This window comes from Mycobacterium sp. MS1601, assembly GCF_001984215.1.
Classification (GTDB): Bacteria; Actinomycetota; Actinomycetes; order Mycobacteriales; family Mycobacteriaceae; genus Mycobacterium.
Map to the genome: position 1 here is coordinate 1,198,099 of NZ_CP019420.1, position 55,976 is coordinate 1,254,074.

58 protein-coding genes and 1 pseudogene (1 of these 59 running past the window's edge) are annotated in these 55,976 nt (G+C 67.0%); 29 read left to right on the forward strand and 30 right to left on the reverse strand.

Annotated features, from left to right (window positions below):
* Positions 1-268: 268 nt before the first annotated feature.
* Entirely contained in the window at positions 269-1,081 is an 813-nt protein-coding gene (locus BVC93_RS05790) for an acyl-[acyl-carrier-protein] thioesterase (protein WP_083736334.1), read from the reverse strand.
* 133 nt (positions 1,082-1,214) lie between these two features.
* Between BVC93_RS05790 and ramB the strand changes: the two genes are divergently transcribed.
* The 3 genes from ramB to BVC93_RS05805 all read left to right on the forward strand — a co-directional run bounded on the left by ramB (position 1,215) and on the right by BVC93_RS05805 (position 4,696).
* Entirely contained in the window at positions 1,215-2,630 is a 1,416-nt protein-coding gene (gene ramB / locus BVC93_RS05795; protein ID WP_083736335.1) for an acetate metabolism transcriptional regulator RamB, read from the forward strand.
* The gene (locus BVC93_RS05800) at positions 2,627-3,163 is read left to right on the forward strand and encodes a carboxymuconolactone decarboxylase family protein (RefSeq protein WP_083736336.1); all 537 of its coding nucleotides are present in this window, start codon (positions 2,627-2,629) and stop codon (positions 3,161-3,163) included. Before ramB ends, BVC93_RS05800 begins: the two co-directional genes overlap by 4 nt.
* Before the next feature lie 81 nt (positions 3,164-3,244).
* Positions 3,245-4,696 (forward strand): HNH endonuclease signature motif containing protein, encoded by a 1,452-nt coding sequence (locus tag BVC93_RS05805; protein ID WP_236950258.1) that lies wholly within the window; start codon positions 3,245-3,247, stop codon positions 4,694-4,696.
* 13 nt (positions 4,697-4,709) lie between these two features.
* Here BVC93_RS05805 and BVC93_RS05810 read toward each other — a convergent pair whose 3' ends face one another.
* From BVC93_RS05810 to BVC93_RS05830, 5 genes are all read right to left on the reverse strand, one after another.
* Positions 4,710-5,774, reverse strand: a complete 1,065-nt coding sequence (locus BVC93_RS05810) for a hypothetical protein (protein WP_192860209.1) — start codon at positions 5,772-5,774, stop codon at positions 4,710-4,712.
* Positions 5,775-5,776: 2 nt separating this feature from the next.
* Positions 5,777-7,171: a dihydrolipoyl dehydrogenase gene (lpdA, locus tag BVC93_RS05815; RefSeq protein WP_083736337.1), complete on the reverse strand. Its 1,395-nt coding sequence runs from the start codon at positions 7,169-7,171 to the stop codon at positions 5,777-5,779.
* Positions 7,172-7,297: 126 nt separating this feature from the next.
* Complete coding sequence (locus BVC93_RS05820; RefSeq protein ID WP_157516786.1) at positions 7,298-7,819, reverse strand: hypothetical protein; 522 nt, start codon at positions 7,817-7,819, stop codon at positions 7,298-7,300.
* 25 nt (positions 7,820-7,844) lie between these two features.
* Positions 7,845-8,123 (reverse strand): putative holin, encoded by a 279-nt coding sequence (locus BVC93_RS05825; protein WP_083736339.1) that lies wholly within the window; start codon positions 8,121-8,123, stop codon positions 7,845-7,847.
* A 26-nt stretch (positions 8,124-8,149) separates the two neighbouring features.
* Entirely contained in the window at positions 8,150-8,647 is a 498-nt protein-coding gene (locus BVC93_RS05830) for a DUF779 domain-containing protein (RefSeq protein ID WP_083740832.1), read from the reverse strand.
* A gap of 27 nt (positions 8,648-8,674) precedes the next feature.
* Here BVC93_RS05830 and BVC93_RS05835 point away from each other — a divergent pair, with 27 nt between their 5' ends.
* Entirely contained in the window at positions 8,675-10,681 is a 2,007-nt protein-coding gene (locus BVC93_RS05835; RefSeq protein WP_083736340.1) for a prolyl oligopeptidase family serine peptidase, read from the forward strand.
* Here the strand turns inward: BVC93_RS05835 and BVC93_RS05840 are convergent.
* From BVC93_RS05840 to BVC93_RS05860, 5 genes are all read right to left on the reverse strand, one after another.
* Positions 10,678-11,385, reverse strand: a complete 708-nt coding sequence (locus BVC93_RS05840) for a hypothetical protein (protein ID WP_157516787.1) — start codon at positions 11,383-11,385, stop codon at positions 10,678-10,680. The genes BVC93_RS05835 and BVC93_RS05840 overlap by 4 nt on opposite strands.
* Complete coding sequence (locus BVC93_RS05845; RefSeq protein WP_157516788.1) at positions 11,367-11,651, reverse strand: hypothetical protein; 285 nt, start codon at positions 11,649-11,651, stop codon at positions 11,367-11,369. The genes BVC93_RS05840 and BVC93_RS05845 overlap by 19 nt, the downstream gene beginning before the upstream one ends.
* A gap of 135 nt (positions 11,652-11,786) precedes the next feature.
* Positions 11,787-12,641, reverse strand: coding sequence for a hypothetical protein (locus tag BVC93_RS05850; RefSeq protein WP_083736343.1), 855 nt, complete (start codon positions 12,639-12,641; stop codon positions 11,787-11,789).
* A gap of 28 nt (positions 12,642-12,669) precedes the next feature.
* The gene (gene ppk2 / locus BVC93_RS05855) at positions 12,670-13,530 is read right to left on the reverse strand and encodes a polyphosphate kinase 2 (RefSeq protein ID WP_192860210.1); all 861 of its coding nucleotides are present in this window, start codon (positions 13,528-13,530) and stop codon (positions 12,670-12,672) included.
* 74 nt (positions 13,531-13,604) lie between these two features.
* Entirely contained in the window at positions 13,605-15,116 is a 1,512-nt protein-coding gene (locus tag BVC93_RS05860; protein WP_083736344.1) for an aldehyde dehydrogenase family protein, read from the reverse strand.
* An 89-nt stretch (positions 15,117-15,205) separates the two neighbouring features.
* Here BVC93_RS05860 and BVC93_RS05865 point away from each other — a divergent pair, with 89 nt between their 5' ends.
* A complete protein-coding gene (locus tag BVC93_RS05865; RefSeq protein WP_083736345.1) occupies positions 15,206-16,006 on the forward strand; it encodes an acyl-CoA thioesterase in 801 nt (266 codons plus the stop codon).
* Here the strand turns inward: BVC93_RS05865 and BVC93_RS05870 are convergent.
* Positions 15,996-16,511: a mycothiol transferase gene (locus BVC93_RS05870; RefSeq protein ID WP_083736346.1), complete on the reverse strand. Its 516-nt coding sequence runs from the start codon at positions 16,509-16,511 to the stop codon at positions 15,996-15,998. The two genes, BVC93_RS05865 and BVC93_RS05870, sit on opposite strands and share 11 nt — an antisense overlap.
* Positions 16,512-16,520: 9 nt before the next feature.
* Positions 16,521-16,904 (reverse strand): VOC family protein, encoded by a 384-nt coding sequence (locus BVC93_RS05875; RefSeq protein ID WP_083736347.1) that lies wholly within the window; start codon positions 16,902-16,904, stop codon positions 16,521-16,523.
* Positions 16,905-16,926: 22 nt separating this feature from the next.
* On the opposite strand from BVC93_RS05875, the gene BVC93_RS05880 reads away from it, so the two are divergent.
* Complete coding sequence (locus tag BVC93_RS05880) at positions 16,927-18,648, forward strand: N-acyl-D-amino-acid deacylase family protein (RefSeq protein ID WP_083736348.1); 1,722 nt, start codon at positions 16,927-16,929, stop codon at positions 18,646-18,648.
* On the opposite strand, the gene BVC93_RS05885 is transcribed toward BVC93_RS05880, so the two are convergent.
* Complete coding sequence (locus tag BVC93_RS05885; RefSeq protein ID WP_083736349.1) at positions 18,640-19,452, reverse strand: SDR family NAD(P)-dependent oxidoreductase; 813 nt, start codon at positions 19,450-19,452, stop codon at positions 18,640-18,642. The two genes, BVC93_RS05880 and BVC93_RS05885, sit on opposite strands and share 9 nt — an antisense overlap.
* Before the next feature lie 51 nt (positions 19,453-19,503).
* On the opposite strand from BVC93_RS05885, the gene BVC93_RS05890 reads away from it, so the two are divergent.
* Entirely contained in the window at positions 19,504-19,815 is a 312-nt protein-coding gene (locus BVC93_RS05890; protein ID WP_083736350.1) for a hypothetical protein, read from the forward strand.
* Between the two features lie 52 nt (positions 19,816-19,867).
* Complete coding sequence (locus tag BVC93_RS05895) at positions 19,868-20,677, forward strand: endonuclease domain-containing protein (RefSeq protein ID WP_083736351.1); 810 nt, start codon at positions 19,868-19,870, stop codon at positions 20,675-20,677.
* A gap of 120 nt (positions 20,678-20,797) precedes the next feature.
* On the opposite strand, the gene groL is transcribed toward BVC93_RS05895, so the two are convergent.
* Positions 20,798-22,423: a chaperonin GroEL gene (gene groL, locus BVC93_RS05900; protein WP_083736352.1), complete on the reverse strand. Its 1,626-nt coding sequence runs from the start codon at positions 22,421-22,423 to the stop codon at positions 20,798-20,800.
* Positions 22,424-22,651: 228 nt separating this feature from the next.
* Here groL and BVC93_RS05905 point away from each other — a divergent pair, with 228 nt between their 5' ends.
* Positions 22,652-23,695: a hypothetical protein gene (locus BVC93_RS05905; protein ID WP_083736353.1), complete on the forward strand. Its 1,044-nt coding sequence runs from the start codon at positions 22,652-22,654 to the stop codon at positions 23,693-23,695.
* Here the strand turns inward: BVC93_RS05905 and BVC93_RS05910 are convergent.
* Complete coding sequence (locus tag BVC93_RS05910) at positions 23,679-24,248, reverse strand: TetR/AcrR family transcriptional regulator (protein WP_083736354.1); 570 nt, start codon at positions 24,246-24,248, stop codon at positions 23,679-23,681. The genes BVC93_RS05905 and BVC93_RS05910 overlap by 17 nt on opposite strands.
* 93 nt (positions 24,249-24,341) lie before the next feature.
* On the opposite strand from BVC93_RS05910, the gene BVC93_RS05915 reads away from it, so the two are divergent.
* The 3 genes from BVC93_RS05915 to BVC93_RS05925 all read left to right on the forward strand — a co-directional run bounded on the left by BVC93_RS05915 (position 24,342) and on the right by BVC93_RS05925 (position 27,525).
* Entirely contained in the window at positions 24,342-25,238 is an 897-nt protein-coding gene (locus BVC93_RS05915) for an SDR family NAD(P)-dependent oxidoreductase (protein WP_083736355.1), read from the forward strand.
* 10 nt (positions 25,239-25,248) lie between these two features.
* Entirely contained in the window at positions 25,249-25,743 is a 495-nt protein-coding gene (locus tag BVC93_RS05920; protein ID WP_083736356.1) for a cupin domain-containing protein, read from the forward strand.
* A gap of 72 nt (positions 25,744-25,815) precedes the next feature.
* Positions 25,816-27,525 (forward strand): DEAD/DEAH box helicase, encoded by a 1,710-nt coding sequence (locus BVC93_RS05925; RefSeq protein WP_083736357.1) that lies wholly within the window; start codon positions 25,816-25,818, stop codon positions 27,523-27,525.
* A gap of 40 nt (positions 27,526-27,565) precedes the next feature.
* On the opposite strand, the gene BVC93_RS05930 is transcribed toward BVC93_RS05925, so the two are convergent.
* From BVC93_RS05930 to BVC93_RS05940, 3 genes are read right to left on the reverse strand one after another with little or no spacing between them, the layout of a single operon-like run.
* Entirely contained in the window at positions 27,566-28,381 is an 816-nt protein-coding gene (locus BVC93_RS05930; RefSeq protein ID WP_083736358.1) for an HAD-IIA family hydrolase, read from the reverse strand.
* Between the two features lie 43 nt (positions 28,382-28,424).
* Positions 28,425-29,852, reverse strand: a complete 1,428-nt coding sequence (locus BVC93_RS05935; protein WP_083736359.1) for a PH domain-containing protein — start codon at positions 29,850-29,852, stop codon at positions 28,425-28,427.
* On the reverse strand, positions 29,842-30,339 hold the full coding sequence (locus BVC93_RS05940; protein ID WP_236950260.1) for a PH domain-containing protein: 498 nt from the start codon (positions 30,337-30,339) through the stop codon (positions 29,842-29,844). Before BVC93_RS05940 ends, BVC93_RS05935 begins: the two co-directional genes overlap by 11 nt.
* 24 nt (positions 30,340-30,363) lie before the next feature.
* Between BVC93_RS05940 and BVC93_RS05945 the strand changes: the two genes are divergently transcribed.
* From BVC93_RS05945 to mnhG, 11 genes are all read left to right on the forward strand, one after another.
* Entirely contained in the window at positions 30,364-31,278 is a 915-nt protein-coding gene (locus BVC93_RS05945; RefSeq protein ID WP_083740835.1) for an SDR family NAD(P)-dependent oxidoreductase, read from the forward strand.
* On the forward strand, positions 31,278-32,474 hold the full coding sequence (gene moeA / locus BVC93_RS05950) for a molybdopterin molybdotransferase MoeA (protein WP_083736360.1): 1,197 nt from the start codon (positions 31,278-31,280) through the stop codon (positions 32,472-32,474). Before BVC93_RS05945 ends, moeA begins: the two co-directional genes overlap by 1 nt.
* Positions 32,475-32,497: 23 nt before the next feature.
* Positions 32,498-33,193 (forward strand): phosphatidylserine decarboxylase, encoded by a 696-nt coding sequence (locus BVC93_RS05955; protein ID WP_083736361.1) that lies wholly within the window; start codon positions 32,498-32,500, stop codon positions 33,191-33,193.
* Positions 33,190-34,044 (forward strand): CDP-alcohol phosphatidyltransferase family protein, encoded by an 855-nt coding sequence (locus BVC93_RS05960; protein WP_442929071.1) that lies wholly within the window; start codon positions 33,190-33,192, stop codon positions 34,042-34,044. The genes BVC93_RS05955 and BVC93_RS05960 overlap by 4 nt, the downstream gene beginning before the upstream one ends.
* A gap of 1 nt (position 34,045) precedes the next feature.
* Complete coding sequence (locus tag BVC93_RS05965) at positions 34,046-36,202, forward strand: AAA family ATPase (protein WP_083736363.1); 2,157 nt, start codon at positions 34,046-34,048, stop codon at positions 36,200-36,202.
* 299 nt (positions 36,203-36,501) lie between these two features.
* On the forward strand, positions 36,502-39,396 hold the full coding sequence (locus BVC93_RS05970; RefSeq protein WP_083736364.1) for a Na+/H+ antiporter subunit A: 2,895 nt from the start codon (positions 36,502-36,504) through the stop codon (positions 39,394-39,396).
* Positions 39,393-39,863 (forward strand): Na(+)/H(+) antiporter subunit C, encoded by a 471-nt coding sequence (locus BVC93_RS05975; RefSeq protein ID WP_083736365.1) that lies wholly within the window; start codon positions 39,393-39,395, stop codon positions 39,861-39,863. The genes BVC93_RS05970 and BVC93_RS05975 overlap by 4 nt, the downstream gene beginning before the upstream one ends.
* On the forward strand, positions 39,863-41,461 hold the full coding sequence (locus tag BVC93_RS05980) for a Na+/H+ antiporter subunit D (RefSeq protein ID WP_083736366.1): 1,599 nt from the start codon (positions 39,863-39,865) through the stop codon (positions 41,459-41,461). Before BVC93_RS05975 ends, BVC93_RS05980 begins: the two co-directional genes overlap by 1 nt.
* Positions 41,458-42,018, forward strand: a complete 561-nt coding sequence (locus BVC93_RS05985; protein WP_236950261.1) for a Na+/H+ antiporter subunit E — start codon at positions 41,458-41,460, stop codon at positions 42,016-42,018. Before BVC93_RS05980 ends, BVC93_RS05985 begins: the two co-directional genes overlap by 4 nt.
* A 52-nt stretch (positions 42,019-42,070) precedes the next feature.
* The gene (locus tag BVC93_RS05990) at positions 42,071-42,346 is read left to right on the forward strand and encodes a monovalent cation/H+ antiporter complex subunit F (protein WP_083736367.1); all 276 of its coding nucleotides are present in this window, start codon (positions 42,071-42,073) and stop codon (positions 42,344-42,346) included.
* The gene (mnhG, locus tag BVC93_RS05995) at positions 42,343-42,672 is read left to right on the forward strand and encodes a monovalent cation/H(+) antiporter subunit G (RefSeq protein ID WP_083736368.1); all 330 of its coding nucleotides are present in this window, start codon (positions 42,343-42,345) and stop codon (positions 42,670-42,672) included. Before BVC93_RS05990 ends, mnhG begins: the two co-directional genes overlap by 4 nt.
* Positions 42,673-42,675: 3 nt before the next feature.
* Here the strand turns inward: mnhG and BVC93_RS06000 are convergent, their stop codons facing one another.
* The 6 genes from BVC93_RS06000 to BVC93_RS06025 form a co-directional block, all read right to left on the reverse strand.
* Complete coding sequence (locus BVC93_RS06000) at positions 42,676-43,308, reverse strand: LON peptidase substrate-binding domain-containing protein (RefSeq protein ID WP_083736369.1); 633 nt, start codon at positions 43,306-43,308, stop codon at positions 42,676-42,678.
* On the reverse strand, positions 43,305-43,712 hold the full coding sequence (locus BVC93_RS06005) for a hypothetical protein (RefSeq protein WP_236950262.1): 408 nt from the start codon (positions 43,710-43,712) through the stop codon (positions 43,305-43,307). Before BVC93_RS06005 ends, BVC93_RS06000 begins: the two co-directional genes overlap by 4 nt.
* A 16-nt stretch (positions 43,713-43,728) precedes the next feature.
* Entirely contained in the window at positions 43,729-44,862 is a 1,134-nt protein-coding gene (locus BVC93_RS06010) for a glutamate--cysteine ligase (protein WP_236950408.1), read from the reverse strand.
* Positions 44,843-45,556: a superoxide dismutase[Cu-Zn] gene (sodC, locus tag BVC93_RS06015; RefSeq protein WP_083736371.1), complete on the reverse strand. Its 714-nt coding sequence runs from the start codon at positions 45,554-45,556 to the stop codon at positions 44,843-44,845. Before sodC ends, BVC93_RS06010 begins: the two co-directional genes overlap by 20 nt.
* A 96-nt stretch (positions 45,557-45,652) precedes the next feature.
* Entirely contained in the window at positions 45,653-46,117 is a 465-nt protein-coding gene (locus tag BVC93_RS06020) for a LytR C-terminal domain-containing protein (RefSeq protein WP_083736372.1), read from the reverse strand.
* Between the two features lie 15 nt (positions 46,118-46,132).
* The gene (locus BVC93_RS06025) at positions 46,133-46,441 is read right to left on the reverse strand and encodes a DUF3263 domain-containing protein (RefSeq protein WP_083736373.1); all 309 of its coding nucleotides are present in this window, start codon (positions 46,439-46,441) and stop codon (positions 46,133-46,135) included.
* Positions 46,442-46,568: 127 nt separating this feature from the next.
* Here BVC93_RS06025 and BVC93_RS06030 point away from each other — a divergent pair.
* Positions 46,569-47,161 (forward strand): annotated as a pseudogene (locus BVC93_RS06030) (peptide deformylase).
* The gene (locus BVC93_RS06035) at positions 47,158-48,039 is read left to right on the forward strand and encodes an N-acetylglutamate synthase, CG3035 family (protein WP_083736374.1); all 882 of its coding nucleotides are present in this window, start codon (positions 47,158-47,160) and stop codon (positions 48,037-48,039) included. Before BVC93_RS06030 ends, BVC93_RS06035 begins: the two are co-directional and overlap by 4 nt.
* On the opposite strand, the gene BVC93_RS06040 is transcribed toward BVC93_RS06035, so the two are convergent.
* A complete protein-coding gene (locus BVC93_RS06040) occupies positions 47,987-48,910 on the reverse strand; it encodes an SMP-30/gluconolactonase/LRE family protein (protein ID WP_236950263.1) in 924 nt (307 codons plus the stop codon). The genes BVC93_RS06035 and BVC93_RS06040 overlap by 53 nt on opposite strands.
* Positions 48,911-49,019: 109 nt before the next feature.
* Between BVC93_RS06040 and BVC93_RS06045 the strand changes: the two genes are divergently transcribed.
* Complete coding sequence (locus BVC93_RS06045; RefSeq protein WP_083740838.1) at positions 49,020-49,616, forward strand: TetR/AcrR family transcriptional regulator; 597 nt, start codon at positions 49,020-49,022, stop codon at positions 49,614-49,616.
* Positions 49,617-49,626: 10 nt separating this feature from the next.
* Positions 49,627-50,451, forward strand: a complete 825-nt coding sequence (locus tag BVC93_RS06050; protein WP_083740839.1) for an exodeoxyribonuclease III — start codon at positions 49,627-49,629, stop codon at positions 50,449-50,451.
* Here BVC93_RS06050 and BVC93_RS06055 read toward each other — a convergent pair.
* Positions 50,427-51,200, reverse strand: coding sequence for an LppU/SCO3897 family protein (locus BVC93_RS06055; RefSeq protein ID WP_157516789.1), 774 nt, complete (start codon positions 51,198-51,200; stop codon positions 50,427-50,429). The genes BVC93_RS06050 and BVC93_RS06055 overlap by 25 nt on opposite strands.
* A 108-nt stretch (positions 51,201-51,308) precedes the next feature.
* Between BVC93_RS06055 and BVC93_RS06060 the strand changes: the two genes are divergently transcribed.
* Entirely contained in the window at positions 51,309-52,664 is a 1,356-nt protein-coding gene (locus tag BVC93_RS06060; protein ID WP_157516790.1) for a sensor histidine kinase, read from the forward strand.
* Here BVC93_RS06060 and BVC93_RS06065 read toward each other — a convergent pair.
* A complete protein-coding gene (locus BVC93_RS06065; RefSeq protein WP_083736377.1) occupies positions 52,661-53,299 on the reverse strand; it encodes a class I SAM-dependent methyltransferase in 639 nt (212 codons plus the stop codon). The two genes, BVC93_RS06060 and BVC93_RS06065, sit on opposite strands and share 4 nt — an antisense overlap.
* A gap of 68 nt (positions 53,300-53,367) precedes the next feature.
* Between BVC93_RS06065 and BVC93_RS06070 the strand changes: the two genes are divergently transcribed.
* The gene (locus BVC93_RS06070; protein ID WP_083736378.1) at positions 53,368-53,679 is read left to right on the forward strand and encodes a hypothetical protein; all 312 of its coding nucleotides are present in this window, start codon (positions 53,368-53,370) and stop codon (positions 53,677-53,679) included.
* Positions 53,680-53,701: 22 nt separating this feature from the next.
* Here BVC93_RS06070 and BVC93_RS06075 read toward each other — a convergent pair whose 3' ends face one another.
* Together BVC93_RS06075 and BVC93_RS06080 are read right to left on the reverse strand one after the other, a co-directional pair.
* Positions 53,702-55,336, reverse strand: a complete 1,635-nt coding sequence (locus BVC93_RS06075) for a fatty acyl-AMP ligase (RefSeq protein WP_083736379.1) — start codon at positions 55,334-55,336, stop codon at positions 53,702-53,704.
* A gap of 264 nt (positions 55,337-55,600) precedes the next feature.
* Positions 55,601-55,976, reverse strand: the final stretch of a protein-coding gene (locus BVC93_RS06080; RefSeq protein ID WP_083736380.1) for a 4-(cytidine 5'-diphospho)-2-C-methyl-D-erythritol kinase. 581 nt of this gene lie beyond the right edge of the window; only the last 376 of its 957 coding nucleotides appear in the window; its start codon lies beyond the right edge, outside the window; the stop codon is at positions 55,601-55,603.

Below are 55,976 nucleotides of genomic sequence, written 5' to 3' on the forward strand. Positions count from 1 at the left end.
ACGCCGCGAGAGTGAACGGTCAAGCGCTCTGAACGTTGTCGGGATCGCCGACTTGTTAACGACTGAGCAGCTTCACTGGTGTGCTGTATCCCACGATGCCACTACTCATATGCGCAGGTCCAGCCAATTCGTTGCCAATTTTCGCCACGACCGGTCGGGACTTTGCTAATCCTGTTAAGAACCCTCGGAGCTGAACCGTTTCAGAGGTTACCGACCGGTAACCAGAATCGCGCAGGTCAGGCGGGTAAATAACAGGACAACGGTACTGTTAAACCGAGAACAGGGACGCAACCGCTTTGGTCTCCCCGGCGACCACATATGTGAGCGTCGTTACAGTGCGATCCACCAGATCGGCGCCGAACACCTCGGTGGAGCCGGCCGGATGGACGTGCGACAGGATCTCCAATTTGTCGCCGAGTGCGACCGGCAGATCATGTTCGATGGCCACCCGCAGCGGGCCTTCCAGCAGCTCGGGATGCGAGAACAGGTAGTCCTCGATGACGGTCCAGTAGACCGAGTTGTTCATGTGGTCGAACAGGTCGATGTCGGAGACCCGCACCGGATACTCGCGGATCTCGTCGGCGTCCTCACGCTTGCCGGCCTTGAGATAGGCCTTCCAGCGCAGCCGATCCACCGACGTGGTCTTCTGCAGACCGGCCAGGAAGTCGTCGGAGATGCGCGACGGGCCCTGGGTCTCGCGGTTGATGTTGATCCAGAACGCCTCGGACTCCATCAGCCCACCTTTGCGACCATCGATCCGCACCCGCATCTCACACCAGCGGTTGGAGGTTCCCGAGCACCAGCGCCGCATCCGCAGCATGTCGTTGAACTCGATGGGACGGATCAGATCCACCATGGTGCGGCGGACGATCCACAAGGGATGGGTCTCCTCGAAGCCCAGCTCACGCAGGTGGTCCTGGCCGATGTCCTGGATGTGCCTGCACGCGGCGTCGAACCGCAACCGGCCGGTCCGGTCGATGTCGCCCACCCGCAGCGGCCACTCCCGATCGAAGACGTCCGGATGGGGATCGGGCACCGGCATCATCGTCTTTGCCAGCCCCGAAGCCGCCTGTGTCGTCATCAACGCCCTCTTCGTCAGTTCTTTGGGAGCCCCCCGGCCAGCCTTGAGATTACCCAGGAGCTCGGCCAACACATCACGAAGTAGTTGCCAATCCTGCGAAGAGGACCATTAACAAGCGGGGTAAGCTGGGCGAATGGCCAAGACCTTCGTCGGTTCGCGGGTTCGGCAGCTGCGCACCGAACGCGGCTTCAGCCAAGCGGCGCTCGCCCAGATGTTGGAGATCTCGCCCAGCTACCTCAACCAGATCGAGCACGACGTCCGCCCGCTGACGGTGGCGGTTCTGTTGCGGATCACCGAAGTGTTCGGCGTCGACGCCACCTTCTTTGCCTCCCAGGACGACACCCGCCTGATCGCCGAGCTCCGGGAGGTCACCCTGGACCGGGATCTCGGCGTCGACGTGGACCAGTCCGAACTCGCCGACATCGTGAGTTCACACCCGGCCCTGGCCAAGGCCATGGTGAACCTGCACCAGCGTTACCGCCTGACCAACGCACGACTTGCGGCGGTCACCGAAGACCGCAACGCCGACGGCAGCGGAACCGGGTCGATCTCGATGCCGCACGAAGAGGTACGTGACTACTTCTATCAGCGGCAGAACTACCTGCACGAACTCGACACCGCCGCAGAGGATCTCACCGACCGCATGCGTATGCACCGCGGCGACCTGGCCCGCGACATCGCCCAGCGGCTCGCGCATGTACACGGAGTGCGCATCATCCGGCGCATCGATCTGGGCAACACCGTCCTGCACCGCTACGACCCGGAGACCAAGACCCTCGAGATGAGCGCCCATCTGTCCGGCGGACAACAGGTCTTCAAACTCGCCGTGGAGTTGGCGTATCTGGAGTTCGGTTCTCTCATCGACGATCTGGTGACCGAGGGCAACTTCACCAGCGACGAATCGCGCGTGCTGGCCCGGCTCGGGCTGGCCAACTACTTCGCCGCGGCCGCGGTGCTGCCGTACCGCCAGTTCCACGATGTCGCCGAAGGCTTCCGCTACGACATCGAGCGGTTGTCGGCGTTCTACTCGGTGAGCTACGAAACCATCGCCCATCGGCTGTCGACACTTCAGCGACCGTCGATGCGTGGGGTGCCCTTGTCGTTCGTCCGGGTGGACAGAGCAGGAAACATGTCAAAACGTCAGTCCGCCACAGGATTTCATTTCTCGTCCTCCGGAGGCACGTGTCCTCTGTGGAATGTGTACGAGACCTTCGCCAACCCGGGCAAGATCGGCGTCCAGATCGCCCAGATGCCCGACGGCCGTCACTACATGTGGGTGGCCCGCACCGTGGAGCGACGCGCGTCCCGGTACGGGCAGCCCGGGAAGACCTTCGCCATCGGCCTGGGATGCGAACTGCGCCATGCGAATCGGCTGGTCTACTCGGAGGGGCTCGATCTGTCCGGCAACAATGCCACCCCCATCGGCGCCGGTTGCCGGGTGTGCGAACGCGACAACTGCCCGCAGCGTGCTTTCCCGGCGTTGGGCCGCGCGCTCGACCTCGACGAGCACCGCAGTACCGTCTCCCCCTATTTGGTGAAGCAGTCATGAGCCGAGTCCCGGCCTCCAGCGGGTTCCGCGACGTCGGCCCCATCAACTGGGTGATCTGTCGGTTGGGAGCGCGTGGGATCCGCGCTCCCGAATTCCATCTGTTCAACGCATTCTCGAGGCATTCCACGCTGTTCTGGGCGTGGCTGCCGTTCTCCGGGGTATTGCTGTACTGGGGCCGCCTGTCACGCTTCGAGGCGGAGCTGGTCATCCTACGGGTGGGACATCTGCGCGAGTGTGAGTACGAATTGCAGCAGCACCGCCGGCTCGCCCGCTCCCGCGGTGTGGACGCGGCACTGCAGGCGAAGGTGTTCGAGGGCCCGGATGCCGCCGGCCTGTCTGATCGCCAGCGGGTGTTGTTGCGCGCCACCGACGAGTTCGTACTGTCCCGCCGCGTGACGGCCGAGACGTGGACTGCCCTGTCCGGCTACCTCAACCAGAAGCAGCTGATCGAATTCTGTCTGCTGGCAGGGCAATACGACACTCTGGCCGCGACGATGAACACCCTGCAGCTGCCGCTCGATTTTCCGGACTGAGGTTATCCACAGTTCGGTGTTGATCCACAGGCTGTCGCCGGGGATGTGCTGGATGTCGGTGGTGGAACGTAGATTTCGAACATGCATTCGGAATCGATGGCTTCAGGAGGCGACCCCACCGGGGCACTGTTCGATGCCATCGATGCAGCGCTCACCGAGTTGCTGGCCACGGATCCCCGGCAGAGATCGGTGGCCCAACAGAAAGCAGTACTGGCCCGAGCGCAGCGGGTGATCAATCGCCTTCCCGCTCTGCAGCATCGCGAGATCGTGGCGTTGAAGCAGCAGGCTTCCGCGGCAGAGTTGGGCGACACCCTCGGGCGGGCACTGGCTGATCTGCTGCGTATCACCCGTCGCGACGCCGCCACACTGGTCGACGACGCCGAACACCTCGGACCCCGCACCACGCTGACCGGAGATCCCTTGCAGCCCTGGCTGGCCACCACCGCTGCCGCGCAGGCCGGCGGGGCGATCGGCGCCGGACATGTCGCGGTGATCCGCGGGTTCATGGCCTCGCTGCCCGGACACGTCGGCGTCGCCGCCCGGGAGGAGGCGGAGCAGACGCTGGTCGACAAATCCCGTAGTAAGCGCCCCGATGAACTCAGGGCCACTGCCAACGACCTCTACCTCGAACTCGACCAGGACGGCACCCCACCAACGGAGCCCAAACCGCGGGCACCCAAAGGTGAGTTCCATGTCGGTAAGCAACAGTCTGACGGCCGATCCAAGTTCTGGGGTTACCTGACCCCCGAAAGCCGAGCCACCTGGGAAGCCGTCACCGCCAAATGGGCCTCCCCCGGCGCCTGCAACCCCTCAGATGAAACGCCCTGCATCGACGACGTCACCGCCCAAGCCGCTCAACGAGACGGGCGATCACAACCCCAACGCAATCACGACGCCTTCCTTGCCGTCGGGCGTGCCATGCTGGCCTCCGGCCAACTCGGCAAACACCACGGCCTGCCCGCGACCGTCATCGTCTCCACCACCCTGCGCGAGTTGGAAGCCTCTGTTGGGCTTGGTGTCACCGCGGGCGGTACCCGTCTGCCGGTCCGCGACGTTCTGCGGCTGGCCCGACATGCTCATCACTATTTGGTCATCTACGGCGACCACGGCGAAGTCCTGCATCTTGGGCGCACCAGGCGCATCGCCAGCCCGTCACAACAGATCGTGCTCTACGACCGTGACCGCGGCTGCACCCGACCCGGCTGCACCGTCCCCGGCTACGGCTGCCAAGCCCACCACGCGGTGTTGGACTGGGCCGCCGGCGGACTCACCAACGTCGATGACCTGGCTTTCGCCTGCCCCAGCGACAACAAACTCGTCACCGAAGGCGGGTGGACCACCCGCAAGAACCAACTCGGCGAAACCGAGTGGATACCACCGGCACACCTGGATCACGGCCAACCCCGCGTCAACGACATCCACCACCCCGAACGCCTACATCATCCCAGGACTGCGACACCACCCAGCAGAAGCGGACAACGTCCACCCGCCGAAAAGGACGGCAGCACAGACGAAGACGAAGAACCGAACTGATGCGTTCGCGGGCTCAGCCGACTGGCGGTACGGAACTCGCGGTCGGCCCTGACGTGGTGGGCACCGAAGTGGTGGATGGCGGCACCGTGCTCGGGGCCGTTGACTCACTAGCCGCGCCGTCGGGGTCAGCAGACGAAACCTCCTGCGGTGCACCGCCGAACGTCGTCACCCCCTCTGCTGACACCTCGAAGCCCTGGGTCTGCCCCGCGAGAGTGCCGTAGCAGGCCACGCCGCCCTCAATGGCCATGCACGTGGCGCCCATCTCGCTGACGCGGTAGCCCACCGGCAGCTGCCGAACGGTGCCGGGGTATGCCGGCTTGTCGAACTTGGGATCGTCGGTCTTGCGGATGCCGACGGGGCCAGGGAACTGCGCGAAGACCTCGTTCTCTGCACCACTGGCACCGGGGAGGTTGCCGTTGCAGCCCACCTCTCCGCCGCTGAACATGGCGATGGTGCACGTCAGCCCTGCATCGACGGTGAACACCGGGAAGATGTTCTTGGCGCCGGCACCCACGATGTAGTTGTCGTCACCCACCACGAAGTCGTTCGGGTCCGGGAACCCGTCGGGCAGGCCGGCCGTCGCGGGCCCCACACCGGTCCCGGTCGAAGAGATCTCCAGCCACTGCAACTGATCACCGGAAGACTTGGTACACAACGTCGTCGAACCCTCGCCCACCGCGCAGACGAAGTCCTGGTAGACGATCTTCGAGCCGACCGGCAGTACCCGTGCCGCGCTCCCGGACGGTTTGACGAACTGGGGATTGGCCGTCGCACGCAGGCCACGGTCTGCCACATCGGCGGCGAGCACGATCTCGTTGACCCCCGCGCGGGTGTTCGGCAGGCGCCCGTCGCACCCGGCCGCACCGTGCGCGGGGCGGATCGCGCACAACAGTCCGTCGGGCGTCTGGAAGTACACCTCACCCTGCGCGACGAGGCTGTCCACGAAGCCGTCGGCCGGCACCTCGCGGTATCCGCTCAGATCAGGGGCACCCGTCGTCACCGGTTCGGCCGCCGCAGGTGCGGCGACCAGACCGGCGGCGACGAAGAGGGCCGACGCTAGAAGAGAACCGAACCGCACAATCAGAAGTTGATCATGTGGCCGGTCAGCCCGTGGAAGCACTCTTGCAAGGCCTCCGACAGGGTCGGATGGGTGTGCACGTTGCGGGCCAGCTCGGTGGCGGTCAGATCCCACTTCTGAGCCAGCGTCAGCTCGGGCAGCAATTCGGCGACATCGGGCCCGATCAGGTGCCCGCCGAGCAGCTCGCCGTACTTCTTGTCGGCGATCAGCTTCACGAAACCGGTGGGGTCGGCCAGGCCGTGTGCCTTGCCATTGGCCGTGAACGGGAACTTCGCGACCACGACGTCGTAACCCTCGTCCTTGGCCTGCTGCTCGGTGAGCCCGAAGCTGGCGACCTGCGGCTGACAGAACGTGGCGCGCGGCATCATCCGGTAGTCGCCCAGCGCCAGGGTCTCGGCGCCGGCGATGGTCTCGGCGGCCACCACACCCATGGCCTCGGCGACATGCGCCAGCTGCAGCTTGCCGGTGACGTCGCCGATGGCGTAGATGTGCGGCACGTTGGTGCGCATGTAGTCATCGATGCCGATGGCCTTGCGGTCGGTCAGCGTGACCCCGGCCTTCTCCAGACCGAAGCCTTCGACGTTGGGGCCGAAGCCGATGGCCTGCAGCACCTTGTCGGCCTTGAGAGTGTCGGACTTGCCGTCCTTGCTGACCTCGACGGTGACCTGGCTGCCATCGTCCTTGATGGACTCGACCTTGGTGCCGGTGAGGATCTTCACACCGAGCTTCTTGTACTGCTTTTCGATCTCCTTGGAGACCTCGGCGTCCTCGTTGGGCAGCGCACGGGGCAGGAACTCGACGATGGTGACGTCGACGCCGTAGTTCTTCAGGACGTAGGCGAATTCCATGCCGATGGCGCCTGCGCCGGCGATGATGATCGACCCGGGCAGCTCGCGGCTGAGGATCTGCTTCTCATAGGTGACGACGTTCTCGCTCAGCGACGTGCCCGGCACCAGGCGGGTGCTCGAGCCGGTGGCGATGATGGCGTTGTCGAAGGTGACGTCCTCGGTGCCGCCCTCGTTGAGGTCGACGGTCATGGCATTGGCGCCGGTGAACTTGCCGTAGCCGTGGATCTCGGTGATCTTGTTCTTCTTCATCAGGAAGTGCACACCGGCGACACGACCGTCGGCGACCTTGCGGCTGCGGTCATAGGCGGCGCCGTAGTCGAAGGTGGCCTCACCGCTGATGCCGAAGGTCTTGGCTTCCTTGGTGAAGATGTGGGCGATCTCCGCATTGCGCAGCAACGCCTTGGACGGGATGCACCCGACGTTGAGGCAGACGCCGCCCCAGTACTTGGGTTCGACGATTGCGGTGTTCAACCCCAGCTGGGCAGCACGGATGGCCGCAACGTATCCACCAGGTCCGGCTCCGAGAACGACGACGTCATAGTGAGTCACGCTCACCAGCCTAGTGGGCAGGAATCGCCGGTGTGACCGAGGTACGTCGGCTCACAGCTGAAGTCCGAGGCTGCGAGGAACGAGCAGCTGAAGTCCGAGGCTGCGAGGAACGAGCAGCTGAAGGAGCTACAGGTGAACCCAGCCCATCACGAACGAACCGTAGAGCACCGCGGCCCCCACACCCGACGCAAAGGGGGCGGTCATCAGCGCAATCGACATCGCCGACAGCGTCGGACGCTGGTCTGGCAAGGACACCAGTAATGCGCCGACGACAGTGGCCAGCACGTACATCAGCACCGCTACCTCGACCCAGGTCTTGTCCGGGGCCTGGAACCACCAGTAATACAAACCCACGCCCGCGGCACCGGCGACCACCCATGTCGCGAACAACACCGTGATCAGTTTCCAGGCCTTGAGGAACTGGTACTGACCGGGCACTGCGACGGGCTGCACCGGCTGCGGCTTGGCGTCCGACTCCTCACGTTCGGCAAGGAGCACGTCGGTGGGGGCGAAGATGTCGTCCACCGGTTCGGCGTGCGCGGGCGCGAACCCGGGGTCGAACCACGGGTTGCGGTGCGTCTCGGTCTTGGGCATGGGGGTGGGGTGCGGCCCGGTGTCGAAGATGGGCGCTTCGTGCGGTTCAGTCATGGGCATCGAGCCGGTGTCGGCACGGTCAGACACCGTGCACCGCCTGGGTCAGAACCAGCACACCGAACCAGCTCGGTGCGATTGCCAGCAGGAAGGTTCCCCACACCGTCACCCAACGGCTGCCCGCCGTCAGGATGAGCACCAGCCCCAGTAGCGTCGGGCCGGCGAGGACCAGTGCGATGGCGGCGTCGGGACGCATCGAGATGTGCACGAAGACCGTGGTCAGAACTCCGATGACGACCCCGATGGCACTGCCCACCAGCATTGCACCAGTCAGCAGCCAAGCCCTCGGGAGAGGAAGCACGGAAAAACCCTACGACGGTTCCGTCGCTATCGCGGGACCTGCGCGGCGCGTCCCACCGGTATCGGGCAGGCGTCGGCGGCTTCGGCGACCACTTCGCCGCGTGGGCCTGGCGGCCGTGCGCCTGCCTCGTATTGCGCTCCGGTCAGCGGCGGAACGGTCTCCAACTGGATGTTCTCGTCGTCGGTGAAGGCGCGGCCCCGCGAGAGGAAGCGAACCCCTTCCGGCGACTCGAGGCTGAATCCCCCACCCCGGCCGGGCACCAGGTCGATGACCAGCTGGGTGTGTTTCCACGTGTCGAACTGTGGCCCCGAGATCCAGACCGGTACCCCTTCGCCGACGTCGAGGATCCCGAGCAGCACATCACGATCGCCGACCACGAAGTCCCCGAGCGGATAACACATCGGCGACGAACCGTCGCAGCAGCCGCCGGACTGGTGAAACATCACCGGGCCGTATTGCTTCTGCAGACTGTCGAGCAGATCGGCGGCGGCTCTGGTGACGAGTGCACGCGACGGAGCTGTCATGTAGATCACACTACCCGTAGGGCCACAATGGGACACGTGGCTGAAGACCCGTACCTCTGGCTCGAAGACATCACCGGCGACGACGCGTTGGACTGGGTGCGTGCCCACAACGAACCGACGATCGCCGAGCTGAGCGACGACCGCTTCGACGAGATGCGCCGCGAGGCACTCGAGGTGCTCGACACCGACAGCCGCATCCCGTACGTGCGGCGACGCGGTGAGTACCTCTACAACTTCTGGCGCGACGCCACCAATCCGCGCGGATTGTGGCGGCGCACCACGCTGGAGCGCTACCGCACCGACGATCCATCCTGGGACGTGCTGATCGACGTCGACGCATTGGCGAAGGCCGACGACGCAAACTGGGTGTGGGCCGGCGCCGACGTCATCGAACCCACCTATGACCGCGCTCTTGTGAGCTTGTCACGTGGCGGGTCGGACGCTGCGATTGTGCGCGAGTTCGACATGGAGTCAAGGGAATTCGTCACCGGCGGCTTCGAGGTTCCGGAGGCGAAGACGCAGATCAGCTGGGAGGACCCCGATACCGTGCTGATCGGCACGGATTTCGGTCCGGGAACGCTGACCGAATCCGGCTATCCGCGAGTTATCAAGCGGTGGAAGCGCGGCGAGCCGCTGTCCGATGCCTCGACGGTGTTCGAGGGTTCCGCCACCGACGTGATCGTGGCCGCCGCGGTGGATCTCACCCCTGGTTACGAGCGGACGTTCATCAGCCGAGCTATCGACTTCTTCAACGACGAGGTGTCCGAACTCCGCGACGGTGAGCTGCTGCGTATCGACGCGCCCACCGACGCGTCAGTGGGTGTGCACCGCGACTGGTTGCACATCGAACTGCGCAGCGACTGGACCGTCGGCGACATCACCTATCCCGCCGGCGCTCTGCTGGTGGCGAACTACGACGAATTCCTTTCCGGCACAGCGACTCTGGATGTGGTGTTTGCACCTGATGCACACACGTCCCTGCATCAGCACGTCTGGACCAAGGACGCTCTTGTGCTCGTCACCTTGTCCGACGTGACCAGCCATGTCGCGGTGCTGGAGCCGGGCACGTGGGTGTCGACTCCCATGCCCGGCATCCCGGCGAACACCAACACCTCCGTGGTGGCCGCCGACGACACCGTTGACGAGATCTTCCTGGACTCCAGCGGATTCGATACGCCTTCGCGACTGTTGTTTGGCCCTGCCCGTGGGCCGCTGGAAGAGGTGAAATCCGCACCGGCATTCTTCGACGCCGAGAACATCTCCGTCGCACAGTATTTCGCGACGTCACTGGACGGCACCCAGGTGCCCTACTTCGTGGTGTCCAGCGGACCCGGTCCTCGACCGACCCTGCTCGGTGGCTACGGCGGGTTCGAGGTGTCCAACACCCCGAGTTACGGCGGAGTGCTGGGTCGACTGTGGCTGGCTCGCGGCGGCACCTACGTCCTGGCCAACATCCGCGGCGGCGGCGAGTACGGGCCGACCTGGCACACCCAGGCGATGCGGGAGAACCGCCACAAGGTCGACGAGGACTTTGCCGCGGTGGCACGCGATCTCGTGGCCCGGGGCATCACCACCGTGCCGCAACTGGGTGCCCAGGGTGGCAGCAACGGCGGCCTGCTGATGGGCATCATGCTGACCAAGTATCCGGAGCTGTTCGGCGCGTTGGTGTGCCAGGTGCCGCTGCTGGACATGAAGCGCTTCCACCTGCTGTTGGCCGGCGCGTCCTGGGTGGCCGAGTACGGTGATCCCGACAACGCGCAAGACTGGGAGTTCATCTCCAAATACTCGCCGTACCAGAATATTTCCGACGCCCAGTACCCAGAGCTGCTGATGACCACCTCAACCCGCGACGACCGGGTGCACCCAGGGCACGCCCGCAAGATGACCGCTGCGCTGGAGGCAGCCGGGCATCGGGTGCGTTACTACGAGAACATCGAGGGCGGGCACGCCGGTGCTGCCGACAATGCGCAGACGGCGTTCAAGTCGGCGCTGAGTTACTCGTTTCTGTGGAAGGTGCTGGGCTCGCCAGCCTAATTGGGCGAGTTCCCCAGTCGCAGAGTGGTCGAATGCGCCAGTAGGTACAGCACAGGGAAAATGCCCGCCGACGCCAACGAGAGCAACACAAACTGGGCTACCTGACCGCGCGCAATGCGTTGCTGATGCATGGCGTCTCCGATCCCGCTGAGCACTGCCGAGGCGATGACAATCCCCAGCCCCAGAAGTCCGAACCGTGCGTCCTCGCGGTCAAGGACATATTTCCACATGTTGCCGGCACCGATGACACCAACACCTACCGTCAGCAACCACCAGAGCTTCGCCGCCGACACCGACGGACTGTACGGCTGGTTCGTTGCGAGTTCTCCCGGGCGGGCTCGCTGAGAAGTTATCTCCGTTGCGCTGTGAAACGCAATCACACGTCTGCCTAGCTTGAGGTATTGACTGGTGAAGTAAGCCCGCAGCGTCATCGCAAACAGAATGAGCAGCGCCCAGACGCCGCCGGCGACCAGATTCGGCAGTGAAGCGCAGATTACGCAGACAATGGCACCAAAGGTACTGCCCCAGTACATTTTTCGTTGCCATTCGACACTTCTCTTGCTGCCGACTGTGACGACGGGAAGCACAAGGAACGCCATCATTGCGCAGAAGAAGAGCAACGTATGGGGACTGGCGATGGTCGGCTGCGGAGCAGCCTGAAGTTCTGTCACCATCGATAAACCAATCATTTGCCCTTGACCCATTCGAGCGCGCCTTCAGCAAGTTCCTGTCCCCCAAATGCACCCGCGGTGCCGAACACTAGCGCGCCAACAAACGCGCCCGGCGGCCCGCCAACCGCAGCGCCCAGATATCCGCCGGCCGGGGCGAGCGCCCAGGCTCCTGCGAATCCGCCACCGGTCTGCACGGCGACGTCAAACAGAGAAGCGTCGTTCACGATCACGTCATAGACACCCGTTCCTAGATCAATAGCATTGCCGACCATTCCGAGACGGCCACCGAATTTTGTCAACGCAGCAACATCTGCCTCAGTGAATGCGATTCCCGGCTGCCAGCGACAAGGCGCACGTTGCCACCGACGGGTTCATCGACATGGAGACGCGGCACACCGCCAAGCTGGACGACGTCTACTGAGTCCTGCAGCAGCCTAAGCCGGCTCCCGCACCGAACGCCGGAACAGCCCGCCCAGCATCGCGAACAACACACCCACGGCCACCAGTCCCCCGCCGACGGCCAGTGTGAGATTCAGCCAGTGATGCATGCTGTCGATCGCGGTGTCCACCAGTACGTCGGCGATGGCCCGGATGTCACCGGAGGTTTCGGCCAAAGCGGCGTCCACCCGTCGGCGGCCGATCTCCAGCCCGGCCCACCCGCCGGCACCCACGATCAGCGCCGAGACACCCAGCGCGGCAAGCCCTTTACTGCGTGATCTGGCAGTAGCCAATGTCAACAGTGCAAGTACCGAAGCCAGGCCGACCACGCCGATGGTGAACCACGGACCCCAGGTGCCTACTGTCTGTAATCGACCGGGCCGCAGCGCTTCTGGGGCATTCTGCGTCAACGGCACAGGCAGCGACTGCGGCACCTCGATGCTGTAGGTCTCCAGCGTCTGTTTGAGCGACGAGTCGTTGAGCATGGGCCCGATGTCCACCACCCAGCGGCCCTGCGCGTCGGTCTCCGAACTCACCGACGTGGTGAACATCCAGCGGTGCGCAAAGCGGTTGGCCTCGCCGAACTGCTGCGGAAACGACGAACTCGCGGTGTAGGTCGAGGTCAGGCCGGCCACCAGCTGTGGCTGCAAGCCGGGGCCCAGATCCAGGATCTGTGTAGTCAACTCATTGGCCATCGCCTGCTGCATCGCCGGCTGCGAGGCGGCACGCTCGGCGAACCGCGCGTAACCGCTCTCGTTCACCAGATTCGTCTGCACCCAAGCCGCAGGCAGCGCGACCGCCAGCGCCACCGTAGTGAGGAGCCAGAGCAGCGTCGCCAGCACAAATCGCACAGCTGCCCCTTCCGGGGGCCGCGGCCGATCAGTCCGACAGCGCGCGCCCCACGATCAATGGATCGGCCTGGCCGACCACCTCATGATCCTTGTTGTCGTAGTCGAACTTACCGAGCACGTAGCGCATCGCATTGATGCGGGCGCGCTTCTTGTCGTTGCTCTTGACCACGATCCACGGCGCCACCTCGGTGTCGGTGAGCGCGAACATGTCCTCTTTGGCCGCGGTGTAGTCATCCCACTTGTCCAGTGACGCCAGGTCCGTGGGCGAGAGCTTCCACTGCCGCACCGGATCAACCTGCCGGATGGTGAACCGCGTGCGCTGCTCGGACTGCGTCACCGAGAACCACAGCTTGATCAGGCTGATGCCGTCATTCACCAGCATCTGCTCGAAGAGCGGGACCTGCCGGACGAACTCGGCGTGCTGTGTCTGACTGCAAAAGCCCATCACCCGTTCCACCCCGGCGCGGTTGTACCAGGAGCGGTCGAACAGCACGATCTCCCCCGCGGCGGGCAGATGGTTCACATACCGCTGGAAATACCACTGGGTGCGCTCGCGCTCGGTCGGTTTCTCCAGCGCCACCACCCGCGCCCCGCGCGGATTGAGATGCTCCATGAAGCGCTTGATGGTGCCGCCCTTGCCCGCCGCATCACGGCCTTCGAAGACGATGACGTGGCGGTGCCCGTTGGCCTGGCTCCACTTCTGCAGCTTCAGTAGCTCGATCTGCAGCAGTCGTTTCTCTTCTTCGTACTCGGTGCGTCTCATCCGCTCGTCGTACGGATAGTTCTCACGCCAGGTGTCCACCGGCTTGTCGCCCGGCTGCAGCAGCAGCACCGGATCGTCATCGTCGTCGTCGAGGACGGAGTACGAGGCGTTCGTGTCTAGCAGCACCGGCGCAACGTATCCGCCGCCCTGAACAGCCCGGTAACCGGAAAGTGAACGACAGGTGGCCGCTTACCCGGCGATTACCGGGCGCCCTTCTTCGGCACCGACAACGCGATCTTGGTCATCAGTTTGTTCATCCGGGCGAGGGCCTTGAGCGAGTTGTTGTAGTAGTTGCCGCCCGCGCCGACATTGGTGCGCGGCACCACCACCGTTTCCTGGCGGCAGAACTTGCGCACGCCGTCGATGCCACCGAACCGCGCCCCGATGCCCGAGGTCTTCCACCCGCCCATGGGCGCGGTGGTGCACATCAGATTGGAGATCACGTCATTGATGTTCACTGCGCCGCAATCCAGCTGCACAGCAATGTCTTTGGCACGCTGCACGTCCTTGGAGAACACCGAGGCACTGAGCCCGTACTGACTGTCGTTGGCCAGGCGTACCGCATCGGCCACCGATGCCACCTTCATGATGGGCAGCGTGGGGCCAAAGGTTTCTTCGGTCATGCACAGCATCGAGTGGTCGACGTCCACCAGCACAGTGGGCGGGTAGAAGCTACCGGGACCCTCCGGCCGCTTGCCACCTGTGAGTGCCCTGGCACCCTTGGCGATCGCATCGCCGACGTGCCGCTCGGTGACGGCCACCTGGGACTCGTCGATGAGAGCGCCGAAGTGGTTTCCGTCACCGGCCCCTACGTTCAGCTTCTTGACGGCCGCCACCACGGCATTGACGAACTGGTCGTATACCGCGTCGAGGACGTACACCCGCTCCACCGAGACGCAGGTCTGACCGGCGTTGAACATGGCACCCCAGACCGCGGCGTTGGCGGCCAGCGCGATGTCGGCGTCCTCGCAGACGATCATCGGGTCCTTGCCGCCGAGCTCCAGGCTGACGGGCGTGAGCCGACGGGCGGCCCGCTCCATCACCTTGGCGCCGGTGCTCGATGAACCGGTGAACTGGATGTAGTCGCTGACGTCGATGACGGCCTCGGACACCTGTCGGGCCCCCTGCGCCAGCGCCAGCACCGCAGGCCCGCCGCACTCTGTCCAGCCACGCATCAGCACCTCGGCGGTGAGCGGGGTGCGCTCGGACGGCTTGAGCAACACCGAGCAGCCGGCAGCCAGGGCGCCGATGGCATCCATCATGGCGTTGGCCACCGGGTAGTTCCACGGCGCGATGATGCCGACCACCGCACGGGGCCGGTAGTGCACCGAGATCCTCTTGATGGCCAGCAACGGCGACGACGCCGGCCGGCTCTCCGGTGCGAGCGCCTTCTCGATGTTCTTGATGTAGTACGACAGGATCATCAGCAGCAGCGGGACCTCTTGCGCCGCATCGGCTGCAGACTTGCCGGTCTCCGCGATCAGCAGCGTTTCGATCTCGTTGCGGTGGTCGGCCAGCCATACCGCGTAGCGCGACAGCATCTTGGCCCGCCCCTTGGGTCCGCGGCGCTCCCACTCGCGCTGCGCCTCGCGCAGTCCGGTGGCGATGGACGGGATGTCGGCGGGGTCGGTCCAGGTGACCTGACCTGCTACGGCACCGGTTGCCGGGCTGAGGATGGTCCCGGTGGTCAAGACATCGCTGGTGGCGGTCATACGAGCCATGTTAACCACGATGTGTGACGGACGTCGCACCGGGGTTGACACCTGTCAAAACGAATTCGGACGACGGGTAGGTTGGCCGCATGACCCACCCGTTCGATGTCGCGCTGGCCCTGGATTCCCACGACGGGTCCTCGCGCGGACGCACGACCTCGGATTTCGCGAACATGGTCGGGCCGTTCGGAGGGGTCACCGCGGCCTCGTTCATCCGGGCCATCGAAGAGCATCCCGACCGACTGGGCGACCCGATGTCGCTGACGGTCAACTATGCGGCCCCGATCAGCGACGGCGCGTTCGTCATCGACCTTCGTGCAGTGCGGACCAATCGCACCAACCAGCACTGGATCGCCGAGCTCATCCAGGATGGCGAGATCAAGACCACCGCCACCGCGGTGTTCGGCGTGCGCCGCGACACCTGGTCCGACACCGAACCGCAGGCGCCTGCCGTGCCGGCACCGCAGGACGCAGTACAACAAGACATCTCGAGCTTTGTCACGTGGACCCGCAACTACGAGATGCGCTTCGTAGCGGGCGCGATGCCCGGCGAGGGCAGCGGCGAGAGCGCGGACTCGACAACCACGCTGTGGGTGCGCGACCAGCCGCCTCGCCCGCTGGATTACGCCGCATTGACCGCGTTGTGCGACGTGTTCTACCCGCGAATCTTCCTGCGGCGCGGGCAGTTCGTCCCCGCGGGCACCATCTCGTTCACCGTCTACTTCCACGCTGACACCGACGCGCTGACCCGCCAGGGTGACGACTTCCTGCTGGCAACGGCCAGGGCGCAGCGATTCACCGGCGGCTTCTTCGACCAGAACGCGCAGCTGTGGGGCCGCGACGGCACTCTACTGGCAGTCACCCACCAGCTGGTCTACTTCAAGGGGTGATCCCCCGCAGGTAGGCCGCCTGCCCCAGGTGCTGGGCACAGTCGTCGATCACGCTGACCAGCCGTACCGACGCCGTGACCGGTGGGTCCCAGTTCTGATCAACTACGCGCTCGAGTTCGTCGGCGTCGATGGTCCCGACATACGCCATCGTCAGCTCGTGGGTGTCGCGGTAATAGCCGGCCAGGTTCTCGGCACTGGCCCGCACCTTGGCGACGTCGGCGGCGGAGTGTCCGTATCCGGTGTCCTCCCGCGGCAGGTCGAGGGCGAACTTGTCCACCCAGCCGTGTGCCGTCCACGCCTGCTCGACGCCGGCGATATCGGCCACCTGCGCATCCTGCACCCGGGCGCTGTGCCACAGCAGCCACGCGATGGTGTTGGCATCCGGAGTGGGCCGATACGTCGCGGTGTCCTCACTCAGTCCGTCGGTGAGCTCATCGACGTGCTCGACGAGCCGGGTGAATGCGTCGCGCAGCAGGTCCTGGATGGCATCTCGGGAATCAACCATGGCTACCGGTTACCCCTCCCCGCCGTGAAACACCGCTTCGACGTTGTTGCCGTCCGGATCACGGACGAAGGCGCCGTAGTACTTCTCGTGGTACTCGGGCCACAACCGCGGCTCATGCAGCGGCTCTACCCCGAACGTCAGGGCAGTGCGGTAGAAGGCCTGCACATCCGCTGATGATCTGGCCGAAAACGCGATGTGCGTCTCCCGGTTGGGCCCGTTTGCGTCACCGGCGCTGGCGTCGGCGATCCAGAACGACGGGTGCCCGTCGGTGCCGTACCCGACGGCCGCCCCGAAATCCATCTGCCTGGTGTACCCGAGGACCTTCAGCACGCTGTCGTAGAACTCCTGCGATTTTGCCCAATCGCTGCAGTTGATTCCGAAGTGATCGATCATGCGGTCATCGTATGTTCGGGGTATGACAGTCGATCTCGTTATCCGAAACGGCACGATCGTCGACGGCCTCGGCGGCGCACCCTACGTCGGTGATGTGGCGGTGACAGGTTCGGTGATCACCGGCGTCGGGGTGGTCGACTGCGTCGGCGAGAGGGAGATCGATGCCACCGGGCTGCTGGTCACCCCCGGATTCATCGACCTACACACCCACTACGACGGCCAGGCCATCTGGTCGGATCGGTTGACCCCGTCCTCGGCGCACGGCGTCACCACCGCCGTCATGGGCAACTGCGGGGTGGGGTTCGCGCCGTGCCGCACGCAGGATCACAGTGTGCTGGTGGACGTGATGGCCGGTGTCGAGGACATTCCCGGCGTCGTGATGACCGACGGACTGCCGTGGACCTGGCAGACCTTCCCGGAATATCTCGACGCGCTCGACGCGCGACGGCTCGACATCGACGTGGCGGCCTACCTGCCGCACTCACCACTGCGGGTGTACGTCATGGGGCAACGCGGCGCCGACCGGGAGCCGGCGACGGCCGAGGACCTGGCCGGAATGCGGGAGCTGGCCGCCGAGGCGATACGCGCCGGCGCGCTGGGTTTCGCCTCGTCACGATTCGCCTTTCACAAGACCGAAAGCGGCTCTCCCATACCGAGTTACAATGCCGGCAGCGACGAACTCAAGGCCATTTTCGCCGGTGTCGCCGACGCGGGCGGTGGGCTGATCCAGTTCGTTCCCGATATCCCGGCAGGCGGTTTCGAGGGTGTGCTGAGCCAGGTGTTCGAGATCGCCGGTGACACCGGCCTGCCGGTGACATTCTCGCTGCTGACGGGCAACACCGGTGATCCCATGTGGCCCGAGGCCATGGCCTTGATCGAAAAGTACAACGCCGCGGGCGGGTCCATCACGGCACAGATGTTCCCGCGGCCCATCGGGCTGGTGGTCGGACTGGAGCTGACCGCCAATCCCTTTGTGCTGTATCCGAGTTACCGCGAGATCGCCGATCTTCCATTGGCCCAGCGCGTGGCGCAGATGCGCAAACCGGAAGTACGGGAACGCATTCTGGCCGACTCCCCCGGCACCGGACACCCGCTGTTGTATCTGGCACAAGCATGGGACTGGATGTTCCCGCTGACCGACAACCCGAGTTACGAGCCGGATGCCTCGATGAGCGTCGGCGCCACGGCCCGAGCGCGGGGCGTCAGCCCACTGGAGGAGGCCTACGACCGCCTCCTGGAAGACGACGGACACGCCATGATGCTGGTGGCGATGGCCAACTTCGAGAACAACTCTCTGGACACCGTGAGCGCCTTGATGCGCCGAGACGACGTGGTGTTGGGTCTCGGCGACGGCGGGGCGCATTACGGGATGATCTGCGACGCCGGGTTCCCGACCTTCCTGCTGACGCACTGGGCGCGCGACCGCCCGCGCGGCAGGCTCAGCATCGCGCAGGCGGTCCGGGAGCTGACCTCTGTGCCCGCCCGGGTGGCGGGACTGGCGGACCGGGGGCAAATCATGTTGGGCTACAAGGCTGATCTGAATGTCATCGACCACGCGGGGATGCGGGTACACAAGCCGGTGCTCACCTACGACCTGCCCGCAGGCGGACGCCGACTGGACCAGCGCGCCGACGGGTACGTGGCCACCATCGTCTCCGGCGAGGTGATCGCCGAGCAGGGTGTGCCGACGGTGGCCCGTCCCGGCCGTCTGGTGCGTGGCAGGCAGCCGGCGCCGTCAGCCTGACTTGAGCGCGGGGTGCTGGCTGGCCAGCACCTTGAGCAGGATCCTGCGCGGAATCAGCTGCATCACCGCCGTGCTGATCTGATTGACCCGTCCGGCGATGACACTGCCGCGGTTGTTGTCCAGGGCATCGATCCCGATTTGGGCGACCGTCCGGGACGGCAGCCACATGAACTTCGGTATCGACGCGGCGAACTCATCCTCGTCGAAGCCTGCGGCACTGAGGAACTCGGTACGAACCGGGCCCGGGTGTAGCACCGTGGCAGTGACACCGGTGCCCGCCAGTTCGGCACGCAGGCCTTCGGTGAACACCTTCACGAACGCCTTGGTGCCTGCATAGGCGGACTGGCCGGGAAACGGTTGGAACGCCGCCGTCGAGCCCACGTTGAGGATGGCCCCGCGACCACGCGGCACCATCGATTGCACAGCCCGCGTGGTCAAGTCGACGACGGCCTCCACATTGACCCGGACCTGGGCAAGCTCGTCGGCCACCGGCGCGGTGGCCACCGCGCCGACGACGCCGATCCCGGCGTTGTTGACCAGGATGTCGACGGTCAGCCCGCGGGCGCTGACGTCGTCGAACAGGCCGGCTCGTGCGTCGGCATCGGCCATGTCGGCGGCGATCACTTCTACCCGAACGGTGCTGCCGATGTCGGCGGCGAGCTCACGCAGCTTGTCTTCGCGGCGTGCCACCAAGGTGACGCCGTAGCCGCGGGAAGCAAGCTCGCGGGCCAGGTCGGCGCCGATGCCGGAGGACGCACCGGTGACGACGGCGGTGCCGGTCACCGAAGGAGGAGGAAGGGCCATGTGAGCGACAACTCACGCGCTCGACAGGGCTATTCCGCCTATTCTCGCGCCATGAGCATCAAGGTGGAGATTTCGCTGTTGGCCGAAGCTTTGGTCGATTACACCTTCGCCTACCTCGTCACCGTCGGCGATACCGGCGCCCACATCGTTGCCGTGCGCCCGATCTTGCGGGACGCAATGTTCGAGATCAGCCCGGTGGGCAACAGTGCGCGCCGCAATGTCACCTCACACGACACCGTGACCCTGGTCTGGCCGCCGCGCACCGACGACGGCTACACGCTGATCGTCGACGGCATCGGCCGGCTCGACGCAGATGGTCTGCAGGTGAGGCCGTCGCACGCCGTGCTGCACCGCCCGGCCTGAGTTGTCCACAGGCTGACTATCGCGGGCCCCGGTCATGAGTTGCTATTGAGGCGTGGCAGGGATTCTCGCGGCGAACGGCGGGGTGGTGTCCGCGAGTCAGCTGCGAGCCGAGGGGTGGTCGCGCGGCCAGATCAGGTCGCATGGCCTGGTGCCGGTACGCCGAGGCTGGTATGCGAGTCGATTCGCCGATCCGCTGGTGGTCCGCGCCGTCTCGTCCGGCGGTGTCCTGGGATGCGTCTCGGCGCTGCGTCGCTTCGGTGTCTGGGTGCCCGATTCCGCTCTGCACGTCCGGTATTCGCACCGCGCGCGCCGGTCGCGGCCCGGAACCCGGTCCTGCCATCCGTACCGGCTGGACCCGCCGATCATCGGCGCCGTCGATCCGATGGACATCGCGGTCGCGTCGGCGGCGAACTGTCTGGACGCCGAGGGTCTGGTCGTGATTCTGGACTCCATGCTCAACAAACGAGTGATCGACATGCCCGACGCCAGAGCCATTGTGGCGGCCTCACGCTTCGCGCACTTGGATCTTGCCGAGCGATGCGACGCCAAGAGCGAATCCGGTACCGAGACGCTGATCCGATTACGTCTGCGGGCGTGCAAGATTCGTCTGCGGAGCCAGGTCGGCATCCAGGGCGTGGGCCGGGTCGACTTCCTCGTCGGCGACCGACTGATCATCGAAGCCGACAGCCGCGAACACCACGCGTCCAAGTACCAATCCGACCGGACCCGGGACAGAACGGCAATCGGTCTGGGGTTCTTGGTGATTCGGCTGACGTATGAGGATGTTGTCTACCGCTGGGACATGGTGCTGGCCGACATTTTGGCGGTTGTCCGGCGGCGGGCCCATCTCGGGCCAACGTAACGTCACCCTGACAGCCTGGTTGTGCACATATATCGATGTCGGCGCTGCCAGGGTGACATTGCGCCGAACAATCGAAAAACCCCGGCCTGCAAGCAGACCGGGGTTTTCTCGAACTGGGACTTAGAAGTCCATACCGCCCATGCCACCGGTCGGGTCGCCGGCGGGTGCGGCGGCCTTCTCCGGCTTGTCGGCGACGACGGCCTCGGTGGTGAGGAACAGCGCCGCGATGGACGCCGCGTTCTGCAGCGCCGAGCGGGTGACCTTCACCGGGTCGGCGACGCCGGCCTTGAGCAGGTCCTCGTACTCACCGGAGGCAGCGTTCAGGCCGTGGCCTGCGGGAAGGTTGGACACCTTCTCGGCCACAACACCGGGCTCGAGGCCGGCGTTGAAGGCGATCTGCTTCAGCGGAGCCGACAGCGCGACACGCACGATGTTGGCGCCGGTGGCCTCGTCACCGGTGAGCTTCAGCTCGTCCAGCGACGGAGCCGACTGCAGCAGGGCCACGCCGCCACCGGCGACGATGCCCTCTTCGACGGCAGCCTTGGCGTTGCGCACGGCGTCTTCGATGCGGTGCTTGCGCTCCTTGAGCTCCACCTCGGTGGCAGCGCCGGCCTTGATGACCGCAACACCGCCGGCCAGCTTGGCCAGGCGCTCCTGCAGCTTCTCGCGGTCGTAGTCGGAGTCGCTGTTCTCGATCTCGGCACGGATCTGAGCCACGCGACCGGCGATGGCGTCGGAATCACCGGCACCCTCGACGATGGTGGTCTCGTCCTTGGTGACGACGACCTTGCGGGCCTGGCCCAGCAGCGCGACGTCAGCGGTCTCCAGCGAGAGGCCGACCTCTTCGCTGACGACCTGGCCACCGGTGAGGATGGCGATGTCCTGCAGCATGGCCTTGCGGCGGTCACCGAAGCCAGGGGCCTTGACGGCCACGGACTTGAAGGTGCCACGGATCTTGTTGACCACCAGGGTGGACAGGGCTTCGCCCTCGACGTCCTCGGCGATGATCAGCAGCGGCTTGCCGGCCTGGATGACCTTCTCCAGCAGCGGCAGCAGGTCCTTGACGGTCGAGACCTTGGAGCTGACCAGCAGGATGTAGGGATCCTCGAGGACGGCTTCCTGACGCTCGGCGTCGGTGACGAAGTAGCCCGAGATGTAGCCCTTGTCGAAGCGCATGCCCTCGGTGAGCTCCAGCTGCAGGCCGAAGGTGTTGGACTCCTCGACGGTGATGACACCCTCGTTGCCAACCTTGTCCATCGCCTCGGCGATCAGGTCACCGATGGTCTGGTCGCCGGCGGAGATGCCCGCGGTGGCAGCGATCTGCTCCTTGGTCTCCACCTCCTTGGCGGAAGCCAGCAGGCCGGTGGTGACGGCCTCGACGGCCTTCTCGATGCCGCGCTTGAGGCCGAGCGGGTTGGCGCCGGCCGCGACGTTGCGCAGACCTTCGCGAACCAGAGCCTGGGCCAGAACCGTTGCCGTCGTGGTTCCATCTCCAGCGACGTCGTCGGTCTTCTTGGCGACCTCTTTGACCAGCTCAGCGCCGATCTTCTCGTACGGGTCCTCCAGCTCGATCTCCTTGGCGATGGACACGCCATCGTTGGTGATCGTGGGGGCGCCCCACTTCTTCTCCAGGACGACGTTGCGGCCCTTGGGGCCCAGCGTCACCTTTACCGCGTCGGCGAGGGCATTGAGGCCCCGCTCGAGGCCGCGACGGGCCTCTTCATCGTACGCAATGGTCTTGGCCATAACGAAGTGAATCCTCCGGATGTATAAGGCACGGCCAGGGCGACCGGTTGCGGGTCGCCCCATAAGCTGCGGTCGGCTGCAGTGCCCGCGACGGACGGTGCGGGTGTGCGACCCGACCTCACCTTGCCGACCTAGCACTCACGTGATGCGAGTGCCAACGTCATTCTTAGCACTCGCCTATGCCGAGTGCAAGGTCGATCGGGAGAACATCGGTGCCACACTTTCCCCATGGCTGACGTGCCGCGATCCAGCCCGCCCACCCGGCGGTCACGGCTGCCGTGGGTCGCCGCCGCCACCGCCGTCACCGTCGCCATCCTGGCGGTCGTCATCACCAGGCCGGGCGGCGCCGGGCCAAGGCTGGGCACCGAGACCACGATCAACCTCGGCGGCGCACTCGGTTCACTGACGTTCGCCCCCACGGCCGGCGGGCTCTTCGGCGTCACCGACGCAGCCGTCATGGTGGTGGATCCGACGAGCGACGGACCGCCGCGACGACTGCGGGCGCCGACGAACCCGGTCGACGGATCGGTGGCGGTGGATCCTGTGACCAACACCGCGTGGGTGAGCAACAACGACCGCACCGGCAACCTTCGGAACCGGCGCCTGTCGATCCTGGACATCAGCACCGGGCGATTCGTGGAGACGATGATGCTGCCGCATTCGGTGATCGACATCGCCATCGATGCCGCGGCCCGGCGGGTCTTGGTGATCCACCGGCCCGACGACCAGCAGCATGCAGATGCACTCGCGCCCGCGTGGATCACCGTCATGGACGCCGACTCCCACAACGAGGTCGCCACCGTCGAGGTGCCATTTCCCGCCTACGAGGTGACGATCGCCACCGGCAATGGCCAGGCCGTCGTCACCGGCCGGATGGGCGCCACCCTGTTGTCCACGAATGACCTGACGGTCAACGACGTCGGGATACGACCGCAGTCGAGCCTGACCGTCGCCGCGGTGGACCCGAAATCCGCGACGGCATACGTGCTCTCCTCGGACACTCTCTACACCGTCGACATGGCCGAACACACCGTCGACGAGGCTGCGTCGCCGGCACGGCCCGGCCTCGGACAGTTCGCCGTCGACCCCGAGGGCAGGCTCATCCTGGTGGATGCGGACCGTGTGCTCAAGGTCGTCGACCCGGACTCGCTGGATGTGCTGGCATCACGGCCGGCGCTGAAGACGGATCGGACCCAGCTCGCAGTGGATCCGAAATCGGGCACGATCTTCGTCGCCGACGGCACCGAACTGACGGTCATCGAGCGCCCGTGACCCGCAACCCGTCGACAATCACCTCGGCAGCGCGCTCGGCCACATCGTCTCCGTACAGCTGCGCCGATTTGCACACCAGCATCAGCGCCTTGACCTCCATGACCCCCACGTCACGACGGACCGTGCCGGCATTCTGGGCGGCGGTCAGCAACTCGGCAAGGGTGGCGAGGAAGCCCGCTTCGGCACCCGGCGCCGCCGTCGCGAGGTCGATCCCGTACCCGGCCAGCGCATCGGCCAGGCCGTGATCGGTGGGAAATGTGCGGACCATGACACCCAGGAAGGCGAACAGCGCCTCGCCGGGCCCCTCGGACTCCAGCAGCTCGCGAGCCTGCTCACCGATGCGCCGGATGCGGTCGGAGAACACCGCGCAGAACAGCTCCTCCTTGGTGGGAAAGTGCCGATAGACGGTGCCCGCACCGACCCCGGCCCGCCGGGCGATCTCGTCGATCGGCACCGCCAATCCCTCGGCGGCGAAGGTGTCGTAGGCAACCTCCAGGACGCGTGCGCGGTTACGGGCAGCGTCGGCGCGAAGAGGCCGTGCGTGTTCGCCCACAGCGCACCTCCTTTAAACGGGGCCAGCGTTCCGTATAGTCGAGTCAAGCGGGGCGATGGCCCCGGATAGACCAGGATACTAGGAGTTTGCGACATGACCGACTGGACCACAGCCGACATTCCCGATCAGACCGGCCGCACCGCCGTCATCACCGGCGCCAACACCGGGCTCGGCTTCGAGACCGCCAAGGCCCTGGCCGCCAAGGGTGCGCACGTCGTCATCGCCGTGCGCAACACCGACAAAGGTGTGCAAGCCGCCGACAGGATCTCCGGCGCGGTGTCCGTTCAGGAACTCGACCTGACGTCTCTGGACTCGATCCGCGCCGCTGCCGAACAGCTCAAGGCCGACCACGACACGATCGACCTGCTGATCAACAACGCCGGTGTCATGACCACACCCAAGGGCACCACCAAAGACGGTTTCGAGCTGCAGTTCGGCACCAACCACCTGGGCCATTTCGCACTCACCGGACTACTGCTGGACAAACTCCTCGACGTCGACGGCGCCCGAATCGTGACCGTCAGCAGCAACGGCCACAAGTTGGGCGGCGCCATACACTTCGACGACCTGCAATGGGAACGCTCCTACAACCGAATGGGCGCCTACACCCAGTCGAAGCTGGCCAACCTGCTGTTCACCTATGAACTGCAGCGTCGCCTGGCGCCACGCGGTAAGACCATCGCCGTGGCCGCGCACCCCGGCACCTCCAACACCGAGCTGGCCCGCAACCTGCCGTCGGCCCTGCAGCCGGCCGTGGCCGCCGTCGCCGGCGTGATCGCGCAGAGCGCCGCCGGCGGAGCATTGCCCTCACTGCGGGCGGCCACCGACCCGGGCGTTTTGGGCGGCCAGTACTACGGTCCGGCCAACCTGGCCCAGTGGCGTGGTGCGCCCGTCGTCGTCGCCTCCAGCGCCCAGTCCTACGACCTGGACCTGCAGCGCCGACTGTGGACGATCTCCGAAGAACTCACCAAGGTGACGTTTCCGGTTTAGCGTCGACCAGGTGTCGCTCGTCGTCCCGCCCTACCCGCCCGCCCGCTTTCACGGCGACCCCGAGGTCAGTGCCTGGCTCAAACGCGGAGACGCCGAGCCGGACCACGACTCGTTCGGCCTGGTGCAGTACCGATACCTGGCCAACCAGACCGAGACCGGCGGCGACTACGGCCTGTATCGCGTGGATCTCGCCGCCAAGGCCGGCGGGCCGGGACCACACTTCCACCGCGCGATGTCCGAAGCGTTCTTCGTGCTGTCCGGCACCATCGAGCTCTACGACGGCACCGACTGGAAGACCGGCGGACCGCAGGACTTCCTGTACGTCCCACCGGGCGGCATCCACGGCTTCCGCAACACCGCTGACGAGCCCGCGTCGATCCTGATGCTGTTCGCTCCCGGCGCGCCCCGGGAGCACTATTTCGAAGGTTTGGCCCAGTTGGGTGAGCTGACCGACGACGAGCGCCGCGAGTGGTTCATCCGCAACGATAATTTCTTTGTTGACTAAGACACGCCGAGTGGACTCGCGTCCACGGAACCCCTTGCCCTAGGCTCACTTTCCGTCGGAAGGAGACCCAGGGTGCGGGCTGAAGCAGCGCCCAGCACCCAGTCACTGCGGAGCTGGCAGCGGAAAGCGCTGGTCAAGTACCTGACCACGAAACCGCGTGATTTCCTGGCGGTGGCGACCCCCGGCGCAGGCAAGACCACATTCGCCATCCGCTTGGCGGCCGAACTGCTCAACGAGCGGGTGGTCGAGAAGGTCACCATCGTGGTGCCCACCGAGCACCTCAAGATCCAGTGGGCCCGCTCAGCGGCGACACAGGGCATCGCTCTGGACCCGAAGTTCTCGAACTCCAACTCGCAGACCTCGTCGGAGTACCACGGCGTCGTGGTCACCTACGCCCAGGTGGCCAGCCACCCGTTCCGGCACCGGGTGCGCACCGAGAACTACAAGACACTGGTGATCTTCGACGAGATCCACCACGGCGGTGACGCCAAGAGCTGGGGCGACGCCATCCGAGAGGCCTTCGACGACGCCACCCGGCGGCTGGCCCTGACAGGGACACCGTTCCGCAGCGACGACAGCCCCATCCCGTTTGTCACCTACGAGCCCGACGCCAACGGTCTGATGCGCAGCGTCGCCGACCACACCTACGGCTACTCCGACGCACTCGCCGACGGCGTGGTGCGCCCGGTGGTGTTCATGGCCTACTCAGGAGAGGCCCGCTGGCGAGACAGCGCGGGCGACGAGCACGCCGCCCGCCTCGGTGAACCACTCAGCGCCGAGCAGACCGCCCGCGCCTGGCGCACGGCACTGGATCCGGCCGGACAGTGGATGCCCGCCGTGATCGCCGCCGCCGATGTCCGGCTGCAGCAGAAACGTCAGCACGTGCCCGACGCCGGCGGCATGATCATCGCCTCGGACCAGACCACCGCCCGCGCCTACGGCAAGCTGCTGGAGACCATCACCGGTGAGTCGCCGACCATCGTGCTCTCCGATGACAAGGGCGCCTCGGATCGCATCACCGAGTTCTCCAAAGGCACCAGCCGCTGGATGGTCGCGGTGCGCATGGTGTCCGAGGGCGTGGACGTGCCGCGACTGTCGGTCGGGGTGTACGCCACCAGCGCGTCGACCCCGCTGTTCTTCGCGCAGGCCATCGGCCGGTTCGTGCGGTCACGCCGCGCCGGTGAGACCGCCAGTGTGTTCCTGCCGAGCGTGCCGAACCTGCTGCTGCTGGCCAGCGAGCTCGAAGAGCAGCGCAACCACATCCTCGGCAAGCCGCACCGCGAATCCCAGGGCGACGAGGATCCACTCGACGCCGAACTGGCCAAGCAGAAGAAAGACGAAGCCGGCGACGAGGAGAAGGCGTTCACCTCACTGGGCGCCGACGCCGAACTGGACCAGGTGATCTTCGAGGGGTCGTCGTTCGGCACCGCCACCCCGGCGGGCAGCGACGAGGAAGCCGACTACCTGGGCATCCCTGGGCTACTGGACGTCAGCCAGATGCGCGATCTGCTGAGCAAGCGCCAGGTGGCCCAGCTCGAAAAGCGCACGGCCTCAGGCGAAGCCGCTGTTCCGCGGGCCACCCACGGGCAAATCAGGGACCTGCGCAAGGAACTCAACGCGTTGGTGTCCGCCGCGCATCACCGGCTGAACAAACCGCACGGCTGGATCCACAACGAGTTGCGCCGAATCTGTGGCGGACCGCCCGTCGCGGCGGCCACCACCGATCAGCTCAAGGAGCGCATCGCCGCCGTTCGAGAGCTGGGGTTCGGGCAGACTTCCTAGCGTTGCCGAAGCCTCAGCGGCCTCGAGACTCCGTAATTCGCTAAAGCCCCAGCAGCGTGGGCAGATCCGCCACCGAGTCGATGACGTGATTGGGCTGCATGGCGAATTCGTCTGCAGCCCAACGGTCCAACGTGTCCTGACGGAACTTGCCGGTACGCACCAACACACCGGTCATCCCGACCACCTGCCCGGCCAGCACGTCGTTGTTGAGGTCGTCACCCACCATGAACATCTCGTCGGGTTCCACCCCGAGGCGCGCGGCTGAGGCCAGAAACCCCTCGGGGGCAGGCTTTCCCACCGCAGTCGCCTTGCGACCCGCGCATTCCTCCATACCGGCCAGGTACATGCCGGTGTCGATGCGCAGGCCCTCGGTGGTGGTCCACGACATGCTGCGGTGCATCGCGACAACGGGAACGCCCCTGGCCATCCAGTCGTAGACCCACGACAGCGTCACGTGGTCGTACTCCGGCCCGGCGCCGCCGAGCAGCACCACGTCCGGGGTGTCAGGCATGGGGCCGCCGCGGGTGTCCACCGACGACACCAGCTCGATGCCCGGCATGTCGCCGGCAATGTCACCGCTGTTGACCAGAAAGCACCGCGCATCCGGATACCGGTCGCGCACGAAGTCGGCGGTCAGCACCGCGGCGGTGATCACTTCGTCGGGCGTGACGTCCATCCCGGCGTCGGTCAGCAGGTCGGCGATCTGCACCCGGGTCCTGGTGGTGGTGTTGGTCAGATACGAACGGGCGATCTGATGGTCGGCCAGCGTCCGCAGCGTCTTACTGGCGCCGGGGATCGGTTTCCACGACGTCACCAGCACACCATCGATGTCGAAGAGCACTCCGCCGGTAGCCATGGTGCGACAGTAAACGCACGGGATCACCGCGCAAGTTGTGGGCTCAAATCCTGCGGTCGATCCAGTCACAGTCGGCGACCCAGGGTGACGCGGACGCCGCGACGGCCCAGGCCTGCTCAGCGGGGACATCGATCACCACATACCGTTTGGTGCCCGCGGCCGTGGCCGCCACCAGCGTGGCCACTCCGGCGCGCCGCTGGAAGAAGGACTGCCGCACCGTCCAGCCGATGATGCCCTCGGTGGCGATGCAGTCGCGGCGCCGCTCGATGCTGCCGCTGCGGGCCACCAGCCAGCGGGAGTCCACCCGGTGCCCCAGTGCGCGGGCCCGGTCGGCGGCCAACAACGCGCACAGGCCGGTCACCACCACCAACACCACCCACGTCCAGGCCGGCACACCCACCACCGCGGCGGCCACCGCCGACAGTGCCGGTACCGTCAGTGCCCGGGTCCAGCGCCTGCGGGTGGCCGCCGGACCGTGCCTGCGCAGTTCGGCGCGAACGGGCGCACCGTCTCCCAGCACCGCGGTCAGCACCCCGTCCGCGGTGGCCGCGGGGCACGGCGGCAGCAGAAGCGATGCCTCGCCCGCACCGTTGACGCCGGTCATCACCGCATCCAGGCGGGCGCCGCCGAACACCCGTACCAGCAGCGGCTGACGTAGCGTCCCGCCCCGCAGCCTGCGCATGTCGTAGGTGTGTTCACGCACCCGCAGCAGGCCGTGCTGCAGTGCCAAGGTGTCGGCGCGTCGCCGCAGCACCAGGTTCCCGAAGGTCAGCAGTGACCGACCCACCGACAGCGCCACCGAGGCCACCACGATCACCAACACCACCAACGTCACCGCGGCGGCCGCGCCGAAACTGGCCGCGGCGTCCAGCCCGGATTCCACGAGCTCCGTTCGCTGCAGCGCCGGGCCAAGGCCGGCCTGATAGAGCACACCGACGGCAGCGCCGATCATCACCAGACCCGACATGCTCAGCGGGCTGTAACGCAGCCAGGACGGCTGCCAGCGCGCCAGCACCACGCTGTCGTCGACCTCGGGTGACACCCGGCTCAGAAGGACGCTGCGCATCCACGGCACGTCGGCGGTGGGCACCGCATCGAGTTCAAAAGCCTTGTCACCGTGCGCTTCCTGGCCGGTACTGATGCGCAGTACGGTCAACCCGAGCAGGCGGTGCAGCGGGCGGGCATCGGTGGACACCGAGCGGATCCGGCTGCGCGGCACGGTCAGCACACTGCGATTGAGCAGTCCGGTGCGCAGCTGCACGTCCTCGTCGTCGATGCGGTAGGTGGTGGAAAACCACCGCCCCAACCCGACCGCGACGACAAGGGCCAGACCCAGCAGCGACCACAGCGGGTTGTTGGTCGCCGAGCCCAGCACAATCGCCCCGACCAGCAGCGGCACCTGCCGCAGCACCTCGTGCACCGGATGCACCAGCAGCATCTTGAGGCTCAGGCGGCTCCACTCAGGTGGCATCGGCTTCCCCGATCGCCGCGACCGCGGTCAGGTGTGCCACCACCTGGTCGGCCACCCCGGTGTCCAAAGCGGCGATCTGCACCGCCCCGGCCGACGACGCCGTCGTCACCGTCACGGTGGCCAACCCGAACAACCGGTCCAGCGGCCCGCGTTGGGTGTCCACCGTCTGCACTCGTGAGATGGGCGCGATACGCCGCTCCTGCAGCAGCCAACCGGTGCGGGTGTAGACCGCGGTATCGCTGATCTCCCAGCGGTGTACGCGGTACCGCCACACCGGCACCACACCGATCGACACCGCCGCGCACACCAGGCTGACCGCCGCGGCCGTGATCTGCAGCCAGAGCATCCGATTGTCGAGGGCCAACCAGATCGCCAGACCGATCAGCACCACCGCCCACGGGATCGCGGCGCCCAGCGCCCACACCAGCGGGGCCTTGCTGCTCGGCGGGTTCAGCGGATCACGCATGCCGTCCATGGTGTCGAGCATGCCTGGTCCGTAATGTTCGGTGGCATGAGCAAATGGACCGAAGCAGACGTGCCGGACCAGAGCGGCCGCACCGCCATCGTCACCGGCGCCAACACCGGACTCGGCTTCGAGACCGCCAAGGTATTGGCCGCCCGCGGCGCCAAGGTGGTGATCGCGGTGCGCAACGTCGACAAGGGCAAGGCCGCCGTGGCACAGATCCTCGGTTCCGTCCCGCGGGCCGACATCACCGTCGCGCCGCTGGATCTGGGTTCACTGCAATCGGTTCGGACCGCCGCGGCCGAGCTCAAGGAGTCCCACCCGCGGATCGATCTGCTGATCAACAACGCCGGCGTGATGTACCCGCCCAAGCAGACCACCAGCGACGGCTTCGAGCTGCAGTTCGGCACCAACCACCTGGGCCACTTCGCGCTCACCGGGCTGCTGCTGGAGAACCTGCTGCCGGTCGCGGGTTCGCGGGTGGTGGTGGTGGGCAGCATCGCGCACAACATCCGCGCCGACATCCACTTCGACGATCTGCAGTGGGAACGCAGCTACAACCGGGTGGCCGCCTACGGCCAGTCGAAGCTGGCCAATCTGATGTTCGCCTACGAGCTGCAGCGCCGGCTGGCCACGGCCGGCGCCCCCACCATCGCGGTGGCCGCGCACCCCGGCGTCTCCAACACCGAGTTGATGCGCCATCTGCCCGGCACCTCGCTGCCCATCGTGAATCGGCTGGCCGACCTGGTGACCAACTCTCCCGCCGTCGGCGCACTGGCGACACTGCGGGCTGCCACCGACCCGAATGTCACCGGCGGGCAGTACTACGGACCGGACGGCTTCCGGGAACTCATGGGCCACCCGAAACTGGTCACCTCCAACAAGCTGTCCCACGACGTCGCCGTCCAGGAGCGGTTGTGGTCGGTGTCGGAGGAGCTCACCGGCGTGCGGTACGGAGTCTGATGCGCACTGTCGAGGAGCATCAGCAGGTGGTGGCTGCCCTGCTGAGCCCGCGGGCCGGAGTGCGGCTGCCGCTGGTCGAGGCCGAGGGGCTGGTGCTCAGCGCCGACGTGGTGGCGCCGCTGTCGCTGCCGGTGTTCGACAACTCGGCCATGGACGGCTACGCGGTGTACGCGCCCGACATCGCCGAGGTCCCGGTGACGCTGCCGGTGGCCGCGGACATCCCGGCCGGGCGCACCGATCCGCTGACCCTCACACCGGGCACGGTGCACCGCATCATGACCGGGGCCCCGCTGCCTGCGGGTGCGACGGCTGTGGTTCCCGTCGAGCGCACCGACGGCGGCACGGAGGTGGTGGAGATCCGGGCGTCGGCGCCCGACGGACAGCACATCCGCACCGCAGGCGAGGACGTCACCGCGGGCACCACGGTGTTGCACGCCGGGCAGGTGGTGACGTCGGCGGCCATCGGGCTGGCCGCCGCGCTGGGCATCGCCGAGCTGGAGGTGGTGCCGCGGCAGCGAGTGCTGGTCATGTCGACGGGCACCGAACTGGTGGCGCCCGGGGTGCCGCTGCAGCCGGGGCAGATCTACGAGTCCAACGCGCCGATGCTGGCTGCCGCGGTGCGCGACGCCGGCGCCGTGGCGACCAAAGCGCCGATGTCGTCTGACGATGTCGACGAGTTCCGTGCCGCCCTGTTGGCGGACTTGGCGAACGTGGATCTGATCATCACCACCGGCGGTGTCAGCGCCGGGGCGTATGAAGTGGTCAAGGACGCCCTGGGCGACGGGCAGGTGGAGTTCGCCAAGGTGGCCATGCAGCCGGGGATGCCGCAGGGTGCCGGGTCGGTCGGTTCACAAGGAAGACGAGTTCCGATCGTGACACTGCCGGGCAACCCGGTGAGTGCGCTGGTCTCCTTCGAGGTGTTCGTCCGGCCCGCGTTGCGTGCCGCGATGGGACGCCCAGACGCCGGCCGCCTGCAGCACACCGCCGAACTCACCGAAGCCCTGACGTCGCCGCCGGGCAAGCGCCAGTTCCGTCGCGGCGTGTACGACCCCGCCACCGGTACCGTCACCGGCTACGGACCGCCAGCCTCGCATCACCTGCGGTACCTGGCCTCGGCCAACTGCCTACTGGAGATCCCGGAGGACGTCACCGAGGTCGCGGCGGGCTCACCCGTTCGGGTCTGGGATCTCACCTGATTCGTGTACCTACACTGTCAGCTGTGGCCAGACGCCCTCGCACGTCCGAAGCAACTCATCTCGTAGACCTGGTGCGCTCGACCGTCCCGCCGATGCACCCGGCGGGGCTACCGTTTGTCGGCGTCAGCTTGGCAGTCGCCGCCGTCGGCTACCGCTCGCGGTGGCTGCGCGTCGCGGGCCTCACCGCGGCCGCGGCTCAGGCGGGTTTCTTCCGGCATCCCAAGCGGGTGCCGCCCACCCGGCCGGGTGTGGTGGTGGCTCCGGCCGACGGCCAGGTGTGTCTGATCGAGCACGCGGTGCCGCCACCGGAACTCGGTCTGCCCGACGTGCCGCTGCCGCGGATCAGCATCTTCTTGTCCGTGCTGGACGCCCACGTCCAGCGGGCGCCGATCGGCGGTGAGGTGGTGGCCGTCGAGTACAAGCCGGGTCTGTTCGGCACCGCGGACCTGCCGTCGGCCAGCGCCGACAACGAACGCAACTCGATCGTCATCCGCACCCCCGACGGTGTGCAGATCATCGCCACCCAGATCGCCGGGCTGGTGGCGCGGCGCATCGTCTGCGAGGTGACGGTCGGCGACAAGCTGGCCATCGGCGACACCTACGGCCTGATCCGCTTCGGCTCCCGCCTGGACACCTATCTGCCGGAGGGATCGAACCTGTTGGTCAGCCTGGGCCAGCGGGCCGTCGCCGGTGAAACCGTCCTGGCCGAGCTGCCCTGATGTCCGACCGGAACCGGCAGCGCCCGGCAGCGATGAAGATCCTGCCCAGCGCCACCACCGTGCTTGCCATCTGCGCAGGCCTGACCTCCATCAAGTTCGCCCTCGACGACCGTCCGCACATCGCGCTGGCGCTGATCGGCGCCGCCGCCGTGCTCGACGGAATCGACGGCGGCATCGCCCGCGCCCTCGACGCCCAGTCCCGGATGGGCGCCGAGATCGACTCGCTGGCCGACGCCGTGAACTTCGGCGTCGCGCCTGCGCTGGTGGTGTACGTGACGCTGCTGCCGACCTCGCCGATCGGCTGGATCTTCGCGCTGCTGTACTGCGTCTGCATCGTGTTGCGGCTGGCGAGGTTCAACGCCCTGCTCGACGACGACACCAAGCCTGCCTACACCCGCCAGTACTTCACCGGCATGCCCGCGCCGTGTGGTGCCGTCGGTGTGATCGGGCCGCTGGCGGCGATGCTGCAGTGGGGTCAGGGCTGGTGGACCTCACCGTGGTTCGTCTGCTTCTGGTTCGCCGCCAACGCCACCCTGCTGGTCAGCCGGGTGCCCACCCTGGCGCTGAAGTCCGTGTCGATGCCGCCCAACGCCGCCCCGATCCTGTTGATCGCCATCGCCGCCGCCGCAGCTGCGTTGCTGCTGTTCCCCTACGTGTTGGTGCTGCTGATCATCGTCGGCTACCTGCTGATCATCCCGTTCACCGTGCGTAGTCAGCGTTGGGTGGCGGCGCGCCCCGAGGCATGGGACGCCAAACCCAAGGAACGTCGCGCGCAGCGCCGTGAGATCCGCCGCGGCAAGCAGCCGTACCGCCGCATGCAACGACTCGGTCTGCGCAAGCCGGGCGGCTGACATGGCGCAGCTGACGTTGACGGCCAGGCTCACCACCTCGGCGCTGGATTCGCGTCGCGGGGTGATCCGGCTGCACCCGGAGGCCATCGCCGCGCTGGGCCTGCGTGAATGGGACGCGGTGTCGCTGACCGGGGCGCGGACCACTGCCGCCGTGGTGGGTGTGGCCGGCCCCGGCACACCGGTGGGCACCGCGTTGCTGGACGACGTCACGCTGTCCAACGCCGGCCTGCGCGAGGACAGCTCGGTGGTGGTGGCACCGGTGACGGTGTACGGCGCACGGTCGGTCTCGGTGACCGGCTCGCGGCTGACGTCCGGTTCGATCTCTGCGGCGACGCTGCGGCAAGCGCTGCTGGGCAAGGTGATGACCGTCGGCGACACGGTGTCGCTGCTGCCCCGCGATCTCGGACCGGGCACGTCCACGTCGGAGGCCACCTCGGCGCTGGCCCGCTCGGTGGGCATCACGTGGACCTCGGAGCTGCTGACGGTCAGCGCGGTGGACCCGCCCGGGCCGGTGAGTGTGCAACCCAACTCGGTGGTGAGCTGGAGCGAGGGTGCCGCGCCGGCGCCGCAGCCACCGGCGCAACCGGAGCACCCGAAGGTGAGCTTCGACGACCTCAAGGGTTCCCATGCCCAAGCCAGCAAGCTCACCGAGTGGCTGAAGCTGGCGCTCGACGAGCCGGAACTGCTCGAAACCCTGGGCGCGGCAGCCAATCTCGGGGTTCTGGTGTCCGGGCCCGCCGGCGTCGGCAAGGCCACGCTGGTACGCACCGTGTGTTCGCCGAGACATCTGGTCGAACTCGACGGACCCGAGGTCGGTGCGCTGGCTACCCAGGATCGCTTGAAGGCGGTGTCACAGGCGTGCGCCGACGTGCGCGCCGGCGGCGGGGTGCTGCTGATCACCGACATCGACGCCCTGCTGCCCGCGGCCACCGACCGGCCGCCCGAACCGGTGGCCAGCCTGATCCTCACCGAGCTGCGCACGGCCATCGCCACCCGCGGGGTCGCGTTCGTGGCCACGTCCGCGGTGCCCGACGCCCTCGACTCGCGGCTGCGCGCCCCCGATGTCTGCGACCGCGAGCTCGGGGTGCCGCTGCCCGACGGCGACATCCGTCGTCAGCTGCTGGAGGTGCTGCTGAGGACGGTGCCCACCCGGGACCTGGATATCACCGAGATCGCCGCCCGCACACCGGGATTCGTGGTGGCCGACCTGGCTGCACTGGTCCGCGAGGCGGCCTTGCGCGCAGCGGCGCGAGCCAGCGCCGACAGCGAAGCGCCGGTGCTCAAGCAGGACGACCTCATGGGTGCGCTGACCGTCATCCGGCCACTGTCGCGCTCGGCCACCGAGGAGGTGTCCGTGGGCTCGGTCACCCTGGCCGACGTCGGCGACATGGTGGCCACCAAGCAGGCTCTCACCGAGGCGGTGCTGTGGCCGTTGCAGCACCCGGACACCTTCACCCGACTGGGCGTGGACCCGCCGCGGGGTGTGCTGCTCTACGGCCCGCCGGGGTGCGGCAAGACCTTCGTGGTGCGGGCATTGGCGTCCACCGGCAGGCTTTCCGTGCATGCCGTCAAGGGTGCCGAGCTGATGGACAAGTGGGTAGGCTCATCGGAGAAATCTGTTCGCGAATTGTTCAGGCGAGCAAGGGATTCCGCGCCGTCGCTGGTTTTCCTGGATGAGATCGATGCGCTGGCCCCCCGCCGGGGACAGAGCCACGACTCCGGAGTCACCGACCGCGTGGTGGCCGCCCTGCTGACCGAACTCGACGGAATCGACCCGCTGCGGGACGTGGTGGTGCTGGGCGCCACCAACCGGCCGGACCTGATCGACCCCGCCCTGCTGCGGCCGGGTCGACTGGAGAAGCTGGTGTTCGTCGAACCGCCGGACGCCGACGCGCGCCGCGACATCCTGCGCACCGCCGGCAAGTCAGTGCCGTTGAGCGCCGATGTGGACCTCGATGCGCTGGCCGGTGACCTCGAGGGCTACAGCGCGGCCGACTGCGTGGCGCTGCTGCGTGAGGCCGCGCTGACGGCGATGCGGCGCTCCATCGATGCCGCCGATGTGACGATGGCCGATGTCGAGGCGGCGCGGCGGACCGTGCGGCCGTCGTTGGACCCGGATCAGGTGGCGTCGCTGCGGGCGTTCTCCGACAATCGGTGACACCTCCCGGCGGCGCGGCGCAGCCACCGGTGCTGTTCGAATCCGGGGACCGAGCCACTCGCCGCGGCCGGGTCCAGGCGACCGGCACCCTCGACCACCGGATCGTCGTTCGGCCGCAAATTCAAAAACATTGCGACAGGCCCACATTCGCACACATTTGCGACGTCGAGATTTCAACCGTCGGTCAACACCGTAGGATGGGCGTAAAGAAACCACAAAGATCAGAGCCCACCCGTGGGCTGACACCCCGACGTAAGTCGACGTCCGGCATGCCGGACGCCTGAGAAAAACGGAGTGCCATGCTCGCCGTCCTGTTCGCCCATGCCGTGGCTGCCGCGGTGGCGCCGCTGTTGGTGAACCGGTGGGGCCGACGGGCGTTCTACCCCCTGGCGCTGGTCCCGGCCGGCTCGCTGTTCTGGGTTGCCGGCAACTGGCCGTCCAACCAGGCCGACGACCACAAACTGACCATCCACTGGGTCCCCGAACTGTCGATGGACATCGACCTCCGGTTCGACACCCTGGCCGCGATCATGAGCGTGCTGGTGCTGGCCATCGGCGCACTGGTGCTGTTCTACTGCGCCGACTACTTCCACCACCACGACGACCACATCGAGAAGCGGCTGCCCAGCTTCGCCGCCGAGCTGGTCGCCTTCTCCGGCGCCATGTTCGGGCTGGTCACCAGCGACAACCTGCTGCTGCTCTACGTCTTCTGGGAACTGACTTCGGTGCTGTCGTTCCTGCTGGTCGGTCACTACGCCGAACGCGCCACCAGTCGCCGCGCCGCCACCCAGGCACTCATGGTCACCACCGCGGGCGGCCTGGCGATGCTCGTCGGCATCATCATCCTCGGCGAGCTGGGCGGCAGCTACCTGCTCTCCGACCTGATCGCCAACCCGCCCGTCGGCCTGGCCGTCAACGTCGGCATCGTGCTGATCCTGATCGGCGCGCTGTCCAAGTCGGCCATCGTGCCGTTCCACTTCTGGCTCCCGGGCGCCATGGCCGCACCCACCCCGGTCAGCGCCTATCTGCATGCTGCCGCCATGGTCAAAGCCGGTGTCTACCTCGTCGCCCGGATGGCCCCCGGCTTCGCCGACGCCGCACCCTGGCGGCCCATGATCGTCGGCCTCGGCCTCCTGACGATGATCCTGGCCGGCTGGCGCGCCATCCGCGAATACGACCTCAAGCTCATCCTGGCGTTCGGCACCGTCAGCCAGCTCGGGTTCATCTCCATCATGGTCGGCACCGGCGGCGGTGACCTGATGCTGGCCGGCCTGACCATGCTGTGCGCGCACGCCATGTTCAAAGCCGCGCTGTTCATGAGCGTCGGCATCATCGACCACGCCACCGGCACCCGCGACATCCGCAGGCTGGCCTGGCTGGGCAACAAACTGCCGGTGCTGTTGGTGATCGCCGCGGGTGCCACCGCCAGCATGGCCGCCGTCCCGCCGTTCCTCGGTTTCGTGGCCAAGGAAGCGGATTTCGAAACCCTGCTGCACAGCGAGTCCCTCGGCGGGTGGGCGCCCTGGGTGCTCGGCGCCATCGTGGCGGGCTCGGTGTTCACCACCATCTACAGCCTGCGGTTCCTCTACGGCGCGTTCGCCCGCAAAGGCCTGCGTGAACCCAGCACCCGGGTGGCCAACCTGCACCGCCCGCCGGTGACGTTCCTGCTCGCACCCGCGGTGCTCGCGGCCGCCGGGCTGGTGTTCGGCCTGATGCCGAGCATCCTGGAGAAGGCCATCGACCCCTACGCCGAATCCCTGCCCGGCGGCGCCAGCTACCACCTGGCGCTGTGGCACGGCTTCAACCTGCCGCTGCTGCTGTCGGCGATCGTGTTGGCCGCCGGCATCGCCTCGTTCTTCCTGCGCGGCCGGCTGCGCAAGGCTCGTGTCGACTTCCTGCCATTGGGCAACGCCGACCGCGTGTACGACGCCACCATCCGCGGCCTGGACTGGGTGGCCTTCCGGGTCACCGGCACCACGCAGCGCGGCTCCATCCCCGCCACCCAGTCGGTGATCCTGACCACGCTGGTGCTGGTGCCCCTGATCGTGCTGGCACTCGGAGCCCGCGATCGCCCGCAGTTCCAGCTCTGGGACAACCCGCTGACCGCCGTCGTCGGCCTGCTGATCCTGGCCGGGGCCCTCGGCGCCGTCATCATGCGCAACCGCCTGGCCGCGGTACTGCTGGTCGGGCTCACCGGCTACGGCAGTGGCGTCATCTTCGCCTTCCACGGTGCCCCCGACCTGGCGCTGACGCAGTTCCTGGTGGAGACGCTGACGCTGGTGATCTTCGTGCTGGTGCTGCGCACCCTGCCCGCCGAGGCGGAGGCGTCACACATGAAGAGGTTCCGGTGGCCGCGCGCGGTGCTGGCCCTGGCCGTGGGGGCGACGGTCACCCTGCTGACGGTGTTCGCCATGGCCGCCCGATCCACCCGCCCCATCGCCGAACTGCTGCCGGATGCCGCCTACTACCGCGGGCACGGCTCCAACACCGTCAACGTGCTGCTGGTCGACATCCGTGCCTGGGACACCCTGGGTGAGATCTCGGTGCTGTTGGTCGCCGCCACCGGCGTGGCCTCCCTGGTGTTCCGCCACCGCCGCTTCGGCGCCGCGCCCCGCATCCCGCAGACCGCGCAGCCCGCGGGCCAGCCCGACATCGGCGTGGTGATGGCCTACAGCCCGGCGGTCAGCGACACCACCTGGCTGCGTGGCAGCGAATACCGCGACCCGCGCTACCGGTCGCTGGTCCTCGAGGTGGCAACCCGGCTGATCTTCCCGCTGATCATGGTGCTGTCGGTGTACTTCTTCTTCACCGGGCACAACACCCCGGGCGGCGGGTTCGCCGGCGGCCTCACCGCGGGCCTGGCACTGGTGCTGCGTTATCTGGCCGGCGGCCGCTACGAACTCGGCGAGACCCTGCCGCTGGACGCGGGCAAGATCCTGGGCGTCGGCCTGGGCTTCTCCGCGGGCACGGCGGTGGCGTCGATCCTGCTGGGCGCACCCGCGCTGTCGTCGGCCATCATCGAACTGGACGTGCCGGTGCTCGGACACATCAAGTTCGTCACCGCCCTGTTCTTCGATCTCGGCGTTTACCTGATCGTGGTCGGTCTGGTGCTCGACGTGCTGCGCAGCCTCGGTGCCCGCATCGACGTCGAGATGATCGACACCCCCCGGCGAAGGGCGGTGGCCTCCCGATGATCACCTACATAGTCCCGTTGATCCTCATCGGCGGCCTCACCAGTTGCGGGATCTACCTGCTGCTGGAACGCAACCTCACTCGGATGCTGCTGGGTCTGCTGCTCATCGGCAATGCCATCAATCTGCTGATCCTGACCGTCGGCGGCCCCTCGGGTAACCCTCCGGTGCGGGGCCGCACCAGCGGCGACCAGACCGCCACCGCCGATCCGCTGGCCCAGGGCATGATCTTGACCGCGATCGTCATCACCATGGGCATCGCGGCGTTTGTGCTGGCGCTGACGTATCGGTCCTACCGGTTGACCACCGCCGAAGAAGTGGACAACGACCCCGAGGACACCCGCGTCTCGCAGGAGGCCGAAGCCGCCCAGGCCGACGAGGACGCGCTGGAGGGCACCACCGAACAACATCCCGATACCGACGCCCCCGACGAACTGGACGCCTTGCCCGGACACCAGGGGTCACGCTGATGCTGGCCCAGATCCTGATCCCGCTGCCCGTACTGATCCCGCTGCTCGGTGCTGCCGTCACCCTGATCGCCGGCCGCGCTCCCCGCGCCCAGCGCATCATCACGGTGACCGCACTGTCGTCGGTTGTCGCGGTGTGCGCGACACTGCTCTACGTCGTGGACCGTGACGGCACTCAGGCGCTGCAGGTCGGCGGCTGGGGCGAGAGCGAACCCGGGATGGGCCCGCTCGGCATCACGTTGGTGGCCGACCGCCTCTCGGCGCTGATGCTGGTGGTGTCCTCGATCGTGCTGCTGGCGGTGGTCTTCTACGCCATCGGGCAGGGTATCCGTGACGGCGACGAACGCCAGCCGGTGTCGATTTTCCTGCCCACCTATCTGGCGCTGTCCGCCGGTGTGTGCAACGCCTTCCTGGCCGGCGATCTGTTCAACCTGTACGTCGGGTTCGAGGTGCTGCTGACCGCGAGCTTCGTGCTGCTGACCATCGGCGCCAGCAAGGAGCGGGTCCGCGCGGGCATCTCCTACGTGATGGTGTCGATGGTGTCGTCGCTGATCTTCCTGTTCGGCCTGGCCCTGGTGTACGCCGCCACCGGCACGCTGAACATGGCCGAGCTGGCGGTGCGCCTGGCCGACGTCTCCCCCGGCACCCGCAGTGCCCTGTTCGCGGTGCTGCTGGTGGCGTTCGGCATCAAGGCCGCGGTGTTCCCGCTGTCGACGTGGCTGCCGGACTCCTATCCCACCGCACCCGCACCGGTGACGGCGGTGTTCGCCGGCCTGCTCACCAAGGTCGGTGTCTACGCCATCATCCGTGCGCATTCGCTGTTGTTCCCCAGCGGAGGCCTGGACCCGCTGCTGTTGGTGGCCGCGCTGCTGACCATGGTGGTGGGCATTCTGGGTGCCATCGCGCAGAGCGACATCAAACGACTGCTGAGCTTCACCCTGGTCAGCCATATCGGCTACATGGTGTTCGGCATCGCGCTGTCGAGCCAGCTCGGCATGTCCGGCGCCATCTACTACGTGGCCCACCACATCCTCGTGCAGACCACGCTGTTCCTGGTGGTCGGTCTGATCGAACGCCAGGCCGGCGCGTCGAGCCTCAAACGGCTCGGCGGGTTGGCCGCTGCCAGCCCGCTGCTGGCATTCGTGTTCATCGTGCCCGCACTCAATCTGGGTGGCATCCCGCCCTTCTCGGGATTCATCGGCAAGGTCGCGCTGCTGGAAGCCGGTACCGAGGACGGGTCCGTGCTGGCGTACATCCTGGTCGGCGGCGGTGTGGTGACAAGCCTGCTGACGCTGTACGTGGTGGCGCGGGTGTGGACAAAAGCGTTCTGGCGGGCCCGCACCGACGCTCCCGAAGGGGCTTTGTCGGCGGCTGTGCCCGCGGTGCTGCTCGACGACGACGAGGACATCGCCTTCGACGACCGCGACGACGTGGGCCGGATGCCCGCCGGCATGCTGGTGCCCACCATGGCGCTGATCGGGGTGGGCGTCGCGCTGACGGTGGCCGCCGGCCCCATCTTCGCCTACAGCGAGCGGGCCGCCGCCGAGGTGATCAACCGCGACCAGTACATCAGCGCCGTCGTCGGAGGTGGGCGCCCGTGAAACGACCGAGCAGGCGCCTGGTGGCGTTGCGACTCTGGGTGCTGATCTGGCTGACGCTGGTGTGGCTCCTGTTGTGGGGAGACGTCTCGGCAGCCAATGTGCTGTCCGGCCTTGCCGTCGGACTGCTGATCACCCTGTTGTTGCCCATGCCGCGGGTGCCGGTGCAGGGCAGGGTGCATCTGCTGTCGCTGCTGCGGCTGATGGTGTGGGTCGGTTGGAACCTGGTGGTGTCCAGCACCCAGGTGGCCTGGCTGGCCATCCGGCCTGGGCCCGCACCCTTGAACGCGGTGCTGCGTGCCCAGGTGAACGTGAAATCCGATCTGGTGCTCGCGTTGGCGGTCAACATCTCCAACCTCATCCCCGGTTCGATCGTGTTGGAGATCGACCAGGTGCGCCGGTTGATCTACGCCCACGTCATCAATGTCGGATCGGAGAAGGCGGTGGCCCATTTCTACCGCCAGATCGCCGAGACCGAACGACTGCTGATCGCCGCGTTCGAGCGCGACAGCGAATGGCGCCCGGCCACCCGCGAGGAAATCGAGGAGATACAGCAATGACATCCCAGCGCGGAGTGAGGGTGCGAGGAACGAGCACACGAACGGATTGCGCGTGACCACCGTCTGGCTGATCGCCGCGGTGATGCTGGTGGCCGCCGCCGCGGTCACCATGTACCGGTTGTTGGCCGGTCCCAGCACGCTCGACCGCCTGGTGGCCCTGGACACCCTGGTGGCCGTGACCATGTGCTCCATCGGCACCTGGGCGGCGTTCAGTCTCGACACCACGGTCACCTACAGCCTGGCCGCCTTGGCACTGATCAGCTTCGTCGGGTCTGTCAGTGTGGCTCGTTTCCGCGTCCCCGACCGTCCCGAGAAGGCCAAACGATGAACACGTTCGACGTCATCTCCGGCGTGCTGATCCTGGGAGGTTCGGCGCTGGCGCTCACCGCCGCGATCGGCGTGGTGCGCTTCCCCGACACGCTGTCGCGCATGCACGCGGCCAGCAAGCCACAGACGCTCGGGCTGCTGCTGGTGCTGATGGGTGCGGCGCTGCGGCTGCGTGGCCACCCGGACGTCGGCATGATCATCCTGACCGGACTGTTCACCCTCATCACCGCTCCGGTGGTGGCCCAGCGGGTCGGCCAGCTGGCCTACCGTGAGCAGGGGTCCCGCGAGGGCCTTTTCGCCACCGACGAGATGCGCGACGCCAAGTAGGGCTCAGTCCCCCGACAGCTGGAACTCCACCATGGCGGTGACGGTGTCGACGGCTTCCTGCAGCGCTGTCAGCCGATCTGCCGGCGATGCCGCCGCCAGCACCGAGTACTTGTCGGCGGTCCCCATCGGCATCCGGGCCGCCAGCTCGTAGAGGCGTTGTCCCGCAGTCACATCCAGGCCTGTGCCCAGCACGTCGGCCCGGTCCGGCAGGTGCGCGTCACGTGCCATCGCGATGCGTTCGAACAGTCCCCAGATGCGGTCCTCGACCTCGACGATGCTGCTCTGGCTCACCGGCCCGGGTTCGTCGGGCCACGACTGGACCACCGCGCGGGGATACGGATCATCGGACAACCACTCCGTCACCCGGATCCGTTCGGTCAGTGGGCAGCGCAGCCGGTACGTGCCGTCGCCATAGTCCTCGAACGCCGCGATACGTGCCCGCACCCCGATGTCATGGCGGTCGTCGCCGCCACCCACCTCGCGGCCGCGCGAGATCAACACCACCCCGAACGATTTGTCGTCGCGGTCCAAGGTGTCCTGAACCAGCGCGGCGTAGCGCGGCTCGAACACCCGCAGAGGCAGTTCCTCACCGGGCAGCATCGCCGACTCCAGTGGGAACATCGGGGTCGAGCTCACCGGATGCCCTGCCCTTCCAAGACATCGCGCACCGGTGTCGACGGCTCGGCGAAGGTGCACAGGGCGCTGGTCAGCGTGATCCACAGTTCGGGGTTCAGGGTCACCAGTTCGTTCTCTTTACCGATGGCGACGATGACCTGACGTTGGGCGTCCTCGTCCAGATCGATGTACTCGTCACACGTGGTGTCCTCGATCGGAGCCCCCGGCGTCGCGGTCCTGGTGGGCACGCTCGGGACGGTGGGGGCACCAGGCGGGGTCGTCCTGGTGGTGGAGGTGTCGGGAAACTCCGTCGTCGTCAACGGGGACGTGTCAGGGCCGGCCTGGGGGCTGCCGTCGACGGTGGTGCTGCATGCCGCCACGATCACGGCCCCGGCGACCACCAGACCAACCTTCGTGAAGTCCATGGCTGCACCCAGATCCCTAGATGATGAGCTCGTCGACCAACGCATCGACCACCATACGCAGATCGCCGTCGCTCTCCTCGGCCACCCGGCGTTGCCGCTGGTAGGACCCCCCTCGCCGGGGAATGTCGGCCACCCGCGCCAGTTCGTCGGTGCAGTGCAGCGAGCGCGCCACCGGCTGCAGGCGGTCCAGCAGGTCATCGAGGTCCTCGGTGACCAGCCGCTCGTTGCTCTCGGCGTCCTGGATGATGATGGCGTCCAGGCCGTAGCGTGCCGCGCGCCACTTGTTCTCCTGCACGTGCCACGGCGGCATGACCGGCAGCGCCTCGCCGGCATCGAGGCGACGGTCCAGGTCCACCACCAGACAGTGCGTCAGCGCCACCAGCGCACTGAGCTCCTCGAGGTTGGACACCCCGTCGAAGATGCGGATCTCGACAGTCCCCAGATGCGGTGACGGCCGGATGTCCCAGCGCACCTCGTTGATGTGGTCGATGATGCCGGTCTTCTTCTGGTCGTGCACAAAGCGTTCGAACTCACGCCACGACTGGAACTGGAAGGGCAGGCCCGCGGTGGGCAGCTGCTGGAACATCATCGCGCGGTTGCTGGCGTAGCCGGTGTCCTCACCCTCCCACCATGGCGACGACGCCGACAGCGCCAGCAGGTGCGGGTAGTAGTTGAGCAGTGAGCTGATGATCGGCATCACCTTGTGCGCCGAGGACACCCCGACGTGGACATGCACACCCCAGATCAGCATCTGTCGTCCCCACCACTGGGTGCGGTTGATCAGTTCGGCGTAGCGCGGTGCGTCGGTGAGCTTCTGCGCCGACGCCTCGGCGAACGGGTGTGTTCCGGCGCAGAACAATTCCATGCCGCGGTCTCGCACCACCTGCCGCACGGTGTGCAACGTCGTGGCGAGGTCTTCCATCGCCTGCCCGGAGTTGAAGCAGATTCCGGTGACGATCTCGACGGTGTTGCGCAGCAATTCCTTGTGCACGTGCGGGTTCTCACCCAGCTCGGCGATCACCCCGGCGGCCTCGTTGGACAGATCGCGGGTCACCGCGTCGACTAGCGCGAACTCCCACTCGACTCCGACGGTAGGCCGGTAGGAGCCGGCGAAATCGATATGGTCGGCGTTACTCGCCGCCGATAACACCGCAAGCCACCCGGCCACCGGCGTCACCGGTGGACATGGTTGTGGCATCCGGGCCGGGAGTGCCGTTGACCTGGTTGTAGCGCTCCGGAGGGATGTTGGCGAAGTTGTCCGGACCCTCGTGGATCATGATCGACGTGCCCTGACCGGCCAGCAGGTCGTCCTCGGTGAAGGCGTCGGTGGTGGTGACCAGAAGCGCCGAGCCGTCCTCACGCACCTGCAGTGAGCTCAAGTCGCCGCTGGCGGGGTGTCCGCTGTGTCCGGGCGCCTGGAAATGTCCACCGGCGGACAGGAAGTCGCCGGGCGCGCCGCCGGCGGGGGCCACCGAGTCGGCTTCGCACTGGCCGACGGAGTGGATGTGCAGGCCGTGGAAGCCGGGAGACAGGACACCGGTCTCGGTGGTCTCGACCGTGATGGTGGTGTAGCCGGGGCTGAACTCGAATGTGGCGGTTGCCACTTCGGTTCCGTCCGGTGTGTTGATGGGCACCTCGAGCACCGACTCGCTGCCGGTGTTGCCATGACCTTCGGCTCCGCCATGGCCTTCTTCCGACGCCGGCGCCGGTGAGCCGGTCCAGACCGCCGGGGTGGTCCCCGGCTCAGAGGCGATGGGCTCGTACGGGGCGCACGCGGTCAGTCCGACAACGGGAGCGATGACTGCGACGGCGAGCGCGGGCTTCTTCAGAAGTCTGGCGGACATGCGCGCCAGCCTAACGGTTCGGGGTCCGGCCCTGCCTCCCCGGCCTCGTCCCTCGGCCGCGTCCCCTCGCTTCGCTGGGGGTGCCCCCAACCCGGCCTAGCCTGCCACCACGACCACGATCAGCCCGGGTGGTTGCTCGGCGACCTCCGGAATACGGGGTTCGACAGGGGCTTCCAGCAGCCGTCCGAGTTCTTCGGCCGCTTCCTGTTCCCCTTCACCGAAGTAGACCGTGGTGACGGGAACGTTCGGCAGCACCAGGTTGCCCACTTCGGTGACATTCCAGTTGTCGTCGCGCACCCGGGTGGCGATGTCCTCTGCCGCACCGGGGACCTCGGAGATGTTGAACACCCGGACCTCGGGGCGAGGCGCGGGCTCCTCGGTCTCCGACGTCGGAGGCGGCGTTGTCGTGGTGGTGACCGTCGGCCCCGTCGAGGTGTCCTCGTCGCCACCCGAGCCGAGAGCCTGGAAGCCCACCAGCAGGAAGACAATGCCGAGGAACAACAGCACCATCACGATGGCGCGCAGTGGCAGCCCGGAGGAGTCAGGTACGCGCTCGTTCATCGCGCCCACCCTAACTCAGGTGATGTCGAAGCCCAGTTTCCGAGCCGCGCGCGCCTTCTGGCGGGTTGCGCGCAGCCTGCGCAGACGCTTGACCAGCATGGGATCGGCGGCCAGCGCCTCGGGACGTTCGACAAGTGCGTTGAGGACCTGGTAGTAGCGGGTAGCCGACATCGAAAAGAGCTCTTTGATCGCCTCTTCTTTGGACCCCGCGTACTTCCACCACTGGCGTTCGAATCCCAGGATGTCGTGTTCACGACGGGTCAGCCCATCGGTGAGCTCAGCGTCGTCCCCCGACCGCTCAGCCCTTGCCATGGCGCCTTCCATATCGCTCCCCTGGCCGTCTCCGGCAACTAAATGACACCACTGTTGTTCTGCGCGAGTATTCAACCACGCCCACGTCATTTGGGAGGGCACCCTGGCCCGCGCGTCGACTGACTTAAGCTAGCCGACCATGGCAGTCGTTCCGATCCGCATCGTGGGGGACCCCGTCCTCCATACTCCGACACAGCCGGTGGAGGTCGGCGCGGGGGATCGATACCCGCCGACGTCACCGCGCTCATCACCGACATGTACGAGACCATGGACGCCGCATACGGAGTCGGGTTGGCGGCCAACCAGATCGGCGTCCCACTACGGGTGTTCGTCTATGACTGCGCCGATGATCGCAAGGGGTCCCAGCGCCGACGCGGTGTTGTGATCAACCCGGTGCTCGAGACCTCCGAGATCCCCGAGACCATGCCCGACCCCGATGACGACGACGAGGGCTGCCTGTCGGTACCCGGGGAGAACTTCCCGACCGGCCGGGCCACGTGGGCAAAAGTCACCGGACTCGACGCCGACGGCTCCCCCGTCGAGATCGAGGGCACCGGCCTGTTCGCGCGCATGCTGCAGCACGAGACCGGACACCTCGACGGCTTCCTCTACCTGGATCGGTTGATCGGCAGGCACGCCCGGGCCGCCAAGCGGGCCGTCAAGAAGCAGGGCTGGGGTGTTCCCGGCTTGTCCTGGACCCCGGGCGAGGGACCCGACCCCTTCGGGCATTGACCGAGCTTCCGGGGATCGGGAACCGGGTCAGCATCCGGTACCGGGTTCCCGAGGGGTTGACCGACGTCATCGGCCACCTGGACGCGGCGTTCCCGGTGGTGCTGGTGCGCACCGCGTCGGACGGGGTGGTCGCCGTCGATCCCGACACCATCGTCAGCGTCCGCGAACTCAGCGGCAGGCCGGTACGCAACTCCGAGATCCGCGCACTGGAGCACGCAGCCGCGCTGGCCTGGCCCGGCACCGAACACCAGTGGATCGGCGGGTGGTTGCTGCGGGCCGCTTCAGGTCACACCAGCCGCGCCAACTCTGCTGTCCCACTCCAGATGTCAGCGACACTGGCCGACCTGCCCGCCGTGGTCGACTGGTATCACGACCGCGGGCTGCCCGCGTGGCTGGCCCTGCCGGAGCGGCTGTTGAAGATCAGCGCGGCAGGCGTCAAGGACAACCGGGTACTGGTGCGCGATATCGGCCTGTCCCCCGCCGCGTCGGTGGGTTTCGCCGATCAACCGGACCCCGACTGGCTCCGCGTCTACGAACGACCGATTCCCGCCGAGGTGCTCACCGCGGTGGTCGACGGCGAGGTCACCTTCGCCTCCGTCGAGGGTTCCGCGGTGGGCCGCGGTGCTGTCACAGCGGCCCCGGATGGCGTTCGCTGGCTGGGCATCTCATCGGTGCGGGTCGCCGATGCGCAGCGGCGCCGAGGCCACGCGCGCGCGATCTGCCAGGGCTTGATGCACTGGGGCGCCGCGCGCGGTGCCACCCGGTGCTACGTGCAGGTGCTCGCCGACAACGAGGCCGCGATCGGACTGTACGAATCGATGGGCTTCACGCTGCATCATCGGGTGCGGTATGTGGAGGCGACGTCGGTCCTGGGGTGAGCCTGGTGACGAACCCGGCCAGGCTGGTCACATACAGCGACTGCGCGTCCCAGCCCGGCCCGGCGCCGAATTTGACCGACGTGCTGCCCAGCAGCACCGGAGTCAGCCGGCAGGCGGTTCGACGGTCGGGGTCGATCCGCACAACGGGCCCGAGATCCATCGCCAGATAGATCATTCCGTCCGGGCCGACGGTGAGATCGTCGGGAAAGCCGACCAGGCCGAACAGCCCGAGGTCGATCCGCTGCAGGATCCGGTGGGAGTCGGCGGCGTCGATGATCGCCAATGTGGACACCGGCGAGAAGTCCAGCGACGTGATCACGGCGTTACGACCGGGGTCATAGGCCACCCCGTTGGTCAACACGAGGTGTGGCGCGAAACGACTGCTGGTGGCGCCGTCGGCGCTGACGCGCGTCAATCCGGTGCTCAGGCCGAGGTTGCGGCTCACCACGAACGACCCGTCGGGCAGTCGGGCCATCCCGTTGGGCATCGTCAGACCGGATGCGACGGTGCGGGTTGCCCCAGTCGACAGGTCGAGTTCCACGATGGCACCGTTGCCGAGTCCGAACAGCCCGGCCCACAAGCTGTTTCCCGTGGTGAAGTAGGTGGTGTCGCCCTCGACGGTGATGCCACCGGGCGCGTCGAGACCATTGGCCAGCGTTGCCCCTGCGCCGTCCGCTCCCAATCGGTAGAGCTGACCTGCACCACCGACGGTGCGCGACAGCAGCATTGCGCCGGAACCGTCGAAGGCCAGGTTCTCCAGCGAACCGAGTCCGGACTTCACGGTGCTGACTGCCCACGGGCAGGACGGGATGCCCGCTTGGGCCGACGGCGCCGTCGTGATGCCCAGCAGTATCGCAGCGATGGCCACCACCGTCCGAATCCTTCGCCTCACCATATGCTCCCACCTGCGGGTACGAGGTCGTACCCAACGATGAGCTGACGGTACGGTACCGTACCCACGTCCGCAAGTGGAGAAGACGATGACCGAAGAACCAACCGACGGAACACGTGACCGGCTGTTGTCTGCATTCGCCGAACTGATCGACGAACGGGGTTACGCCCACACCAGCGTGGTGGACATCGTTCGTGTGGCCCGGGCCTCCAAACGCACCTTCTACGACCACTTCCCCAACAAGGAAGCGGCTTTCGTCGCGTTGCTGCTGCGTGCCACCGACGATCTGGCGGCCCGCATTCGCGCGACCGTCGACCCGGAGGCACCCTGGCAGGATCAGGTCACCCAGGCCGTCGAGGCCTACGCCGTCAACATCGAGGTGCGCCCTGCCATCGCCTTGAGCTGGATCCGTGACCTTCCCGCCCTCGGCGCCGCAGCTCGCCCCGGCCAGCGCCGCAACTTCGCGACACTGACTGCCATGATCATCGACCTCACCCGAAGCCCCGGCTTCGTTCGCGCCGACATCGCACCCCTGTCCGAAGACGCAGCCACGGTGCTGGTGGGTGGATTACGCGAGCTGGCCGCCAGGGCAGTCGAAGACGGCCGCGACATCCACAGCATCGTCGCCCCCGGCGCCGGCGCAGCGATAGCGCTGTTGAGCCACCCGGGCACAGACAGCTTCTAGGGTGGTCGCTATGCGATTGGCCACCTGGAATGTGAACTCGATCCGCACCAGGGTGGATCGGGTGACCGATTGGCTGGAGCGGGCCGACGTCGACGTCCTGGCCATGCAGGAGACCAAGTGCACCGACGCGCAGTTCCCGTCGATGCCGTTTGCCGCACTCGGCTACGAGGTGGCACACGTCGGGTTCAATCAGTGGAACGGGGTGGCCATCGCCAGCCGTGTCGGGCTGCAGGATGTCCAGATCGGGTTCGACGGACAACCGACCTGGAGCAGCAAGCCCGAGCTCGAAGCCGCGGCGGAAGCCCGTGCGCTCGGGGCCACCTGTGGCGGAGTGCGGGTGTGGAGCCTCTACGTGCCCAACGGCCGCAGCCTCGCCGACCCGCACTACGCCTACAAGCTGGATTGGCTTGCCGCACTGCGCGATACCGCAGCCGGCTGGCTGAAGGACGACCCGGCCGCACCGATCGCGCTGGTCGGTGACTGGAACATCGCCCCCACCGACGAAGACGTCTGGAGTGTCGAAGCCTATGAGGGCCACACCCATGTCTCGGCGCCGGAACGAGCGGCGTTCCAGGCCATGAACGACGCTCAATTCACCGACGTGGTACGGCCTTTCACACCTGGCCCGGGTGTCTACACCTATTGGGACTACACCCAGCTGAGCTTCCAGAAGCGCCGGGGTATGCGCATCGATTTCATCCTGGGCTCACCGGGACTGGCTACTGGTGTCCGTCATGCCGAGATCGGCAAAGACGAACGGCGCGGCAAAGGCGCCAGCGATCACGCTCCGGTGATGATCGATCTCGACGATCAACCGGGCGGCACCACACAGTAGGTGCGGGACGGCTGCGGGAACGCCGCACCCTGCGGACCCGCCGGGCACAGGGTCAGGTCCTCGGCTCCCTCGATGATCCTGTCGATCCTGGAGTTGGCGCTGGGGTCGGTGCAGTCGACCGGCTTGAACAACTGCGCCTCCGGAACCACGGTGAAGCATTCACCCTCGGCGACGTTCAAGACAAAACAGAACGTGTGGGAGTTGTTGAACAACACCGCATAACCGGAGTCTTCGCGCGAGCCGTCCGGACAGATGGCAGTGGGGCCCTCTGCCTGGTACGCCAGTTCGTAGACGGCTTCGGGATCGGCGCAGTCCGTCGGCTCCGGCGACATCTCGGCGGCCGCATACTGCCCAGCGGTGATGCACTGACCCACCTGCAGCCGCTGCGGCGAGTCGGGCGGCGCGGTCAGCGACAGCCGCGCCGAGGGCGCCGAATCCTGCGTCGCACCCAGCACGGCCAGCGCGGTGCCCGCCAGTCCCAGCACCAGCAGCCCACTGCCCAACACGATCATCGTGACGGCAGCCCAGCCGGGCCGGGAATGCGGTACCGGCGGCGGCAGAGGAAGTTCCGGCGGTGGGTGCCAGCCGGGCGGGAGGTTCGGTGGTGGTTGCCAGTAGGGCGGTGTCCGATCCCTTGAGGCGGCCCGCTGACTCCGGATTCCCAGCACCAGCAATATCAGCCCCACCACCGGTATCACCAGCATCACTGCGACGTAACCGAGGGATTCACCCACCCCAGCAGCAACCATCAGCGTTTCCCCCACCCATGGGGCCCAGTGTGCCACCACCAATTAGCTGGCGCCGATCGGCAGCTGACACGTTGCAGAATCCGAGACCGAGTCGGGCAAGATGTCTGGGTGCCCCCCTCAGGTGTGAAAAGGCTGCTACGGGCACTGACCCGACTGCTGTCGCTGCGGACCATCGTGATCATCTCCGAAATCGGTGTGATCGCCACGGTGCTGATCCTCGGCGCCTGGGTGTGGACCGGGATCACCAACGAGCAGTACAGCCAGCTGGACCGGCGACTGGACTCGGTGAGCAGTCTCGGCGACTTCTCCAACCTGCTCAGCGCGCCCAGCGCCGGTGACGTCGACCAGGTGACCCCGGACGGGAACCTGGTCCGCACAGCGCGCATCGGCGGAGTCACGGTGTCAGCGCCGCCGTCGATCGTGCTGCCCGAGCTCGATACCGGCTACACCAACACCACCATCGACGGCGTCGAATACCGGGTGCGCACCTTCGCCGCCGGCCCGGCCTCCATCGCCCTCGGTGCGCCCGTCGCCGAGACGGAGCGGCGCATCGACGCCCAGCACCTGCGGGTGATGATCATCTGCGGCAGCGTCATCGCGGGCACGTTCGTGGTGGGCTGGTTCATCTCACTGATCATGGTCAACCCGTTCCGATTGCTGGCCCAGCAGGCCAGGGCCATCAACGCCCAGTCCAACCCGGACGACGTGCAGGTGCGTGGTGTGCGGGAAGCCGAGGAGATCGCCGAGGCTGTCGAGGGCATGCTGGCGCGCATCGGCACCGAACAACAGCGCACCAAAGAGGCACTGGAGTCGGCCCGCGACTTCGCCGCGGTGGCATCCCACGAACTGCGCACACCGTTGACGGCCATGCGCACCAATCTCGAAGTGCTCTCGACGCTGGATCTGGACCGTCCCCAGCGCGAGGAACTGGTCAGCGACATCATGCGCACCCAGACACGCATCGAGGCCACGCTGACAGCGCTGGAGCGGTTGGCGCAGGGCCAGCTCACCACCGCCGACGACCATGTGCCGTTGGACATCACCGAATTGCTGGACCGCGCGGCCCATGACGCCATCCGCAGCTATCCGGACCTCAAGGTGTCGCTGGCGCCGTCGCCGACGGTGTTGATGCTGGGCCTGCCCGCGGGGCTGCGGCTGGTGATCGACAATGCGATCGCCAATGCCGTCAAACACGGTGGTGCCACCGAGGTGCAGCTGAGCGCGGTCAGCTCGGCGGCCGGGGTGGAGATCGCCGTCGACGACAACGGCTCCGGTGTGCCCGAGGCCGAACGCAGCGAGGTCTTCGAGCGCTTCGCCCGCGGCTCGACGGCCTCCCGCTCGGGTTCCGGCCTGGGCCTGGCGCTGGTGGCGCAGCAGGCCGAATTACACGGCGGCACAGCGGCGTTGGAGAAAAGCGAACTCGGCGGCGCGCGGTTGGTGCTGCGACTGCCGATCGTGCACTAACTCTTGACGCCCACGGTGATCAGATCGGACAGCAGCTGGGTCCACAGCGGCCGCGCCACGCGGTGCTGATCGGCCACGGTCAGGCCGGCATCGGTGAACAGCGTGTGCATCTCCCGCGGTGAGGGGATGTGCGCCGGATTGCGCAGATCGGCCGAGAGCCGCTGCAGGGGCAGCCGGGGACCGATGGTGGTCACCGCCACCAGCCCACCGGGCGCCAGCACGCGGTGGAACTCGCGCAGCGCCGCGGGCTGATCGAAGAAGTGGAACGCCGAGGTGGTGACCACGGCATCGAGGAATTCGTCGGCGAACGGCAGTTCCTCGGCAGGGCCTTTCATCCAGCGCACCCGGTCGCTGCGTTGCCGGGCCTGCGCCAGCATGCCGTCGGACATGTCCACGCCGTACACCTCGTCGGGGCGCAGCTCACGCTCGATGCGGTCGGTGAGGATCCCTGTGCCGCAAGCGATATCGGCGACACGTTGCGATCCTCGGGAGCGTAGCGTGTTCACCACCTCGTCCTGGGCCGGCCGGTAGACCCAGCGCTGCAGACACGGCTGGTTGTACGCCGGAGCAGCAAAGCTCCAGAACTTCGTGATCGAGTCGTTCAGGCCGCGTCGTTGCGTCTGCTGTGCACCCATGTACCCGAGTGTAGGCACGGGTATCGGTCGTCCCGGGGTTGTCGGTGCCCCGGTCTAGCGTTCACCCCATGAGTACGAACAACGAGATTCTCACCGCGCTGGACAGCATCGAGGTGGCGCTGCGCACCGTCGCAAGACTGCCTCTGGAGCAGATGCGGCCCGTCGATCAGCGGGCGCTGCTGTTACGTGTGGAAGAGGCGGGGAAACAGTTGGCGGCTTTCGACCGCAAGGTGCTGCGCACGCTGGTCACCGGGCCCAAGCCGGTGCAGTTCGGCGACAGTTCGTGGGCTGACGTGCTGGCACGACGGCTGCGCATTTCCGTCGGTGAAGCACAGCGCCGCATCACCGAAGCGCTGCATGAGGAGCCGAGAAGCGCCTGAGCGGCAACCGGACCCCTTCGCCCTAGGTGACCAGTGCCACCGAGTTGGCGCGGCGCAGCTTGCCCGAGGGCGTCTTCGGGATGGTGCCCGGTCCGAGGACAACGACGTTGCGCGGACGGACGTCCACCTCGGTCACCACCTCGTGGGCCACCTGGCGCTCGATGCGGTGCACCTCGTCGGGGTCCTGGTAGGCGTTGGATTCGACGGCGACGGCGAACGTCTCGCGCGAGTGTCCGGCGTCCAGCCGGACGGCGACGGCGCACCCGGGGCGCACACCCTCGACGCGGCCGGCGGCCCGCTCGATATCGGTCGGGTAGATGTTGCGCCCGGCCATGATGATGACGTCCTTGACGCGGCCACAGACCACGACGTGCCCGTTGTCGGTCAGGTAGCCGAGGTCGCCGGTGTCGTACCAGCCGTGCTCGTCCTGGGCGGGGATGAATCCGCCCATGGTGATGTAGCCGGGCGTCAGGCACTCACCGCGCAGCTCGATCACCCCGACGCCGCGAGGCGGCATGACATTGCCGTGCTCGTCGACGATGCGGGCCTCCAGATCGGTCAGCAGCGGGCCCAGGGTGGCCAGGCGACGGGTGTTGCCCTTGGTGGCGGGAACAGCCTGCCGCAGGGCCGCCAGCAGGTCGGCATCCACCTCGTCGACCACCAGGCCGGCGTTGCACTCGGAGAACGACACCGCCAGCGTGGTCTCGGCCATGCCGTAGGCAGGCAGGATCGCCGAGGATTTCAATCCGAACGGCTTGCCGGCGTCCAGCAGGTCCTCGACGTCGGCGGGTTCCACCGGCTCGGCGCCTGAGAGTGCGAACCGCAGCGTGGACAGGTCGAACTGGCCGGGCTGAGCCTGGCGGCGCAGACGCTTGGCCAGCAGGGCATAGGCGAAGTTGGGGGCCGCCGTCATGGTGCCCTTGTACTTGTCGATCAGTTTGGCCCACAGCAGGGTGTCGCGCAGGAAGTCCATCGGCGTCACCTTGACCAGTTCGGCGCCGAAGTACATGGGGATGGTGAGGAAACCGACCATGCCCATGTCGTGGAAGCAGGGCAGCCAGCTGACCATGACGTCTTTGTCGACGTTGTACTCCGCGCCGATGAACATGGCCTCGGCGTTGGAGTAGATGTTGCGGTGCGTGATCTGCACGGCCTTCGGGGACCCGGTGGAACCGGAAGTCAGCTGCATCAGCGCCAGGTCGTCCTCGCCGGTCTCCACCGGGTCGATGGGCTCGGCGGCCAGCAGATCACCCACCGTGAGCACCTGGATGCCCTTTTCTTCGAGCACCGGGATGGCCGCCACGAACGGCTCGGCCACCACCACGGCCTTGGCCTCGATCATCTGGATCACCGTGAGGGTGTCCTCGGCCCACACCGCCAGATCGGTGCGGGGGGTCGGCTGATGCAACATCGTCAAGCTGGCGCCGCGCATCCACAACGCCTGGGCGGTCGGAGCGATCTCGACGGGGTATCCGGCCAGCACACCGATGGCGTCTCCGGGTCCGACACCACCGGCGGCCAGGCCCCCGGCGATACGGCGGGCGCGCTCGTGCACTTCGCCCCAGGTGTGGCGGACCGGCTCGTGCGGCTCACCCGTGACCATGCCCTTCGAACTGGTCGCGGCGTTGTAGTACATCTTCTCGGTGAACCTGCTCACGAGGACCTCCTCGGCTTCCGGAGCGACTCGAACGTATGGGATGTCTGCTGCGGACCATAAGAGGCGCGCGCACACGATAGAGCTGCGGTTAGGTCTCGAATCGGCTGAGAATCGGCAGCGGGTCCGGCACTGGAGGTGCGGTTGTCACAACGCCCGCCGACGGAATCGGAGGGCGTTGTCGATGCATCGCGTGTCAGTCCGGTACTCACCACCGCGAGCCATCTTAAACTCCTCTTAAGTAACTGCCAAACGTTACCGATGGCGTCACTGCCCCAGACGGGTGGGCACCACCCGCGCTCCCTGCACCGGCCCGCTGGCCACCCGCACTGTCCGGCACACGCCGGCACCGGCCAATTCTGTCCCGACATCCACCGCGGCGCCCGCCGAAGCGCACAAAAAAGCGCAGGTGGGTCCCGACCCGGAGACGATCCCCGCCAGCGCCCCGGCCTCCATCCCGGCCCGCAGAGTGCGGCGCAATCCCGGATCGAGGCTGAGCGCTGCGGCCTGCAACTCATTGCCCAGCAGCGGGGCAAGCTGCGCCGGATCGCCCGCCGCGAGCGCGGCCAGCAGCGGCTCGGTGTCACCCAGCCGCGGCGGATCCCCGGCCTCACGCAGGCGGTCGATCTCGGCGAACACCTTC

Coding starts and splice junctions, on each gene's coding strand:
- BVC93_RS05790 (WP_083736334.1), bottom strand. CDS start 1,081: ATGACGACACAGGCGGCTTCGGGGCTGGCAAAGACGATGATGCCGGTG.
- ramB (WP_083736335.1), top strand. CDS start 1,215: ATGGCCAAGACCTTCGTCGGTTCGCGGGTTCGGCAGCTGCGCACCGAA.
- BVC93_RS05800 (WP_083736336.1), top strand. CDS start 2,627: ATGAGCCGAGTCCCGGCCTCCAGCGGGTTCCGCGACGTCGGCCCCATC.
- BVC93_RS05805 (WP_236950258.1), top strand. CDS start 3,245: ATGCATTCGGAATCGATGGCTTCAGGAGGCGACCCCACCGGGGCACTG.
- BVC93_RS05820 (WP_157516786.1), bottom strand. CDS start 7,819: ATGACTGAACCGCACGAAGCGCCCATCTTCGACACCGGGCCGCACCCC.
- BVC93_RS05830 (WP_083740832.1), bottom strand. CDS start 8,647: ATGACAGCTCCGTCGCGTGCACTCGTCACCAGAGCCGCCGCCGATCTG.
- BVC93_RS05835 (WP_083736340.1), top strand. CDS start 8,675: ATGGGACACGTGGCTGAAGACCCGTACCTCTGGCTCGAAGACATCACC.
- BVC93_RS05840 (WP_157516787.1), bottom strand. CDS start 11,385: ATGGGTCAAGGGCAAATGATTGGTTTATCGATGGTGACAGAACTTCAG.
- BVC93_RS05860 (WP_083736344.1), bottom strand. CDS start 15,116: ATGACCGCCACCAGCGATGTCTTGACCACCGGGACCATCCTCAGCCCG.
- BVC93_RS05865 (WP_083736345.1), top strand. CDS start 15,206: ATGACCCACCCGTTCGATGTCGCGCTGGCCCTGGATTCCCACGACGGG.
- BVC93_RS05870 (WP_083736346.1), bottom strand. CDS start 16,511: ATGGTTGATTCCCGAGATGCCATCCAGGACCTGCTGCGCGACGCATTC.
- BVC93_RS05875 (WP_083736347.1), bottom strand. CDS start 16,904: ATGATCGATCACTTCGGAATCAACTGCAGCGATTGGGCAAAATCGCAG.
- BVC93_RS05880 (WP_083736348.1), top strand. CDS start 16,927: ATGACAGTCGATCTCGTTATCCGAAACGGCACGATCGTCGACGGCCTC.
- BVC93_RS05885 (WP_083736349.1), bottom strand. CDS start 19,452: ATGGCCCTTCCTCCTCCTTCGGTGACCGGCACCGCCGTCGTCACCGGT.
- BVC93_RS05890 (WP_083736350.1), top strand. CDS start 19,504: ATGAGCATCAAGGTGGAGATTTCGCTGTTGGCCGAAGCTTTGGTCGAT.
- groL (WP_083736352.1), bottom strand. CDS start 22,423: ATGGCCAAGACCATTGCGTACGATGAAGAGGCCCGTCGCGGCCTCGAG.
- BVC93_RS05905 (WP_083736353.1), top strand. CDS start 22,652: ATGGCTGACGTGCCGCGATCCAGCCCGCCCACCCGGCGGTCACGGCTG.
- BVC93_RS05915 (WP_083736355.1), top strand. CDS start 24,342: ATGACCGACTGGACCACAGCCGACATTCCCGATCAGACCGGCCGCACC.
- BVC93_RS05930 (WP_083736358.1), bottom strand. CDS start 28,381: ATGGCTACCGGCGGAGTGCTCTTCGACATCGATGGTGTGCTGGTGACG.
- BVC93_RS05935 (WP_083736359.1), bottom strand. CDS start 29,852: ATGCCACCTGAGTGGAGCCGCCTGAGCCTCAAGATGCTGCTGGTGCAT.
- BVC93_RS05940 (WP_236950260.1), bottom strand. CDS start 30,339: ATGCTCGACACCATGGACGGCATGCGTGATCCGCTGAACCCGCCGAGC.
- BVC93_RS05945 (WP_083740835.1), top strand. CDS start 30,364: ATGAGCAAATGGACCGAAGCAGACGTGCCGGACCAGAGCGGCCGCACC.
- moeA (WP_083736360.1), top strand. CDS start 31,278: ATGCGCACTGTCGAGGAGCATCAGCAGGTGGTGGCTGCCCTGCTGAGC.
- BVC93_RS05965 (WP_083736363.1), top strand. CDS start 34,046: ATGGCGCAGCTGACGTTGACGGCCAGGCTCACCACCTCGGCGCTGGAT.
- BVC93_RS05970 (WP_083736364.1), top strand. CDS start 36,502: ATGCTCGCCGTCCTGTTCGCCCATGCCGTGGCTGCCGCGGTGGCGCCG.
- BVC93_RS05975 (WP_083736365.1), top strand. CDS start 39,393: ATGATCACCTACATAGTCCCGTTGATCCTCATCGGCGGCCTCACCAGT.
- BVC93_RS05980 (WP_083736366.1), top strand. CDS start 39,863: ATGCTGGCCCAGATCCTGATCCCGCTGCCCGTACTGATCCCGCTGCTC.
- mnhG (WP_083736368.1), top strand. CDS start 42,343: ATGAACACGTTCGACGTCATCTCCGGCGTGCTGATCCTGGGAGGTTCG.
- BVC93_RS06005 (WP_236950262.1), bottom strand. CDS start 43,712: ATGGACTTCACGAAGGTTGGTCTGGTGGTCGCCGGGGCCGTGATCGTG.
- sodC (WP_083736371.1), bottom strand. CDS start 45,556: ATGTCCGCCAGACTTCTGAAGAAGCCCGCGCTCGCCGTCGCAGTCATC.
- BVC93_RS06020 (WP_083736372.1), bottom strand. CDS start 46,117: ATGAACGAGCGCGTACCTGACTCCTCCGGGCTGCCACTGCGCGCCATC.
- BVC93_RS06025 (WP_083736373.1), bottom strand. CDS start 46,441: ATGGAAGGCGCCATGGCAAGGGCTGAGCGGTCGGGGGACGACGCTGAG.
- BVC93_RS06045 (WP_083740838.1), top strand. CDS start 49,020: ATGACCGAAGAACCAACCGACGGAACACGTGACCGGCTGTTGTCTGCA.
- BVC93_RS06050 (WP_083740839.1), top strand. CDS start 49,627: ATGCGATTGGCCACCTGGAATGTGAACTCGATCCGCACCAGGGTGGAT.
- BVC93_RS06055 (WP_157516789.1), bottom strand. CDS start 51,200: ATGGTTGCTGCTGGGGTGGGTGAATCCCTCGGTTACGTCGCAGTGATG.
- BVC93_RS06065 (WP_083736377.1), bottom strand. CDS start 53,299: ATGGGTGCACAGCAGACGCAACGACGCGGCCTGAACGACTCGATCACG.
- BVC93_RS06070 (WP_083736378.1), top strand. CDS start 53,368: ATGAGTACGAACAACGAGATTCTCACCGCGCTGGACAGCATCGAGGTG.